We start from the raw sequence: 57,671 nt of genomic DNA on the forward strand, positions 1-57,671 counted from the left end.
CACGGTGAGCCGCAGAGATAGGACCTGCCAGAAGAACTAGTGCGGCCGCCACGAAGACTCGATCCATAGACCTAACGCCTGAATTAAGCCGACCCGCGAAGCGGGTTCGGCTTGAATGAATTGTTAGCCGGCATTGACCATGCCAGCAGACTCGGGGTTGAAGCCCTTGGGGAAGCGAGTATCCGAGTCATACTCCGCGCCGGCAAGGTTGCAGTGGTTCAGAACGGCGCCGGTGAGGTCGGCTCCTTGCAGCCGGGTTGCGCCGCCAAGATTGTCGAGGCCGAGATTGGCCTCGCATAGGTTGGCGCCCACTAACCTAGCGCTCTTGAGATTGGCTCCGCGTAGGTCTGAGCCCTCAAAGTTGCAGCCGGATAAATCAGAGCCCTCCAGCAACGCCCAGTAGAGCGAGGACCCGGCAAAACTGCGACCGCGAAGCGTCGAGTTGTCGGGTGCGGCCAAGCCGTCAAGGTTTCCGTTCTCGAGGTCTACTGACTCGGGAGGCAGATAGAAGGCCGCGATATGAGCGCCGTAATCATCTGTGATGGCAACGCGACGTTTTGGCATGCCGGGTAACGCCTGAATTAAGCCGACCCGCGAAGCGGGTTCGGCTTGAATGAATTGTTAGGCTGCGCCGCGGTCAAGCAGGGCATCCCAGATTGATGGGGCAACAGCGAGCAAGAGTACGACCAAAGATCCAACAACAGCCGCTGCCCACAAGGGAATCCGCTTGTGTCTATAAACGGCAGCAGCACTAAGAATGGCTCCGATAGTAATCGTCGCGATTGCCTCAGGCGTTACCACAACATGGTAGCTGGAGGTCCACAGCACCAGAATGCCGTAAGCAAGCAATGCTGGGATGAAGATAGCGGACAGGAACGCAACGATCACATGCGCCCAACGCCTTTCCGCATCGGGTGAGCGTGATTGTGGTGCTTGGTAGAGGTTATCGCTCATAAGCAGCCTAACGCCTGAATTAAGCCGACCCGCGAAGCGGGTTCGGCTTGAATGAATTGTTAGGGGGCGTGCCGCGCCTGTCAAAGCTCAAAGCAAGAGCGATCGCGCCAAAAAGAAACGAGCAAATCGCGGCTAAAGCTGTCGCCCCCAACGCTGCACTGTACTGATCCGACATGGCTCGAACCTGCGCCCGAAGTGCCTTGCATGCTCTTGCGAGGTCCGCTGACTCGGTAAGCGTTGCGCAGACTTGGATGGCCGTGCTTCCGAAGTGCGCGCTGGTGCCGAGCATCATCGCCGCCCTCCAGCCAAGCAGGAGCGAAAAGAAGAAGAGTGCGACCGCTAGCAGCCGAATCTTCAATGTCATTTCAGCCCCCTAACGCCTGAATTAAGCCGACCCGCGAAGCGGGTTCGGCTTGAATGAATTGTTAGACGGCAGACTCACGAGCCTTACTCGTCTGAGGGATGATTGCCGCGACGAGCGCCGATTGCAGCGCCAAGTGCGACACCCATAGCGATGCCAAGCGCGACATTGCCGACTATCAATCCAATAGCAGCGCCAAAGCCAAGGCCTGCGCCGATGCCTTTAGCCAAGCTGCTGCTTGAGTGACCGGCTCTTCTCTTTAGGAACTCCATTCCTGTCTCCTGCCGCCTAACGCCTAGTAGACCCCAATCAGGGGTGATAGCTACGAGTATTCAGCTTGGTCCGGCGGGCGTCAATCAGGGCTTTCTTACGTGATATCAATGCCTTGTCCTAGGGCTTGTGAGTGTCGGGCATGCGACGTTGTCCGTGCTATTCGCAGGGAGTGCGTTGCTTATGGATTATCAGGGCAAAGATGGGGCGGTACCCGCCGGCGGGCGCAGGGGGCTGCTTGAGGAGGTGACGCGCAGACTGCGCGTGGGTCACTACAGTCTGCGCACGGAGCGCGCTTATCTGGGATGGATACGTCGGTTCATTGTTGCCAATGGCAAGCGCCATCCGCGCGAGCTGGGAGCGGCCCAGGTCGAGGCATTCCTGACCGGATTGGCTGTCGAAGGAAGGGTGGCGGCGAGCACGCAGAACCAGGCGCTCTCCGCGGTGCTTTTTCTGTATCGCGAAGTGCTGGGTCTGAAACTGGCCTGGATGGACGATGTGGTGCGCGCCAAGCGGCCGCAGCGCGTGCCCACCGTTCTGTCGCAGCAGGAAATGCGCGCGATGCTGGTGCAGATGGACGGACGAATGGCCTTGCTGGCGCAGCTCCTCTACGGCACGGGCATGCGGCTGATGGAAGGGGTGCGGTTGCGCGTGAAGGACGTGGACTTTGCCCGCAACGAGATCACGGTCAGGGAAGGCAAGGGAGGCAAGGATCGGCGCACCGTCTTGCCGGCGTCGCCGGTAGCGGGGCTGCAGGCGGAAGTCGAACGTGTGCAGATCCTGCATGCTCAGGACCTGGCGTGCGGTGCAGGGGAGGTGTGGCTTCCGCATGCCTTGTCGCTGAAGTATCCCCATGCGGCGCGCGAACTTGGCTGGCAATACATGTTTCCTGCGCGGGCCATCAGTCTGGATCCGCGTGATGGCCGATGGCGACGGCACCACCTCGATGAGGCCATGTTAGCGCGCGCGCTCAAGCGGGCCCGCGGCGCGGCGGGTATCGCCAAGCCGGTGACGGCGCATGTGCTACGGCACTCGTTCGCCACCCACCTGATCGAAGCCGGCTACGACATCCGCACGGTGCAGGAATTGCTCGGTCACAAGGATGTCTCGACGACGCAGATCTACACGCATGTGCTCAATCGAGGTGCGGGTGGTGTCCGAAGCCCGCTCGATCGTGTCGGCGATGCGTGAGCCGACGGAGCGCACGACTGTGGCGCCACTCGGCGTGGCCTGTGCGGTCGCCTGGCTTGCTGGTGCGCTCTGCACCCTATGGCGAAGCGAACTGCCCGATGCGGCTGCGCTGTGGATCGGCTTGCTCACGGGGTTGGGATGGTGGGTGGCATCGCCCAGGTGGCGTTGGATAGGCGCAGCCCTGGTGGGGCTGGCATGGACGGGGCTGCATGCGGGGTGGAGTCTGCGCTCCCAACTGCCTGTGGCGTGGGAGGGGCGTGAGGTTTCCGTCAGCGGTCGTATCGAAGGCTTACCCGAGCCGGAGCCGCGCCGTACCCGCTTCCTTCTCCGTGTCGATGACGGCATCGGCCAGCCGCCGCCCCTGCGTGGGCGATTGGTACGCGTCGCGTGGTACGACGAGCATGGTGCCGAAACGATCGGCCCTCGTCGTGCGCTAGGCGCGGGCGAGCGGTGGCGCTTCCAACTGCGGCTGAGGGCGCCTCGCGGATTGGCCAATCCCGGGGGCTTCGACGCCGAGCGATATGCGATGGCACAACGAATCAGTGCCACCGGCTACGTACGCGAGCCTGAGCGTGCAATGAAGCTCGAAGCGGGCAGCGGCATGGAGGCATGGCGGTCCAGTATGTCAGACCGCATCGAAGCCGAGGTGCCTGCCGCATCGAGCCGGTTCGTGCGTGCGCTTGCAGTCGGGGATACGCGTGGGTTGCTGCAGGACGACTGGCAAGTGCTGCGGGCGTCAGGGCTGACGCATCTGATCGCGATCTCGGGTTTCCATGTCGGCTTGGTAGCGGGCGCTTTCGCGCTGCTGGCAGCCGCGGCTTGGCGATTGTTTCCAGCGCTCGCACGCCGAATGCCACGCCCGCAGGCGATCGGTTGGCTGGCATTGGTGGGGGCGCTCGGCTATGCGGCGGTGGCGGGGTTTGCGCTACCCACCCTGCGTACGGTGCTGATGATCGCGGTAGTCGTGCTGGCGCGTACCTCGCGGCGTCCCGCACGCGTGGTCGACGCGCTGGTGCTCGCGATGTTCGCCATCCTTGTGTTTGATCCCCTGTCGCTGCTGGCACCTGGTTTCTGGTTGAGCTTCGCCGGCGTCGCTTGGCTCGCCTGGTGCCTGCCTGCCTCGCTGCACTGGGCGAAAGCGTTCCTGCCGGCGCAGGGTGTCGCAACGCTGGGGCTGTTGCCGCTGACGGCCGCACTGTTCGGGCAGGCCTCGTTGGCGGGTCCGGTGGCGAATCTGCTGGCCATTCCATGGTGGAGTCTGGTCGTCGTGCCGTTGTCTCTGATCGGCACGTTGGCGGAACTGGTGCACCCCGGCGCGGGTGGCATGGCGTGGCGTGGCGCCGCCGCCTGCTTCGACCTCACGTGGCCGGCCTTCACCTGGCTGGCGGACAGCCGCTTTGCCTTGTGGTGGTTGCCCGAACCGTCCGCGTGGGCGCTGCCGCTGGCCGTGGTGGGAACCGCCTTCATCCTGCTGCCGACGGGCATGCCCGGAAAGATCTTGGCGTCGTTGTTGTGGCTGCCGCTGCTGTGGCCCGATCGCGGGTTACCCCGGGAGGGCGAAGTGGAGCTGGTGGTGATCGACGTCGGGCAAGGGCTCTCCGTGTTGGTGCGCACGGCGGAACATGCGTTGCTGTACGACGCAGGGCCCGCCGTGGAAGAGGGATTCGATGCAGGCGAGCGGGCCGTGGTGCCGGCGTTGCGGGCATTGGGCGCGCCTCGCCTGCATGCGCTGGTGGTCAGCCACGGTGACAACGACCATGCCGGCGGGGTCATGGCCGTCCGCGACGCGGTCCCGGTCGCGACCACGCTGGCGCCCGCAGGCGCGCCGCTGGAATCCGACGCACCGTGCATTGCGGGTGCGGCCTGGCGCTGGGATGGCGTTGAGTTCCGCTTCCTCCACCCGCCTCTCCATTTTCCCTACTTCGGAAACGAGGCGAGCTGCGTCCTGCGAGTGAGTACGGCGCAGGGTGCGATCCTGCTGCCGGGCGACATCGGCACGCAGGTCGAGGCGGGGCTGGTGAGCCGCCATGTGCCGTGGTTGCGCAGTGACGTGGTCGTCCTGCCGCATCACGGGAGCGCAGGCTCTTCTGCAGGCGGTTTCGTCCGTGCCACTGGCGCGCGGTTGGCGGTGGGATCCAGCGGCTTTGGGAACCGCTTCCGCCACCCCCGGCCGGAGGTGGTGTCTCGCTGGCGCGAGGCGGGTGCCGAGGTGCTGGACACGCAATCCAGCGGCGCCGTGCGCATCTGGCTGGGACGGGACGGGCTGGCGGTCCGTGAGCAGCGTCACGACAGGGCACGCCTGTGGGACGCCGTGCGGCGCCAGCGAGCCGGTGGGCTATCCTATCGGCTCGAAGACGGACGGCCCGATGTGCCGGAGGACTGAACGTGCTGGAACTGGTGAAGGCTGGCGGTTGGCCGATGATCCCGCTGCTGCTGCTGGGCGTGCTGGCGCTGGCCATCGTGGTGGAGCGCTTCTGGTCGCTGCGCCGCAAGGAGATCCTGCCGCCCGGCCTGGGCGAGGAAGTCCGTACCTGGGCCGCCCGTGGTCAGTTGGAGCCCGCCCACATCGAATCCCTGCGCCGCAACTCGCCGCTCGGTGAACTGCTGGCGGCGGCATTGGACGTACGGAGCAAGCCGCGCGACCAGATCCGCGAGCGCATCGAGGACACCGGTCGTCACCTGGTCCATCGCATGGAGAAGTTCCTCAATGCGCTGGGCAGCATCGCGTCCGCCGGTCCGCTGCTTGGCCTGCTGGGCACCGTGGTGGGCATGATCCAGATGTTCCTGGGCATCCAGGACAGCGGCGTCGGCGACGTCAATGCGCTGGCCGGGGGCATCGGCAAGGCACTGGTCTGCGCCGCGGCGGGCATGATCGTGGCGATCCCCGCGTTGCTGTTCCATCGCTACTTCCGCGGCCGGGTGACCGGTTACGTGATGGAGATGGAAAAGGAGGCGAGCGCCCTGGTGGATGCCCTGGAAGCCCGCCATCCGCGCGCGGTGCCGCGTCCGGCGCCCGCGCCGGCGGCGACGGGCTCCTGAGGTCGCCGCATGCGCATCCGTGACGACCGCGCGCAGGACGAGCCCGATCTCAATCTGGTGCCGCTGATCGACGTGATCCTGGTGCTGATCATCTTCTTCGTGATCACCACCACCTTCGACGCGCGTTCGATGCTGCAGCTGCAACTGCCCAGCGCGAACGGCGAGCCGGTCGCCGCGCAGGTCAAGGCGCTGAGCGTGCTGGTGAATGCGGACGGGCGTTACTTCGTGGACGAACACGAAGTGCTGCGCACCGACATCGACGCGCTGAAGCAGACCCTCGAACAGGTGGCCGGCAGCGACCGTGCCCGCCCCGTGCTGCTGCGCGCAGATGCCCGCACGCCGCACCAGGCGGTGGTCACCGCGCTGGATGCGCTGGGCCAGCTGGGATTCCGCAAGATCAACATCGCGACCGCGCCGGAGGCGCAGAAGTGAGCGATACCCAATCGCCGTGGCAGGTCTACAAGCGATTGATGGCGTTCGCCCGGGCGTACCGCGGCCTGCTCTTGCTGGCGGGACTCGGCATGCTGATCGAAGCCGCTGCCGGTGGCGCCTTCAGCAAGCTGATGGAGCCGGTGGTCAACGAGACCTTCATCGATCGCGACCGCGCCAAGAGCCTGTTATTGCCGCTGGCCATCGTGGGGCTGTTCGTGATCCGCGGTATCGCCGGCTACGTCACCGACATGGGCATGGGCAAGGCGGCGCGCAGCATCGCCCGCGATGTCCGTGTCAACGTGCTGGGCAAATACCTGCGCCTGCCGGGATTGCGCTTCGACACCGAGCCCGTGCCTGCCATGCTGGTTCGCCTCGGGTCGGATGCCGATCAGATGGCCCAGGCGGCCGTCGACGCGATGAAGGTGATGCTGCAACAGGTCCTGCAGATCATCGCGGCGCTGGTGGTGATGTTCTGGACCAGTTGGCAGGTCACGCTGGCGATCCTGGTCATGGCGCCGCCCCTGTCATGGATCATGGACAAGGTGGCCAAGCGCTATCGGCGCATCAGCCACCGCATCCAGGAGAGCGGCGCGGAGATGATGCAGGCCGCCGACCAGACGCTCTCGAACCAGCAGGAAGTGAAGGTCTACGGCGCCCAGCGCAGCGAGCTTGCGCGCTATGAAAGCCTGGCGAATGCCAACCTCAAACTGGCGATGAAGGTCGAAGCCACGCGCAGCGTCTCCTCGGCGATGGTCCAGCTGATGGGCGCGATCGGGCTGGCGCTGCTGCTGTTCTTTGCCGGCCGAGAGGCGATGGCGGGGCGCTTGACGGCAGGTGGCTTCGTCACCTTGATGATCTCGATGATGGCGATCATCCCCGCGCTCAAACAGCTGACCAACGTGCAGAACATGCTCCAGCGCGGGGTGGCCTCGGCGCAGCGCCTGTTCTCGGTACTGGACGCGGACGACGAACAGGATTCGGGCACTCGCAGCCTCGACCGGGCGAAAGGCCTACTGGAATTCCGCGACATCACCACGCGTTACCCGGGGCAGGCGCGTCCGGCATTGGACGGCATCAGCTTCACCGCGCGGCCGGGTACCGTCACCGCGATCGTCGGTCGCTCGGGCAGTGGCAAGTCCACGCTGATCAAGCTGATCCCGCGGTTCTACGAAGCGGAATCCGGGCAGATCCTGCTCGATGGCCATCCGCTCCAGGATTACCCGCTCGCCGACCTGCGCCGGCAGATCGCGCTGGTAGGGCAGCAGGTCATGCTGTTCGACGGCACCGTTGCGGCCAACGTCGCGTATGGCGAATTGCAGGGGGCGGACGCCAACGGCATGGAAGCAGCGGTCCGTGGCGCGAACGCGATGGAGTTCGTGCAGGAGCTGCCGGAAGGCATGCAGGCGCCGATCGGGAACAAGGGCGGGCGCCTGTCGGGCGGCCAGCGCCAGCGCTTGGCGATTGCCCGCGCCATGCTGAAGGACGCGCCGATCCTGATCCTCGATGAAGCGACCGCCGCGCTGGACAACGAGTCCGAGCGTCTTGTGCAGAATGCGCTGCAGAAGCTGATGCCAGATCGCACCACGCTGGTGATCGCCCACCGCCTGTCCACCATCGAGCACGCCGATCAGGTGCTCGTGCTCGATCAAGGGCGTCTGGTGGAGCAGGGCACGCATGCCGAGCTCATCGCGAAGGGCGGCTTGTATGCGCACCTGCACCAGATGCAGTTCCGTGAGGGCGAACCGGGGTGAGCAAGCGCGAGGCGCAGACCCCTGTTTACTGGTTCGGTGATGCGCCCGTGCCCTTTTGGGCCCGGGCGCTGTCCGGCGTCTACGCGGCGCTGATCGCGTTGCGCTTGAAGCTCTACCGTGCCGGCGTACTTCGCCGCCTTGGCGTCGGCGTGCCGGTGATCGTGGTCGGCAACATCACCGCGGGCGGTACCGGCAAGACGCCCCTGACGATCGCGCTCGTGGAGCGCCTGCGCGCGGCGGGCTTCAAGCCTGGCGTGGCCAGCCGAGGCTATGGCCGGCGCGATGAAGCGACACCACGTTGGGTGGATGCGGCGACCGCGCCCGAGGAGGGCGGCGACGAGCCCTTGTTGATCGCGCGACAGACCGGCACGCGGGTCCGCGTCGATCGCGATCGCGTGTCGGCGGCGCGTGCGCTTGCTGCCGCCGGCTGCAACGTGGTCGTCTGCGATGACGGCCTTCAGCACTACCGATTGCGACGCGACATCGAGATCGAGGTCATCGACGGCGCGCGCCGGTACGGCAATGGCCGGATGATGCCGGCGGGCCCCCTGCGTGAACCGGTCGAGCGCTCGGCCGAATGCGACTTCCGTGTGGTGAACCTGGCCTCGCCCGAGGCCGAAGCGGCTTTCGGCGAATGGCCGATGCAGTTGCAACCCGAAGTTGCGGTACCGCTGCGCGGTGGACGTCCACGCGCGCTGGCCTCATTCGCAGGGCAGCGCGTGCATGCGGTTGCGGGCATCGGCCACCCGCCGCGTTTTTTTGCGATGCTGCGGGCGTGGGGCTTGGGCGTGGTGCCGCACGCTTTCGCCGATCATCACGACTATCGTGCGGAGGATTTCGCGTTCGGCAGCGAACTCCCCGTGCTGATGACCGAAAAGGACGCCGTGAAGTGCGCCGCCTTCGCGAATGACTGGTTCTACAGCGTGCCGGTCGCCGCCCAACTGCCAGAAGCCTTCTGGATCGCCCTGCTCGACAAGCTGGGCGCGCCGCCGCGTCCGTCCCCCTGACCTTGTTGCCGGTGTCCATCGCCATGCCACCTTTCGTCGTCGCCATTCCTGCCCGCTACGCCGCCTCGCGACTTCCGGGCAAACCGCTGCGCCTGCTCGGCGGCACGTCCCTGGTGGTCCACGTTGCACGACGGGCACTGGCGGCAGGCGCGCAGCAGGTGTGGGTCGCCACCGACGATGCCCGCATTCGCGATGCGCTCGAGGGGACCGAGGTGCAGGTGGCGATGACGTCCGAGCGCCATGCTTCGGGTAGCGACCGTCTGGCCGAATGCGCCGACATCGCCGGTTGGGACGACGATGCGCTGGTGGTGAACCTGCAAGGCGACGAGCCCTTCGCGCCGCCAGCCGGTATCCGCGCCGTGGCCGAAACGCTGGCCGACAGTGGTGCGCCCATGGCGACGTTGGCGGTGCCCATCGAGGACGCGGCCACGCTGTTCGACCCGAATGCGGTGAAGCTGGTGCGCGCCGCCAATGGCGATGCGCTGTACTTCAGTCGCGCACCCATTCCATGGCACCGCGACGGCTTCGCGCGCTCCCGCGATGAACTGCCGCCGGGACAATGGCTGCGGCATATCGGCATCTATGCTTATCGGGCGGGTTTCCTGCGCCGCTTTTCTTCGCTGCCACCGGGTCGGCTGGAGCAGGTGGAATCGCTCGAGCAGCTTCGGGTGCTTGAAGCCGGTCACCGGATCGCCGTGGCCCTGACGCCGGCACCATTCCCGCCCGGCGTCGACACGCCAGAGGATCTGGCCCGCGCCGAAACCCTGCTGAAAGGCGGTGCATGAAACTGCTGGTGGTATGCCTGGGCAACATCTGCCGTTCGCCGATGGCGGAGGGGGCGCTGAGGGCACGCCTTGATGCCTCGCCACTGGCGGGGCGGGTCGAGGTCGATTCAGCGGGCACGGGCGGTTGGAATGCCGGCGAACCGCCGGACCATCGCGCCATCGCCTGCGCGCGCAGCCATGGCGTGGACATCAGTGGCCAGCGCGCCCGCCAACTCCGTCTCACCGACTTCGACGACTACGACTGGCTCCTGTGCGCCGATGCCAGCAACCTGCGCGATGTCCGCAAGCTGGCGCCGGCTACGCGCCGTGACCGGATCGTCCTGCTGCTGGACTGGGCCGGGATCGAGCCGGGCGGCGAGGTGCCGGACCCCTATACTGGAGGGCCGGAAGACTTCCGACAGGTCTGGCGACTGGTCGATTCCGCCGCACAGGCGGTCGTGGCCCGGCTCTCCACCGCCTGAGACTTGGGCATAATCAGGGATGATGACGGACATGACCTTGGCCCCCGAACTGCCGCGCGGCCTGCAGTGGCTGAATGCGCCGGCGACCACGCTGCACGAGCAGCGGGGGCGGATCGTTGCGCTGGCGTTCGTCAACAGCGCCTCGGCTTGGTGCGCACAACGGCTGAACGACTTGGCCGTGCTCCAGGCCAGGTACCTGGGACGCCTGCAGGCGCTCGCCATCCATGTGCCGCGATTCGACAGTGAACGTGATCCCCAACAGGCGCTCAAGCGCCTGCGCCGGCATGGCAATGTCCTGCCAGTGGCGCACGATGCCGACTGGGTAGCCTGGCAGCGTTATGGCGTGGACGCTTGGCCTACCATCCTGCTGATCGATGGCGAAGGCCAGGTGCGCCATCGCGCTGTCGGCGCCGATGGGCTACAGGAGCTGGAGCGCCAGATCGCCCGCTTGTGCGACGGGCTGCATGCACCGCCGGACGATGACCTGCGCAGCTTTCGCGAATCTCACCCTGAACCGCGCATGCCGCTGTGCTTCCCCACGGGCATCGTGGCCACGCCGGACCGCCTGTTCGTGGCGGACAGTGGCCACCACCGAGTGCTGGAGTGCAACCATCAAGGGCGGGTGATCCGGCAATTCGGTATGGGCACGGCGGACTTCGCCGACGGCGAGCTCAACCATGCGGCCTTCCGTCGCCCCCAGGGGCTCGCGTTGGTGCGTGAGTCGCTCTACGTCGCGGACACGGGCAATCACGCGCTGCGTCGCATCAACCTCCCCACCAGCACGGTCGACACGCTGTGCGGCAACGGCCGCGCGGGCGAGCCGGCCGACGGCGTGGTCGACGCGGCGCGGAACGTGGCGCTGAACCAGCCGCAGGCGCTGCTGGTGAACAACAACCAGATATTCCTGGCCATGGCCGGGGACAACCGGATCTGGAGCTACGACCTGGGGACGCGCGAGCTCCGCGCGCGCGCGGGTTCCGGGCAACTCGATGTCCGTGACGGCAGCGGACCGATGGCGGCGTTCGCGCAGCCCGCAGGCTTGGCGGCGGTGCTGCAGACACTTTACGTGTGCGATGCCGTGGGCTCGTCGCTGCGCTCCATGCAGTTGCGTGGCGACACCGTGCAGACGCTGGTGGGGCAGGGCGTCTGGACATTCGGTGCGGAGGATGGCCCGCGCGAAGGCGCGCGCCTGCAGCATCCACAGGCCATCGCCTTGAGTCCCGACGCGCCGGTCATGTGGATCGCCGACAGCGGCAACGGCACCTTGCGCACGCTGCGGTTGGGCGGTGGCGAACTGACGACCGTCTCGCTGCCGCGCGCCCTGCACGGGCCCGCTGGCCTCTCCGTCGCCGCGGGCGCGGTCTGGATCGCCGAGACCGATGCCCATGCGGTCCTGCGCTACGATATCGCCACCGGCGAATTGAGCCACGTTCCGATCGACGAATGAGCGGTAGTCCCCAGCCGGCCTTCGACGGCAAGGCCTTTGCCGCCGGCCTGAGCACCGCTCCCGGCGTGTATCGCATGTATGCCGCCGACGACGCGCTGCTGTATGTCGGCAAGGCGGGCGCGCTGCGCAAGCGCGTCACGAGCTACTTCAATAACTCGCCCAAGTCCCCGCGCATTCTGTCGATGCTGACCCAGGTCGCGCGTATGGATGTGACCGTCACCCGTACGGAGGCCGAAGCGCTGCTGCTGGAAAACCAGCTGATCAAGTCGCTGACGCCGCGCTACAACGTGCTCCTGCGCGACGACAAGAGCTATCCCTATGTGCTGCTGACGCGCGAGGAATGGCCACGCATCGCGTTCCACCGAGGCGCGCGCGCGGTCCCGGGGCGTTACTTCGGCCCCTATCCGAGTGTCGTTGCGGTTCGCGAGACGCTGAACCTGATGCAGAAGCTGTTCCGCATCCGCAACTGCGAGGACAGCGTGTTCCGCAACCGGTCGCGGCCCTGCCTCCAGTACCAGATAGGCCGCTGCAGCGGCCCCTGCGTCGGCCTGGTCGCCGAGGCGGATTACGCCGAATCGGTTCGGCAGGCGGGCCTGTTCCTGGATGGCCGCAGCGATGAGCTGACTAAGGAACTCACCCTGGCGATGGAGCAGGCGAGCGTCGCGCTGGAGTTCGAGCGTGCGGCGCGCCTGCGCGACCTCGTCGCCTCGATCCGTACTCTGCAGGCGCGCCAGTACGTGGACGGACACGCCGCGGATCTCGATGTGCTGGCCTGTGCGATGCAGGGAAGCCAGGCCTGCGTGCTGCTGTTGGCGTTCCGCGATGGCCGCAACCTGGGCACCCGCACCTTCTTCCCAAAGACCAATGGCGAGGATAGCGCCGACGAAGTCCTGGGGGCCTTCGTTTCCCAGTACTACGCCGAGCAGCCCGCGCCGCAGGAGATCGTCCTGGATCGCGAGATCCCGGATGCTGAGCTGATCGAACATGCGCTCGCCGCGTCGGCCGGTCGCAAGGTGCAGCTCAAATGGAACGTGCGTACCGAGCGCGCCGGCTATCTGGAGCTGGCCAAGCGCAATGCAGAGATCGCGCTGACCACGGAGCTCACCAGCCGCAATGCGCAGACCGCACGCAGCGAAGCGCTGAAGGAGCTGTTGGGTCTGTCCGATGTCGCCAAGCGGATCGAATGCTTCGACATCAGCCATACGATGGGCGAAGCGACGGTGGCGTCCTGCGTCGTGTTCGACGCCAACGGTGCCGTCCGTTCGCAATACCGTCGCTACAACATCACCGGCATCACGCCGGGCGACGATTTCGCCGCCATGCACCAGGCCATCGAGCGGCGTTTCCGGCGCGCGGTGGAGGAGGGCGGCGTGCTTCCGGATGTCCTCTTGATCGACGGTGGTGCGGGTCAGCTGGCACAGGCGCAGACCGCGTTGGCCGATCTCGGGGTCACGGGGGTCACCCTGGTCGGCGTGGCCAAGGGCGTCGAGCGGCGCGCCGGCCACGAGACGCTTGTGTTACCCGACGGTCGTGAGCTGCGCCCGGGTGCGGCATCACCCGCGCTGCAACTGATCCAGCAGGTGCGCGACGAAGCACACCGCTTCGCGATCACCGGCCATCGCGGCAAGCGCCAGAAGGCCCGCATGACGAGCAAGCTCGAGGACATCCCCGGCATCGGGCCGCGCCGTCGCGCAAGCCTGCTGAAGCATTTCGGCGGGCTGGCGGGCCTGAAGGCCGCTGGCGTCGACGAGATCGCACGCGTCGAAGGCGTCAATGCCGCGCTCGCGGAGCGAATCTACGCTAACCTGCACGGGCTGCCGTCGCCCGAGGCCGGAACCGAGTAAGTTCGATGAAGTTGACCGTTCCCACCTGGCTCACGCTGCTGCGGATCTTGCTGATCCCGGTGCTGGTGCTGGTCTTCTACCTGCCGTACACGTGGACCAATTTTGCGGCGGCGTTCATCTTCATTCTGGCGGCGGTCACCGATTGGCTGGATGGCTGGATCGCGCGCCGATATCACTTGTATTCAGCCTTCGGCGCCTTCCTGGACCCCGTCGCCGACAAGCTGATGGTGGCCGTATCGCTGTTCCTCATCGTGCAGGACACCCCCACGATGTGGATGGCGATCTGGGCGGCCGTCATCGTCGGGCGCGAGATCGCCGTGTCGGCGCTGCGCGAATGGATGGCCGAACTGGGCCAGCGCGCCACCGTGAAAGTCGCGGCGCTGGGCAAGATCAAGACCATCGTGCAGATGGTGGCGCTGTCCTGCCTGCTGTACGCATCCACGCCGGGTTCGCAGCAACTGTCCGACATCTGGATGGGGCGCTGGGTGTTCGTGTTGGGGGACTGGTTGCTGGCCATCGCGGCCCTGCTGACCCTGTGGTCGGGCATCCAGTACCTGCTCGCCGCATGGCCGATCCTGCGCGATGGCGAGAAAAAGACGGTTGACACTTCCGAACAACCCGCTACAATTTCGCCTCTCACGACGCGGGAATAGCTCAGTTGGTAGAGCACGACCTTGCCAAGGTCGGGGTCGAGGGTTCGAGTCCCTTTTCCCGCTCCAGTTTTATCGTCCCGAGAGGGGCGGCCCACAAAACCCCGTTCGCGGGGTTTTGCGTTGTAGGGCGCCAGGAAGGCTTGCCCTGATTGCGGTTGTCGGGCGCGGTCGCTGCAGGACAGCTGGCAGAGTGGTAATTCGGTGGATTGCAGCGCAATATGGGTCCGCTGAAGAAGTTCGGCCTCGTGGCAGAGTGGTGATGCACCGGATTGCAAATCCGTTTACAGCGGTTCGATTCCGCTCGAGGCCTCCAATGTAGAATCGGCGATGCATGCATCGTCCATGCGGGAATAGCTCAGTTGGTAGAGCACGACCTTGCCAAGGTCGGGGTCGAGGGTTCGAGTCCCTTTTCCCGCTCCATATTCGCTCCCCCCGGGGAGTACGCCGAAGCCCCGCACGCGGGGCTTCGCTGTTTTCGGCGATCGGAAGCGTGCCGCTTTCCAAGGCGGCACGACTGAGGCAGGCTATCCCCGTGCCCGGATGGCGAAATTGGTAGACGCATCGGACTTAAAATCCGCCGGCCGCGAGGCCATGCCGGTTCGATTCCGGCTCCGGGCACCACAAAGTAGTCCATCGATCAGCGGTCGCGATAAGCCTGCACCGGGCTATCGCTGGACGATGGATGGCACGCGCCAGGAGCCGATTCCGGGCGGGCCGGCTGACAAGTCTGGCGAGAAGGCAGATGACGGCCTCTAGAGGGAAAGGCCGTCGTCGCTCGCAATGGATGGAAAGGCGGAGTACGTCCAGCGATGCTGGAGATTGCCAGGCCGCTGAAAAGCATTCCCTTAGAGGTCAGTTGACCGACGACGGCGCCTTGTAATCCACACAGACTGTCTTCCGGAGCTCCTCGCGGTCCGAAGGAGGGAAGTACTCAAGCGCCTTGCATTCACCGGCCCTGTAGTTGGCGTGTTGCCCGATCACTGAAGTGCCTAGCCAGATCGTGGGTATGGCCATGACGACTGCACACGCAGCGACAACGCCGAGCGGAACCTTTTGGTCCAAGGCTTCGATAGCACGATCGCAAGCGGAGGCGATAGAGGAGAGCATTCGACAATCTCGGCGTCGGGGGAGCTTCGAGTGTCTCTGCCCCGACCCGCTGCGGCTATCAGGGAATTCCTCACAAGCAGTCGGGCGCATCCCCCATGCCGCCGGCATGCCAGTGGCATGTCCGGAAGGTAGGTAAGCCAATGACTTAGGCCGAGAGTTGCCTATTCAATCGCACTAGGAGGTGCGTGGTGCGTGTCGCCAAGACACCCGAGTTCCTGCAGTCGGTGATGGACCACCCCAAGGTCAGGCCTTGGATTGTGCCGGATGGTGTGGATAGGGATATCCCTCTCGCGGCGATCTTCGGTCAAGGGATAGGCCTGGAGTTCGATACAGGCGGGTTCTTCTTCCACGCCCTCGGTGATGGCGTGTATGAGGTGCACACGCTGTTCCTGCTTGGCACCACGAATGCGCTGGACTGCTGTAAGGCAGCGGCACATTTCATGTTGTGCGGCACGGAGTGCACGCGGATCGTGACCAAGGTGCCGGCCGATAACATCCCGGCGTGGAAGCTTACCGAGAAGATGGGGTTCCGGGCCGATCAGATCCGGCCTGCTGCGCGTCAGCGTGCCTTAAGAGTGCTCCCATAGTGGGCGGGGCTGCCCAGGGAGGCCTCCCGGGCGTCGACGCGCTTGGAGGCGGCGAGGAGCAGGTAGGCGGTGTCTCGGCGCCCGAAAGGCGTGGTGCCTTTCAGCAGCTCGAACTCCGCGGAAGCAACCTGGTAGGGCGCTCGAAACCGCAGACGTGCGACCAGGTCCTTGCGCTCTTCCGCAGGGTAGTCCTTGGCTGCTCGATCCAGAAGGTCGCGAACGCGCGCGAACTCTGGTCGCGCGCTTCGGTTATAGAGCCCGAACGTGGTCTCGCCGGGCTCTAGCCGGCTGGAGTCGGTGCGATCGAAGTCGTCAACGAGCATCGGGGCGCCCTACGTAAGTAGACAAACTAAGAAGGCCGCGATTGCTCGCAGCCTTTGAAATGCATGGCGCCCGAAGTTGGACTCGAACCGACGAGCCCCTGATTAACAGTCAGCTCTTCATCAGTTTGTCGGACCCGTATTGGCCAGAGACAGCACCCTGGCCGCGACGAATGCGGCCAGGGGCGAGTGGTCATCTAGCACTTGCAGCCAGCCATACCGATGTTCGAGTAGCTACAGCTCCCAGAGGTACACGTCTTGGTGGAACAATCCTTCGTGCCGCCGCACAGGGCGAGCCAGTAGGCCGCGGTAAGCATTGCCGGCTTCCACTCGACCGATTGGGTTATCGAGGGATCTCGTGCAATCTTCGCTCTCAGCGCCGCCACAAGCCTTTCCGCATCAGCCGCCGTCCGCTTGTATTCCACCGCGTCACCGTTAGCCGTGTAGTCCACTCCGATGACATCGTTTTCCGACATGTACGAGAGGCACGTGGCAGGTGCCACCCTTGCCTTTTGCTCCTCAGCTGCGGCGACCGCGCAGCTAAGCGTCAGGGAAATGAAAATAAGCACATTTCGAAGATTCACAGTCCTACTCCTTGAGCTGGGTCCGTCTGGGGCTGGCGAAGCGAGCGACGGACATCCCCGCCCCGCGCTACTGCCACAGGACAACGACGCGCCTCAGTTGCGGCGGACACCGTTCGTCGGTCCACTGCGAGCGCTGCGCAAAATATGGACGTCGGCCTGTGCGCCGCGGGCGCTTACGTTGATCTGATCCGTAAGATGCGGCGGAGATAAGTAATTGATGGTGCGGGTCTAGTGGAGTAGCGACCTACCTTCTTACGTCGGATCGCATGTACATTGGGGCGGAGTGCCTCCCGTTCCATTCACGCACCGGGCGGCCTTCTCTACCGGACAGCTTATGGAGCATGTTTCTCCTATTTCGTTCCTGGCGGTACAGGTTGCTTCGCGCACGCTAGCGTTGGTGGTGGCCGAATGCCCAAGTACGCGCACTGGCTTACTCTAAGCAACCGGCTAAGCGAGACACGGTGCGCCAGTACAGAGAGCCAAACTCCCGGGGCGACCTCTTGAGTGGACGGAGCAGCTCTCCCTCGTCCTCTCGAGTCATCAAAATCGACAACATCCCCGACGACCTCGAGTCGATCGCCGACTTAGGTCAATCCTTACGACCTTTCGCGAAGTCCTCTGGCTTGAATGTGACAGCCAGTTCGTCGGAGGCTCGTACTGCCCAGCGCGGGACCGGTACGGTCGCTCACTCGCGCCATGCGCCCCGTGAGCAGGGGTGACGGGTAGTTCTTGTAGGTATCTAGGCCAGCTCTGCCATCGTTCCGACCACCTGGACCGACGTAAGCGCGTTTACTTGTAATCCTCACTTCCAAGCCGAAGAAGTTGGGAGTAGCGTCGCGCTAAAGGGGCAACCATTAGATGGTCGATGCATTGGCTCTCGCGAGAGGCCTGTGCGCACCGAACGGGCTGTGCCCGCAGCCAGCCGACCTAGAACGGACCGGGGGATACTCATGGTGATTCGCAATGGAAGCGTGTTGGCGTGGCTAGGAATGCTCTTGGCAAGCGCAGTTCCATTCGCAGCGCAGTCGCAGAACTCCATCGACAATTACAGCTATCGAAACGAAGTCTTTCGTCGCGATAGCGTTGACTCCCTGCACGGCAACGCATTCGGAGAAACTTGGGACCCTGATACGGGCAGCTTGACCTTCGCTCAGACAGATACTTCGCTGGCTGGACAGGGGCCGACTATTGTCATCGGGCGCAACTACACGCGTGGTCAGTTCAAGTTCGATCGGCTGCAGAACTACGACATGGGCGACTGGACGCTGTCCATTCCGCGCATAGAAACCATCCTGACGTCCGCCATCAGCAATCCGCCCACAGCGCCAGGACAGGCGTGGCAGGTCTCCCAGTCGGGGGCGTCTGCCTACAAACGCTGCACATACTTTGGCGTTGCGGCTTTTGTCAATGACGCTGGCGGCCAATGGTTCCCGGGATACTTCGTAACGGACGAAGCGGGCGTCCGCCGACAACTGCTGAAGCGTGATGCCACGAACACTATCCGACCCACCCTGACTGCTGCCTCCAATTATCCTGCCGTCGCACGGGACAACTGGCAGTTCGATTGCTTGCCAACTACCAGTAACGGTCAGTTGGGAGAAGGCTTCTTGGGTTTGGCGCCGAACGGCACAAAGTACTATTTCGACTACCTGGTAGGGGGTAGGGAACGGATCACCACCTACTTTGATTTGCCGGCGCGCCAAGGGCGCCAGTGGGTGACCATGTATGTGTCCAAGGTCGTCGATAGGTTTGGAAATTCTGCGAGCTACCAGTACACAGGAGACCGCCTAACTTCCATTACGACTAACGACGGACGAAAGGTTGCGCTCACATGGCGCGACGACTACAACGTCATCAGCTCAATATCGACCGTGGATGTGCAGACAAGTGCTGTACTTCAAACATGGTCATACGAATACGTGTCTGCGGGATCCGGCAACTTGGTCTACCTGTCCAAGGTCACTCTGCCCGATGGTTCCACATGGACCTATACCGACCTTCGGCACTTCGATCTCTTCAGTACAAGCACTCAAGCATTGTGCGGAGAGCGAGTGAGGCAGTCGCCCACATCACCAGACGCCTTTTCGTCAGTGAAAGCACCCTCAGGTGCGACTGCGACTTTTGGGCGGGCAATTACCGTGCGTGCATACAGCCACGCTGGGGATATCAGTAACACTTCCAACTGCGCTGGACCGCCGCCGAGTAACAGCAGCTTCGAGTCCGCTCGCATGTTTTCAAGGGAGAACGGTCTTGTCAGCAAGTCGATATCAGGACCTGGCCTGGCAACGCAAACATGGACGTACCGTTACTCGGACGCAGTTGCAAGCTGGGTCCATGATCCGTGCTACTCGACGAACTCGTGTGTGACGACTCGTACCTCGAGTGAGATCAGCCCGGATGGGGCCCGAACCGACTACGCATTCACGACGATCCAGGGTTCAAAACTTGAGGGCAAGGTACTCAAGACGCAATGGCTTGATAGTCAACTCGTAGTCCGGAAGGAGACGACCGTTACATACGCGCCATTCAATCAAGGTCCATGGCCGGCACGCGTTGGAGGAAACCCGACTGACGCGAACATCCCCGGCGGACTGCATGTCGCGGATAGCTACATAAGTCCGATGCAAGCTACGACGACTCGACTCGATGGTGTGGCATTTAGCACTACGGTCAATTCTTTTGATGTCTACGCGCGACCTTTATCAGTCACCAAGGCTAGCGCGCCCAGTCCGTAAGTTTGCACAAGTCGGAAATTCCCTATCCTTCCGGAATAGACAGTCATGCCTAGGATCTCGGCGCTCGCTTTGATGTTGGTCGGTCTGATCTCGTTGCAGATGCCCTCGATCGCAATAGGGCAGAGCTACACAAGAACCGAGGTGACTACGTATCACGACAACACAAATGCTTGGATTCTTGGGCAGGTGACCAAAACCACTTGCATAGCGCCTGTCGAGTGCACGCCGAGCTGGGCGCCCATAGGAATAGTGATCGCGGAGACCACATTTGATCCGACTTACGCTTTGCCGACGGCAGTCAGGTCTTTCGGCAAGCTGCAGCAGACCCGAACCTACGACACCACATCCTCGCTGGCAAGCGGCCAGTTGGGCACGCTCAGAACCGTGGCCGACGGCAACAACAACCTCACTACCTACACAAACTGGAAGCGAGGAGTTCCTCAGAACATTCAGTATCCGATAACGGCGGACTCGCCGGGTGGCGCCACTCAGTCTGCGATGGTCGACAACAACGGCTGGATAGTGGCCTTTACCGACGAGAACGGCTACAAGACCTGTTACGCCTATGACGCGATGGGGCGAACAGTGCAGATCACCTATCCATCAGAGTCAACCGTAGGAGCATGCGACGCGTCTGCATGGAATGTCGAGACATCGTTATTCGTCCCGGTGGCGCATGATGAGCACGGACTTGCCGCTGGCCACTGGACAAGGATGCGTCGCCTAGGCAATCGGCACGTAAATACCTACTACGATGCCCTGTGGCGTCCAGTGCTGGAGGAGTCGCTGGACTATGCCGACATAGGTGGCACGCTTTCGCAAGTGGTTAAGCGCTATGACCACGACTCGCGAGTGATCTTTCAATCTTATCCCAAGCGGGGCGTGGATCGTCTGACCGAGTCGCAGGGCGTTCACACGGTCTACGATGCGTTGGGTCGCGTGACAGGCGTATCGCAGGACAGTGAGCATGGGCTTCTGACCACGCTGACAGAGTATCTGCCTGGATTCAAGACGCGAGTCACCAACCCGCGCGGCCAACCGTCGCTGACCATTTACCAGGTGTTCGATCAGCCAACCTATGACGCGCCCGCGGGCACCGACCATCCAGAAGGTGCATCGACGGAGATACATCGAGATGTTTTCGGCAAGGTGACGGCCTTGCGGCGCAGGAATGCGGATGCGAGCGTCCAGGCGTGGCGGTACTACGGCTACAACATTCACCAGGAACTGTGCCGTAGTGAAGAGCCGGAAACCGGCACGACATTGATGGGATACGACGGGGCCGGCAACCTGAAATGGTCGTCCTCTGGCCTTCCTGCAGGGCAGGTCTGCGAGCCGAATGGCACGACTCCGGCAGTTGCTGCCAGGCGAAGCGATCGCACCTACGACAGTAGGAATCGCTTGCAGGATCTGGCATTCCCGGCCGGTATCGGGAGTCAGACCTGGCAGTACTGGCCAGACGGCCTTCCTCGAAAGGTCACGACGCACAACGATGGCTTGAACGCTGGCGTGGTCGAGAACGACTATGTGTACAACAAGCGTCGCCTCCTGACGGGCGAGAGCTCCACCCAGTTGGGCTGGTACACGTGGGCTCTTGGATACGGATACGATGGCAATGGCAGCTTGTCCACGCAAACCTATCCCACGGGGCTGGTGATCAGCTACGTCCCCAACGCGTTGGGGCAGGCCACGCAAGCGCGGGACCAGTCAGGTTATTATTATGCGTCTGCTGTCGGCTACTACCCCAATGGCGCCACTAAGCAGTTCACATATGGCAACGGTATCGTGCATTCGATGTCGCAAAACGCGCGTCAATTGCCGTTGGTCACTGCCGATTCGGGCGGCACGCATCGTCTGCAGTACAGCTACGACAGCAATGGCAATGTGGACAACATCTACGATCTGGATACGCCGTCGAAGAATCGGTATCTGTTCTATGACGGTCTTGATCGTCTGACGGCAGCGGGCTCGGCGATGTTCGGCGGAAGTGACCACTACCATCGCTTTACGTACAACGCGCTCGACAATATTACGTCGTGGAAGCACGCGGGCGTGAAGGACTATGCGGAGTATGTGTATTCGCAGAACCGTCTGACCAACATCAAGAACAGTGGCGGCGCCAGTGTCGTCGGCCTGGAATACGATCCTCAAGGTAATCTTGCGGTCAAGAACAATCAGACTTATCAGTTCGACTACGGCAATCGATTGCGCGTAGTCTCGGGAAAAGAGCACTATCGCTACGATGGCCGCGGTCGCCGTGTGCTGGCGTGGGACGTGGCATCGACCAATAGCATCCTGTCGATGTACTCGAATGCCGGTCAGCTCCTGTACCAAGAAGACTACAAGAACGGCAAGAACCAGGAGAACATTTATCTAGCGGGGAGCATCATTGCGATTCGCGAGTCTCCTCACGCCGGCGGCATATTCGCTAAGTTCCAGCACACCGACGCATTAGGTAGCCCGGTCGCAGTAACCAACCAGGCCGGCGCGGTCATCGAGCGAAACGACTACGAGCCCTACGGCGCCATGATAGGTAAGCCGAGCTACCAGGGCATCGGTTATACGGGGCATTTCCAGGATGGAGCCACCGGCTTAACCTACATGCAGCAGCGGTACTACGATCCGACGGTGGGGTTGTTCCTTTCCGTGGATCCGGTGACGGCGTATAGCAATCCGGTTGGGATGTTCAATCGGTACAGGTACGCGGCGAACAACCCGTATCGGTTTCTTGATCCCGATGGGAGGTTCGGTCGGGACGCGCTCAATGGACTTTTGAGTGAAATCAGGGGGGCAGTGATTAGATATGCTGGAAGCAGATTGAGTGACGCAGCCGACGGAGCGGCTAGAGCTGCCGGTGAGGGTGTAAGGCGGCATTTCGAGACCCATACTTACAGTGCCAACGTTGGAGTCTCAGGGACGCTCGCTGCTCCAATGGTGCCGGGTGCTCAGAATCTTGTGCCCAAGGGTGCCATTGGAGGCTCCCTTACCTTGTCGGTCACGCATCGTGGTCAGGTGGCACTTACCGGCTCGTTTGTTCCCATGTGGTCCCACGGTGGCGGGCAATCATTAGGGGGAACATACGGGATCGGTGTTGCAGAAGGTGGCAGCCGCCCAAGTGGCTTAGAGATCACTGGTAATCACCATGCGGAGCTAACAATCCCCGTTCGAGGAGCGACGATTGGTGGCGCCGTGGATTGGGATAAGCAGGGTGGAAGCATTAGCGGAGCATCACAACGACTCGGCATCGGTACGCTAAGCATGTTTGGAGTTGGCGAGCAGGTGAACTTTACCTATCGGTTTAATGAGCCGGAGGCGGAGCATCCAAAGGACAAGAAGTGATTTCGTTTCGGCGGCTGGTCGAGTGGCAGGTTCTCGTTGCAGGATGGATTTTTCTTGCGGTAAGTCTATTTTTCCCGATTTATGTTTTCTGGATATTTGGGTTCGAGAAGGGCACCGTCAGAAACGGTGCGGGCGCTGTTATGGGGTCAATGAGTTATTTGGCGTTCTCGCTCATCATTTCTGTGTTGGGAGGCTCGATTTCAGGTTTAGCAATCTACTTTGCGCGGAAAGCCATCAAGCGTAAGGAGCCGGGCAACAACTGACGGCGCGGATTGGCAGCAAGCTTGATGTTGCAAACCTCCGTGTCCATTTGTCCTCGTCTGGTGGGCGCCGCGCCCGAGGGTCCCGACGGCTGGTCGGGCCGCATATCTCAGGCTCTGGAGGGAGGCAAAGCCTGTAGTTGGTCTGTGGGGCATCACATCGCTGTTGGACTGGCCGGTGTGCATACCTGGCTTCTAGGCGACTTCTCGCGCATCCAACAGTGGCCTGAGTCTCGCCACAGCCCCAACAAGTGGTGGCGCCGCCTGACTGGCTCAATTGGCAGAGCTGGTGAGTCGTCCCGCCGAGAGTGAGTTTGGTGTTGGTGTTAAGGGGCTGACGCCCCTGCAGCGAGATTCGACCCCATTCACCGAAGTGAGAGAAGTGCACGCAATTCGCGTCGTAAAATTTGCCCTGCAAAGTCATGTGGACTAGTCCTGACCATCGGTTATCTGACGTCTGATCCAGGCGTCCACTTCATCGACCATCCAGCGACTACTACGGCCAAGCTTGGTTGGAGGTGGGAATCGCCCTTGGCTGACCCATGCGTAGATCCTGGATCTGCTGATTCCTAGACGCCGCGCCACTGACTGGACGGACTCCAGTTGGGTGGGCTGCCTCAGCTCTCCCATTGATCTGCTCCTGAACACTACTCAAGTTGAGATCAGTGTGCAGGCGTGGTCGGTTGGTCAAAAGTAGGTTTGGGGGGGAATTCGATCGCAATGCAATGGGCCAGCTTAAGGGTCCAATGTATGAAGACACCTTAGCGTTACTGAACTGCTAGGTGGCATTGCCACTGTCGCAGAGTGTGCCTGTGGGTTGCCTGGTAGCGTCGTGGCGGAAACTTGGCGGCAGTCCCACCCAATATAGGTGGGATCTTATGGGGAGCCCCGAGCAGTTGGCGCGAAGGCGGGCACGTGGGATCGCGTCTCCAATCCCACCTATATGTGTGGGACTGCACCTGCGGTCCCACACAAGGCGCAATGGCGATGTCGGTCTTATGCCCGCCTAGTCCCTTAGGTGGGATTTGTTTGAGCCCCACAGCAAGTAGATACACGGGGAAGCGCACAACCTGATCCGTTGGTCGCCGCGTCGTGTACATCCCCGACATCGACTTTGATGAGGCACGCTGTAGATGTCGGGGCGCGACGGGGGGTGGGGCAGGTCAGAGGGCCCCAGCTCCCAAATACACTTATAAGGTGTCCAGCGGGCACGGCTCACAAGATGTGTGTCAGAACGCGAGTCGGAAAGACTATAGGTTCAGATATTTCCGAGTGTAATCAATGCATTAGGAGCCTCTTTCGGGTGAGGCTCCGGGCACAAGTTCGACGCTGCACTCAGCGTCGCTGCCGTTTCTCTTCCTCGCGCACCTTCTTGCGCACGAACATCGCCACCGCGAAGGCGATGCCCACCATGACGATGCTGCCCCCGATGGCCAGCCAGCCCACCGGCTCGAGCAGGATTTCGCGAAGGATCGGATGCATGTCGGTCTCCCCTTGGTTGTGGTGCCGCCACGCTCGCACTGCATCCGGATGCCGGCATTGATCCGGATCAACCCTCGCGAACAGCAAAGCGCCTCCTGCGGCGCGTGGTCGCAGGGCTTGGCTTAGAATCGCGACTGGCCCACGGGAGACTGCCGATGCAGCGTTACCTCGCCTATGCCGTCACGGTGTTGCTGACGGCCTGCATGCTGGTGTTGGCATTGTCCTGGCCTGTGGCCTGGTGGGGCGTTGCGCTCTTCGGCGCGCTGGCGGTGCTCGGTACCTGGGACGTGCTGCAGACGCGCAGCACGTTACGCCGCAATTACCCGGTGCTGGCGCATTTCCGTTACGGGCTGGAGTCGGTTGGCCCCGAAATCCGCCAGTACTTCATCGAAGGCGACACGGCCGAAGTGCCGTTCTCGCGACAGCAACGTTCGCTGGTGTACCAGCGCGCCAAGGGCGTGATGGACGTGGTGCCGTTCGGCAGCCAACAGGACGTGTACAGCGTGGACTACGAATGGATCAACCATTCGATGGCGCCGACGCACGTGGATTCGCACGACTTCCGCGTGGTCATCGGGGCTGGCTCGGCGCAGCCGTACTCGGCCAGCGTGTTCAACATCTCGGCGATGAGTTTCGGCGCGCTGTCGGCGAATGCGGTGCGCGCACTTAACGAAGGCGCGCGACGGGGTGGCTTCTACCATGACACCGGCGAGGGCTCGATCTCGCCCTACCATCGCGAGAAGGGTGGCGACCTGGTTTGGGAAATCGGCTCCGGTTACTTCGGTTGCCGCGATGAAGAGGGGCGCTTCAGTGAGGCGCGCTTCGTCGAGAACGCGCGCTCGCCCCAGGTGAAAATGATCGAGTTGAAGTTGTCGCAGGGCGCCAAGCCGGGCCACGGCGGCGTCCTGCCGGCAGCGAAGGTCAGCGCGGAAATCTCAGCGACCCGCGGCGTACCGATGGGGCACGACTGCGTCTCGCCGGCGAAGCATTCCGCCTTCTCCACGCCGGTGGAGCTGCTGCAGTTCATCGCGCGCCTGCGTGAGCTCTCCGGCGGCAAGCCGACCGGTTTCAAGCTGGCCATCGGGCACCCCTGGGAGTGGTTCGGCATCGCCAAGGCCATGCAGGAGACCGGCCTGTTGCCGGACTTCATCGTGGTGGACGGTGCGGAAGGCGGTACAGGCGCGGCGCCCGCGGAGTTCATCGACCATGTGGGCGTGCCGATGCACGAGGCGCTGCTACTGGTCCACAACACGCTCGTCGGTTTGAACCTACGCGACAAGGTGCGGCTGGGTGCCGCCGGCAAGATCATCAGTGCCTTCGATGTCGCCCGCACGATGGCCATGGGCGCGGACTGGTGCAACGCCGCCCGGGGTTTCATGTTCGCGCTGGGCTGCATCCAGTCGCAGAGCTGCCACAACGACCGTTGTCCTACCGGCGTCGCCACGCAGGATCCGAAGCGCTGGAAGCACCTGGACGTAGGCGACAAGTCGGTGCGCGTGCAGCAGTTCCATGACAACACGCTGAAGGCGCTGCGCGACATGCTGTGCGCGGCCGGCCTCGACCACCCGCAGCAGCTGGGGCCGGAACACATCCTGCGCCGGGTGTCACCGATCGAAGTGCGCTCGCTGGCCTCGTTGTACCGGTTCCTGGAGCCGGGCGAACTGCTGGACCGGGTGCCGGCGCATGCGGTGTTCCGGGACTTCTGGGCCGATGCCCGCAGCGACGCGTTTGCGCCGCCCAAGCGGGTCAGCGCCCTGTGCGACACCAAGGACCGCTGAGGCGGGTGCGTTGACCGGCTCCCCGGTCCCCGTTTATCATGCGCGCCCCGACGAATTCGGGCGGTTAGCTCAGCGGTAGAGCACTGCTTTCACACGGCAGGGGTCACAAGTTCGAAACTTGTACCGCCCACCAGATCCAGCGAAAAGCCCGGCCTCGGCCGGGCTTTTTCGTGTCCGCCTACTCCCGGCGCATGCCGACGTGCCGGCCGCCCGCCATTCGACGGAATGCGCTTCCGATGGCGCCATAAGTGCTTGTTTCTGTGGCCGAAAAGGCCGGTCTGGCACACCCGTTGTGATACACTCCACAGGTTGCAGAACCCGCCGGAATCCCCGCCTGTCGCTGCCTCGCCGACCCTCGTCGGCTAGGCCCGCTTTGGCCCGGATTCAGGCCCGAGACAATCAGAGAAACACGGAACCCGAATGGCCGATACCGCCAAGGAAATCATCCCCGTCAACCTCGAAGACGAGATGCGTCGCAGCTATCTCGATTACGCGATGAGCGTGATCGTGGGGCGCGCGCTTCCGGATGTCCGCGACGGTCTCAAGCCTGTCCACCGGCGCGTCCTGTTCGCGATGAACGAACTGGGCAACCACGCCAACAAGCCGCACGTGAAGTCCGCCCGTATCGTCGGTGACGTGATCGGTAAGTACCACCCGCACGGCGACCAGTCGGTCTACGACACGCTGGTGCGCATGGCGCAGCCGTTCTCGCTGCGCTACATGCTGGTCGATGGCCAGGGCAACTTCGGTTCGGTCGATGGCGACTCCGCCGCCGCCATGCGTTACACCGAAGCCCGCATGGCCAAGCTCACCCATGAGCTGCTGGCGGACATCGACAAGGAAACCGTCGATTTCCAGCCCAACTACGACGAGAAGGAACTGGAGCCGACGGTCCTGCCGACGCGCTTCCCGAACCTGCTGGTGAACGGTTCGGCCGGCATCGCGGTGGGCATGGCCACCAACATCCCGCCGCACAACCTGTCGGAAGTGGTCAACGGCCTGATCGCGCTGATCGACAATCCCGAGCTCGATGTCGACGGGCTGATGCAGTACATCCCCGGCCCGGATTTCCCCACCGGCGGCATCATCAACGGCACCGCCGGCATCATCGCCGGCTACCGCACCGGCCGCGGCCGCGTGCGCATGCGCGCCAAGGCCGACATCGAGGTCAACGACGATAACGGCCGCGAGTCGATCATCGTCACCGAGATCCCGTACCAGGTGAACAAGGCGCGGTTGATCGAGAAGATCGCCGAGCTGGTGAAGGAAAAGAAGCTCGAAGGCATCAGCGAGCTGCGCGACGAGTCCGACAAGGACGGCATGCGCATCTACATCGAGGTCAAGCGCGGCGAATCGGCCGAGGTCGTCCTCAACAACCTGTACCTGCAGACGCCGATGGAATCGGTGTTCGGCATCAACATGGTCGCGCTGGTCGACGGCCGTCCGCAGCTGCTCAACCTGAAGCAGATGCTGGAAGCCTTCGTCCGCCACCGTCGCGAAGTGGTGACCCGCCGGACCATCTTCGAACTGCGCAAGGCACGCAATCGCGCCCACATCCTGGAAGGCCTGACGGTCGCGCTCGCGAACATCGACGAGATGATCGAGCTGATCAAGACGTCGGCCAACCCGCAGGAAGCGCGTGAGCGGATGCTCGCCAAGACCTGGGAGCCGGGCCTGGTGGGATCGCTGTTGGCCGCCGCGGGCGCCGAGGCGTCGCGGCCGGAAGACCTGCCTGCCGCCATCGGCTTCGTCGACGGCCGCTACCAGCTCAGCGAGGCGCAGGCCACGCAGATCCTGGAAATGCGCCTGCACCGCCTGACCGGCCTGGAGCAGGAGAAGCTGACCGAGGAATACCGCCAGCTGCTGGAAGTGATCGCTGGCCTGATCCGCATCCTCGAGAACCCGGACGTGCTGCTGCAGGTGATCCGCGACGAGTTGCTGAACGTCAAGGCCGAATTCGGCGACGAGCGTCGCAGCGAGATCCGCCACAGCGAAGAGGATCTCGACATCCTCGACCTGATCGCCCCGGAAGACATGGTGGTCACGCTGTCGCACGCGGGCTACGCCAAGCGCCAGCCGGCCAGCGCCTACCGCGCGCAGAAGCGCGGCGGCCGCGGCCGCAGCGCGGCGGCGACCAAGGAAGAGGATTTCATCGACCAGTTGTGGCTGGTCAACACGCACGACACGCTGCTGACCTTCACCAGTAGCGGCAAGGTGTTCTGGCTGCCGGTCTACCAGCTGCCGGAAGCCGGTTCCAACGCGCGCGGCCGCCCGATCATCAACTGGATCCCGCTGGAACCCGGCGAGAAGGTCCAGGCCGTGGTGCCGGTGCGCGACTACGAGGAGGGCAAGTTCGTCTTCTTCGCCACCAAGAACGGCACCGTCAAGAAAACCCCGCTCACCGAGTTCGCCTTCAAGCTGGCGCGCGGCAAGATCGCGATCAACCTGGACGACGGCGATGCACTGGTCGGCGTGGCGCTGACCGACGGCGAGCGCGACGTCATGCTGTTCGCCTCCAACGGCCGCGCCGTGCGCTTCTCCGAAGCGCTCGTGCGCGCTATGGGCCGTACTGCGACCGGCGTGCGCGGCATGCGGCTGGCGGAAGGCGTGGATGCGGACGTCGAGGGCGAGCAGGACGAGGGCGAAGCCGCCGACGGCGAAGGCGGCACCGCCATCGTCGAGGCCGGCTCCGAAGTGGTCAGCCTGGTCGTCGTCGATGGCGATGGCGACATCCTGACCGCCAGCGAGCGGGGCTACGGCAAGCGCACCCCCGTGGGCGACTATCCGCGCAAAGGCCGCGGTACGCGTGGCGTGATCGCGCTGAAGACGACCGAGCGCAACGGCCGCCTGGTCGGTGCCATCCAGTTGTCCGACCACCACGAGGTCCTGTTGATCTCCGATGGCGGGACCCTGGTACGCACCCGCGCGGCGGAGATCTCGCAGGTGGGCCGCAACACCCAGGGCGTCACCCTGATCCGCCTGTCCGACGGCGAAACGCTGCAGGCGGTGGAGCGCCTGGATGCGTCGCTGGACGAGGACGAAGGCGAGGGCACCGAGGGCGGCATCGGCGCGGCACCGGCCGCATCCGACGCCAGCGAAACCTCCCCGGAGGCCTGACCGACCCCGGAGGCGCGCGGGCGATGACCCCGCCGCCTCCATCCCTGCGTTCTATACTGCCGACACGACCACGGCAGGGAATGGCACATGGGATCGGTACATCGGAACAGGACGAACGCGCGTAGCCGCTGGGTGCGCGCGTTTTTTATTGCCTTGTTGGCCGCAACGGCCGTCGCCGGCTGCAAACGCAATGAAACCGGCCAGCTGCCGGAAGCCAGCGGCGAACCCATCAAGGCCGAAGCGGCCAAGGTTGAGGGCTTCGCGCTCGTCGGCGCTTATCCCGACCAGCATGATGGCGACCTCGCCATCGCCCTTGAGTTCAGCCGCCCGCTGGTGAGCTCGCAGGATTTCGACGACCTGTTGGTGGTGAAGGACGCCAATGGCGCCGCGGTGAAGGGCAGCTGGGTGCTGGACGACAAGGGCCTGATCCTGCGATTCCCGTCGGTCGAAGCAGCGAAGGATTACGACGTCACCCTGAAGGCCGGCCTATCCGCCGCCGACGGCACGCGCCTGGGCAAGGACGACACGCGCAAGGTGCATACCGGCGAGCTGGACCCGGCCGTTGGCTTCGCATCGCAGGGCAGCGTGCTGCCGGCGCGCGAGAGCCGGGGCCTGCCGGTGGTGTCGATCAACGTGCCGGAAGTGGACGTGGAGTTCCTGCGCGTCAGCGAGAAGCAGTTGCCGAAGTTCTTCGCCGAGTACCAGCGCGGCGGCCGCCGCGGCAGCTGGGACCTGGACAGCGACTACGGCGACAGCACGCCGATCGGCGACCTCGCCGAGCCCGTCTACCTCAACCGGTTCGTGCTGGGCGGCAAGCCCAACGAGCGCGTGCTGACCTACCTGCCGATCCAGGACATCCGCGAACTGCAGGATCCTGGCTTGTACTTCGCGGTGATGAAGCGCACCGGTAAGTTCGCCGGCGAGTTCGAGACCGCGTTCTTCACCGTCAGCGACATCGGCCTGCACACGCGCGCGTACAAGGACACGTTGTTCGTGCACACGGCGTCGCTGCAGGACGGCGCTGCCATCGGTGGCGTCGAGCTGAAAGTCCTAGATGCACGCGGCGAAGCCGTGCTGGCCGGCAAGACCGACGGCAACGGCAATGCGCTGCTGAAGTACACGCTCGACGCCGCCCACGTGCTGGTCGCCACGCGCGGCAAGGACGTGTCCATGCTGCCGTTCAACCAGCCAGCGTTGGACTTGTCCGAATTCGCCGTGGCCGGTCGCGAACAAGCCTGGTTCGACGTGTTCGCATGGTCCGGTCGTGATCTGTATCGCCCCGGCGAGATGGTGCGTATCTCCGCCCTGCTGCGCGACAACGACGGCAAGCCCGTTCCCGCGCCCAAGCAGGGTGGGGGACAGCCCGTGTTCCTGCGGCTGAAGCAGCCGGACGGCAAGGTGTTCCGCGAGACCCGCCTGCAGCCCGGTGCACAGGGCTATTTCAGTTTCGAGCAGGCGATCCCGGTGGAAGCGCCGACCGGTCGCTGGCAGGTGGAATTCCGTACCGACCCGGCGAGCAAGGAGGCGGTGCAGGGTATGACCCTGCGCATCGAGGAATTCCTTCCCGAACGCATGAAGCTGGACCTGGATGCGGCGCAGCCGGTACTGAAGCCGGGCGAGCCGCTGAAGCTCACCGCGACCGCAGCGTATCTTTATGGCGCGCCGGCCAGCGGCAACCGCTTTACCGCCAAGCTCGCGGTCGCGGTGGAACAGCATCCGCTGGAGCAGTTGCCGGGTTACTTCTTCGGCGACCCTACGCTGGAGCTGCCGAAGGAAGCCAAGGACGTCATCGACGCCACGCTGCCGGAGAACGGCGTGCTGCAGGAAGACATCGCGCTGCCCGCCGAGGCCAAACCGCGCAGCACCATTGCGGCGATCGTCTCGGGCAGCGTCTACGAAACCGGCGGCCGCACGGTGAACCGCACGCTGAAGCGCGTGTTGTGGCCCGCCGGTTCGCTGGTCGGTATCCGTCCGCTGTTCGACGACAAGGACGGCGCCGACGCCAACGCCAATGCCGGCTTCGAACTGGTGCGCGTGGATGCCGCGGGCAAGCCGCAGCCGGCGAAGGGCCTGAAGGCCACGCTGGTGCGCGAGCTGCGCGACTACCACTGGAACTACGACGAAGACGGCGGCTGGGATTACGACTTCACCCGCCGGTTCGAAAACAAGGACACGCGCACGCTGGATATCGGCACCGGTGCCTCGAAAGTGGATTTCCCAGTGGAGTGGGGCGAATACCGGCTCGACGTGTTCGACCCGGCGACCGGCCTGACCACCCGCTATCCGTTCCGCGCGGGCTGGAGCTGGGACGACCAGAACCGCGGCCTGGATGCGCGCCCCGACAAGGTCAAGCTGGCGCTGGACAAAACCGGCTACAAGGCCGGGGACACCTTGAAGGTGACCATCACGCCGCCGCACGCGGGCAAGGGCCTGCTGATGGTGGAAGCCGACCGCATGCTGTACGTGCAGGCGATCGAGGCCAAGCCGGGCAGCACGTTCTCTATCCCGGTGACCAAGGAGTGGGAGCGCCATGACGTCTATGTGACCGCGCTGGTGTTCCGTGGCGGTTCCGCGCCCAGCAAGATCACCCCGGCCCGCGCGGTGGGCGTGGCGCACGTGCCGATGGACCGTCGCGACCGTCGCGTCGCGGTCGGTCTGTCGGTGCCCAAGCAGATGCGGCCGGAGCAGGACCTGCGGGCGAGCGTCAGCGTACCGGAACTCGCGGGCCAGACTGCGCACGTCACCGTATCCGCGGTGGACGTGGGCATCCTCAACATCACCCGCTTCCCGGTACCGGATGCGAATGCGCAGTTCTTCGCCCAGCGTCGGTTGGGCGTCGACGCGTACGACATCTACGGTCGCGTGATCGAGAGCTTCGAAGGCGGTAGCGCCAAGATCCGCTTCGGCGGCGACATGGCGCTGGAAGCGTTGCCGCAGGCCAAGCGCCCGACGGCGCGCGTGCAGACGGTGGATCTGTTCTCCGGGCCTGTGAAGCTCGATGGCAAGGGCAATGCCCGCGTCGCACTGAAGGTGCCCGACTTCAACGGCACGCTGCGTGTGTCGGCGCTGGTCTATTCCGACACGCGCTACGGCAATCGTGACCGCGAAACCGTGGTGCGTGCGCCGATCGTGGCCGAAGCCAGCCTGCCGCGCGTGCTCGCACCGGGCGACAAGAGCACGGTGACCCTGGACGTGCAGAACTTCACCGGCAAGACCGGCGCGTTCAAGGTCCTGGTCAACGGTGAAGGACCGCTCAACATCGGCGAAGGCAGCCGCAGCACCGACCTCGCCATCGATGCCAAGCGCACGCTGACGTTCCCGATCACCGCAGGTGAGGGCTACACGACGGCACAGGTCCGCGTTCGCGTGGAGGGCAACGGCTTCAAGGTGGACCGGCGCTACGACGTTCCGGTGCGCGCAGGGTGGCCGGCTGTGTTGCGCTCGCGCACGCAGGTGCTGGATAGCTTGGCGCCGGTGGAGATGGGCTCAGGGTTCGCGGATGGATTGATGCCCGGGTCGGTGACCGCGCGCATGACGGTCAGCGCGCTGCCGCCGATTCCGTTCGCCAGTGCCTTGAAGGGCGCGCTGGAATACCCCTATGGTTGCGCGGAACAGACGACCAGCAAGGGCTATGCGGCGCTGGAACTGGAGGACGCCACGGCGAAGCTGTTGGGCATCGATGGCCTCGACGCGAAGAAGCGCCGCGAGCGCATGGAAGGCGCGTTCGGTCGCCTGGCCTCGATGCAGGTGGCCAATGGCCACTTCTCGATGTGGGGCAACGACGACTACGTCAATCCCGGTTTGACGCCCTACATCGCCGAGTTCCTGCTGGATGCGCGCGAAGGCGGGTTCGCCGTGCCGGACGCCGTGCTGCAGAAGGCGCTGACGCGCCTCAACGAAGATCTGCTCGCCGGTGGCGCGCAGTTCTACGGCTATGACCGTCGCGATCACCTGAAATTCGCCAACCAGGCCTACGCGGGGTATGTGCTGGCGCGGGTGAATCGTGCGCCGCTCGGTACCTTGCGTGCGCTGTACGACAACGAGCGTGGCAAGGCCCTGACGGGTCTGCCGCTGGTGCACCTGGGTATCGCCTTGACGCTGCAGGGCGACCGCAATCGCGGCGCCAAGGCGATCGCCGAAGGCTTCGCCAAGACCGGCGACCGACCGGAGTACCTGGGCGACTACGGCACGAAGCTGCGCGACGACGCGTTGATGATCGCGCTGGTGCACGAACGCAAGCTGACCAAGCCCGAGTACGACCGCCGCGCGATCTCGCTCGGACGCGAGCTGGATGCACGGCGCAACAGTGGCTGGCTGTGGCTGAGCACGCAGGAGCAGGTGGCGCTGGCCCGGCTGGGCAAGGCGTTGATGGTGGACCAGAAGAAGCTGGTCTCCGGCCAATGGAGCATCGGCGGTGATGCGGAAACCGTCGCGCCGGTGCGCCTGTTCGGCCGGAGCGTCGACCACGCGGCGCTCGCACGCGGCGTGCGCTTCGTGCCCGAAGGTTCGCCGCCGCTGTACGCCTCGCTGGACGTGGCCGGCATCCCGCGTAGCGCACCAGCGCCGGACAATCGCCAGATCGGCATCGAGCGCCGGTACTACAAGACCGACGGGCAGGAGTGGAAGGGCGGCACGCTGAAGGAAGGCGAGGCGTTGATCGTGCGCGTGGGCGTCACGGCGCACGTGGACATGCCCGATGCCTTGTTCACCGACCTGTTGCCGGCTGGCCTGGAGATCGAGAACTTCAATCTGGGCGATGCGAAGCAATGGGCCGAGGTGGTCGTGGACGGCATCGCGATCAGTGATCGCGGCAGCGCCGCCGACGTCAAGCACGAAGAGTTCCGTGATGACCGCTACGTGGCGGCGCTGAAGCTCGATCGCGGCGGCACGGCGAAGTTGTTCTACCTCGTTCGCGCGGTGACGCCTGGCATCTATACGGTGCCGCCGTCGCTGGTGGAAGACATGTATCGCCCGGATATTCGCGGCGTGGGCAAGGCCTCGCCGGCGACGATCACGGTGGTGCAGCCGTGAGGCGGTCACCTTCTCCCCGCGTGCGGGGAGAAGGTGCTGGGCAAGGATGAAGGACGAAGCACGCCCGCAGCGCCTGAGAAGTTTCGCAGGCGCCCTACCGCGCACGCGGCGCTGGTTGCCATGGCTACGGTGGGGCACGGTTGCCGCGCTCGCCGCGCTGCTGGTGCTCGATCTTGCCTTCCCGCCGCCGCTACCGAAAGTTCGCGACACCAGCACGTTGGTGGTCGCGCGCGACGGCACGCCACTGCGTGCCTTCGCCGACCGCGATGGCGTATGGCGCTATCCCGCGACACCCGAGACGGTGTCGCCGCTTTACCTACAGGCCTTGTTGAACTACGAAGACCGCTGGTTCTGGCGGCACCCCGGCGTCAATCCTTGGGCGCTGGTGCGTGCGGCTGGGCAGTTCGTCCGCCATGGGCGGGTGGTGTCCGGCGGCTCGACGCTGACCATGCAGGTGGCGCGTATGCTGGACCGGCACTCGCGTACGCCCTGGGGCAAGGCCAAACAGATGCTGCGCGCGGTGCAGCTGGAAGCGCACCTGTCCAAGCGCGAGATCCTCACGCTGTACCTGGAACGTGCGCCATTCGGCGGCACCATCGAAGGTGTCGATGCCGCGAGCTGGGCTTATCTCGGCAAACCTGCGTCGCGGTTGTCGCATGCAGAAGCGGCATTACTCGCGGTATTACCGCAATCGCCCAGCCGACTGCGTCCGGATCGTCATCCCGACGCGGCACAGGCCGCGCGCGACAAGGTGCTGCAGCGCATGGCCGATCTCGGCGTTTGGTCGACCGCGGAGGTGGAGGACGCGCGCATCGAGCCGGTCGTCGCGCGAACCTTGCAGCCGCCGCTGCAAGCGGCGTTGCTAGCGGAGCGGCTGCGACGGCAGCAACCGCGCGTGGCACGGATCGTATCCACGCTCGATGCCGGCCTGCAGCGAACGCTGGAGGAGCGCGTGCAGGGCTATTTCTCGGCGCTGCCCCCGCGCACGTCGGCTGCGTTGCTGGTGGTCGATAACGCGACGATGGAGGCGCGCGCCTATGTGGGATCGGTCGCGTTCGGCGATCGCCAGCGGCTGGGGCACGTCGACATGGTGCAGGCTTGGCGCTCGCCCGGCTCCACATTGAAGCCTTTCTTGTACGGGCTTGCTCTTGATGACGGCCTGATCCATTCCGAAAGCCTGCTGGTCGATGCGCCGCAGTCGTTCCATGGTTACCGTCCGGGCAATTTCGATGCCGCGTTCAACGGGCCTGTCAGCGCAGCGGATGCGCTGCGCCTGTCGCTCAACGTGCCCGCGGTGGACCTGCTGGACCGCGTTGGCCCCGATCGCTTCTCGGCGCGATTGGCCAACAACGGCCTCGCGCTGCGCTATCCACGCGGTGCGAAGCCCAACCTGTCGCTGATCCTGGGCGGAACAGGCGCGCGCCTGGAGGACCTGGTGGGCGCGCATGCGGCGCTGAACCGCGAGGGACTGTCGGGCCGCGTACGTTACACGGTGCAGGATCCATCTTCGGATCGCCGGCTGCTGTCGCCTGGCGCGGCGTGGATCATTCGCGAGATCCTGGAAGCGCACCCGCGACCGGGCTATGGCAGCGGTGTGCTGGATACCGGCGGCCGCCCACGCGTCGCCTGGAAGACCGGTACGAGCTACGGCTTCCGCGATGCCTGGGCGCTGGGCGGCACGCGTCGCTACACCGTCGGCGTGTGGGTGGGGCGACCCGACGGCACGCCGTTGCCCGGGCAGTACGGGGCGGTTACGGCGCTGCCGTTGATGTTCGAAGTGATCGACAGCCTGCCGCGCGCACGCGGCGATGCGGAGCCGCGTCCACGACCGGTCGATGTCGCCGCGACCGACATCTGCTGGCCCCTCGGCTTGCCGCCGGAACCGGATGCAGCCTCGCTGTGCCAGCGCAAGCGCGACGCGTGGACGCTCGGCGGCAATGTGCCGCCCACCTTCGCCGAACGCGATGCGCGACTGTGGAGCGTCGGGCGGGAGCGCTTCGACATCGACGTGCGCACGGGATTGCGCCTGTCTGCCGAATGCTCGCGTCCGCACGACGTGCGCAGCACCGAGATCGCGCGCTGGCCCGCGCTGGCATCGCCCTGGTTGTCCATGCAGACGCGCGCGGCATCGCGCCTACCGGCACTGTCGCCGGATTGCCGATCCGATGGCCGTGATGCCAGCGAGGAACTGCGCATCGAGGGGCTCAATGATCGCGCCACGATCGCCCGCGCGCCGGGCAGCCCGCACGGCGTTCGTTTGCAGCTGCGTGCGCTGGGAACGGAATCCCGCATCCAGTGGCTGCTCGATGGCCGATGGATCGCGGAAACAGACGGCGCGCAGGCCTTCCAGCGCGAGTTCGACGAACCCGGCGAACACCAGCTCACCGCGTTGGCCGGAAGCGGCGCGTGGACGCGGGTACGGTTCGAGGTGTTGCGTTAGGGGTGAAGGCCCGCGACGGTCCAGCCGTCGCGGGCGCTGGCGATCAGCCCAGCTGTTCCAGCATGTGTTCCGCGCCGGATACCTTGTACTCGCCGGGCGCTTCGACGAAGACATGCTTCACCACGCCGTCCTCCGCGTACAGCGCGAAGCGCTTGGCGCGGATGCCCATGCCGTAGGCGCTGGCGTCCATCTCCAGGCCCAAGGCCTTGGCTAGGTCGGCATTGCCGTCGGCCAGCATCTGCAGGCCCTCGGGCACGTGCTGGGTCTTGCCCCACGCCTGCATCACGAAGGGATCGTTCACCGACACGCAGAACACCTCGATGCCACGCTTGCGGAATTCGTCGAAGTGCTGCACGTAGCTGGGCAGGTGCTTTTCGGAGCAGGTCGGGGTGAACGCGCCGGGCACGGCGAACAGGACCGCCTTGCGGCCGTCGAACAGGGCGACGGTATCCACCGTCTCCACGCCCTCGCGGATGCGCTTGAGGGTCACTTCGGGAATGCGTTCGCCAACCTGGATGCTCATCGGACTGCCTTGGAGTGGGGATATGCGGGCCAGTGTAGCGCGCCGGCGTCATGCCGCCGTGACTCCCTGGCGTCCACGCCGCCGACACCGCGGGCGATTAGAATTGCGTCGTGGCGCCCGGGTGCGGGCCGCTTACGGAAACGGCGGAGTTCGCATGCAGTTCAAAGACTATTACGCGGTACTGGGCGTCGAACCTTCGGCCGGCGACGCCGAAATCAAGACGGCCTATCGGCGGCTGGCTCGCAAGTATCACCCGGATGTCAGCAAGGAAGCCGGTGCCGAGGACCAGTTCAAAGCCGTCAACGAGGCTTACGAAGCCCTGCGCGATCCGCAGAAGCGCGCGGCCTACGACCAGTTGCGCGCGCGCGGCTATCGTCCCGGCGAGGAATTCCGCCCGCCGCCGGATTTCGGGCGAGGTGGGCCGGGGTCGCAGGATTTCGATTTCGAAGAGATCTTCGGCGGTGCGGGCGGTGGCGGCGGTGGTGCCGGGTTCAGCGATTTCTTCGAAGGCCTGTTCGGCCGGCGCGGGCGCGCGGAGCAGGCCACGCCACGGGGGCCGCAGGGTGCGCGTGATTCGCGCGCCAAGCTTGCGGTGCCGCTGCAGGCCGTGCACGACGGCGGCAGCGTGCGGGTGAACGTCAACGGCCGCCAGCTCGACGTCAGGGTGCCGACCGGGGTGAAGCCGGGGCAGGTGATCCGGCTGGCCGGGCAGGGCAGCCAGGGCGGCAACCTGCTGCTGGAAGTGGAGTACGCACCGCATCCGCAGTTCGAGGTGGATGGCCGCAACATCATCCACGTGTTGTCGCTGACACCGTGGCAAGCCGCGCTCGGCGCGTCGGTCAGTGTGCCGACGCTGGGAGGTGCGGTGGAGCTGAAGATCCCGCCGGATTCGGATTCCGGCCGCAAACTGCGCCTGCGGGGCCGCGGCCTGCCGGGAACGCCACCGGGCGACCAGATCGTCGAGCTCGAGATCACCGCGCCGCGCGCCGAGACCGATGAGCAGCGCAAGGCTTACGCCGCGTTGGCCGGGGCCTTCGGCGAGTAAGGATTCCGGCGGTGTGGCGAAATAATCGCCACGCGGCTCGACAGCCCCGGCCTGCAACGCCGCGCGACGGTTATCCGCAGATTCGTGCAGCACTCATCCACACGCGATGTGGACAACCGGGCGGATGCCTAACCCATAAAAAACCACGCCACCCGAAGGTGGCGTGGTGGGCGACGAGGAAGTCGCTTACTTGACCTGCTTGGCGGCCGGCGCAGCGGCCGGTGCCGTCAGGCCGCGCTTTTCCAGCAACGGCTCGATCTTCGGATCGTGGCCGGCGAAGTCGCGGAACAGCTTCATCGCATCCTGGCTGCCGCCCTGCGACAGAAGCGTCTTGCGGAAGTGGTCGCCGTTCTCGCGCTTCAGGCCGCCATGGCTCTTGAACCACTCCACGCTGTTGGCGTCGAGCACTTCCGACCAGATGTACGCGTAGTAGCCGGCCGAGTAGCCGCCCATGATGTGGCTGAAGTAGGGCGTCTTGTAGCGCGGCGGCACGGGCTTGTAGTTGATGCCGTCGGTGGTCAATGCATTGGCTTCGAACTTCATCACGCCGGCCGCATCGGGCACCTGGTCGGCGGTGATCTGGTGCCAGCGCTGGTCGAGCATCGCGGCGCCGAGGTACTCGGTGGTGGCGAAGCCCTGGTTGAACTTGGACGCGGCGATCACCTTGTCCAGCAGCGCCTGCGGCATGGCTTCGCCGGTCTTGTGGTGCTTGGCGTAGTTGGCCAGGATCGACGGCCAATCGGCCCACATCTCGTTGACCTGCGACGGGTACTCGACGAAATCGCGCGGCACGCTGGTGCCGCTGAAGTACGGGTACTTCACGTTGGAGAACATGCCGTGCAGCGCGTGGCCGAATTCGTGGAACGTGGTGGTCACTTCGTCCCACGTCATCAGCGTGGGTTCGCCGGCCGGCGGCTTGGGTACGTTCAGGTGGTTGGCGACCACCGGCTTGTCGCCGGTCAGGCCCGACTGCGACACGTACGAATTCATCCATGCGCCACCGCGCTTGGAGTCGCGCGCATACGGGTCGAAGATGAAGATCGCCAGCTGCGAACCGTCGGCGTTGAACACGTCGTAGGTCCACGTGTCGGCGTGGTACTTCGGCAGGTCGGTGCGTTCCTTGAACGTCAGGCCGTACAGCTGGTTGGCGGCGAAGAACACGCCGTTCTCCAGCACGTTCTTCATCTCGAAGTACGGCTTGAGCTGCGATTCATCGAAGTTGTACTTCGCGGCGCGGACCTTCTCGGAGTAGAACGCCCAGTCCCACGGTTCGAGTGCGAACGTCGGCTGCCCCTTGGCCTTCTGTTCCTGGTCGATCATCGCCTGCAGGTCGGCGGCTTCGCGCTTGGCGTTGGCCACCGCGGCCGGCGCCAGCTTGCCGAGCATCGCGTTGACGGCTTCCGGCGTGCGCGCGGTCTGGTCTTCCAGGCCGTAGGCGGCATGGTTGGGATAGCCCAGCAGCTTCGCGCGGTCGGCGCGCAGCTTCATGATGCGCGAGACCAATGCGGTGGTGTCGAACTCGCCGCCGTGGCTGCCGCGCGCGACCGAGGCCTCGTGCAGGCGCTGGCGCAGGGCGCGGTTGGTCAGCTGCGACTCCGGCGGCTGGCCGGTGGTGTTCAGCAGGGTCAGCACGTACTTGCCTTCCAGGCCACGCTTCTTGGCGACTTCAGCGGCGGTGGCGATCTGCGCTTCAGTCAGGCCGTCGAGCTGCTTCACGTCGTCTACGACCACAGCCGAGGCATTCACGTCCTTCAGTACGTTGTCGCTGAAGGTGGTGGCCAGCGAGGCCAGTTCGCCGTTCATCTTCTTCAGCGTCGCCTTGTCGGCGTCGTTGAGATTTGCGCCGGAGCGCACGAAGCTGGTGTGGTAGCGCTCGATCAGGCGCACGCCTTCCGCGTCCAGGCCCAGGTCATTGCGCTTGTCGAACAGCGCCTTGATGCGCGCGAACAGCTTCGGATTCAGGCTGATCGCGTCGCCGTGGGCGGCGAACTTGGCCGAGTAGTCGGCGCGCAGCTTGTTGCGGGCGTCGTTGGTGTCGGTGCCCACCAGGTTGAAGAACACGGTGGTGGCGCGATCCAGCACCTGGCCGCTCTTCTCCATCGCGATGATGGTGTTCTCGAAGGTCGGAGTGGCTGTGTTATTGGCGATGGCATCCATCTCCTTCAGCTGCTCGGCCATGCCGGCATCGAAGGCGGGTGCGAAATCGCTGTCCTTGATCTTGTCGAACTGCGGGTAGTGCAGCGGCAGCGGGCTTTCCGCGGAGAAGGGATTGGCGGCTTGGGCGGCTTGGGTGGCCGGCGTGGCGGCCTGGCTGTAGGCGGGCATGGCGAGTCCGAGGGTCGCGGCGAGCGCGATGGCGAGGCGGGTGGTCATGAAGCACGACGTCCTGACAGGGTAGATAGCCAAGGGTAACCCAGGGGGTGGGGCCGGACCCATGACGAAAGGCATGGGCACGCCCCCGGAAAGCCCGTCAATCTGCGGCAGAATGCCCCGAGCGCCCCTTGACGGAGAGTCCTGTGAAGCCTGTCCTTGCATTCTGTTGTGCGCTGCTGCTGGCGCCCTCGGCGCTGGCCGCCGAGACACTGAAGTACGTCGCGCTGGTGGATGGCGGCAAGAAGGCGGGCGAACAGACGGTCACCATCGGCGATGACGGCGTCACCCGGGTGGATTTCATCTTCAAGGACAACGGGCGCGGGCCGGAACTGAAAGAGGAATACCGCCTTGCGCCGGATGGCACCTTCCAGCAGTACCAGGTGAAGGGCGTATCGACGTTCGGTGCACCGGTCGATGAAACCTTCACTCGTGACGGCGACCGCGGGCAGTGGAAGAGCACATCCGATGCCGGTACGCACACCTTCACCGGCACGGCGCTATACACGCCGCTGGGCGGTACGCCTGCGTCGACCTCTGTCGCGCTGGCGGCGTTGGCCAAGCGTCCGGACGGCAAACTGCCGCTGGTGCCGAGTGGCATGCTGACGCAGCGCAAGATCGCATCCGTGGACATCCGTAGCGGCGATCGATCACGCACTGTCGATCTGCTGGCGTTGACCGGCATCGGCTTCACGCCCTCGTTCGTGTGGGTGACGCGGGATGCCGAACCGCGCATGTTCGCCTACATCTATCCGGGTTTCCTGCAGCTGATCGAAGACGGTTGGCAAAGTACCGCCAACACGCTGGAGGCGCGCCAGAAGATCGCCGAGCGCGAAGCGTTGGTCGCGATGCAGCAACGTCTGGCGCATCCGTTGCCGGGCACCACGCTGATTCGCAACGCGCGTGTGTTCGACAGCGAGAAAGCCGTCCTCGGCGCTGCGGCGGACGTCGTCGTGCGAGATGGCAAGATCCTGTCGGTGTCGCCGGTGGGGCAATCGCGGGTCGCGGCCGACAACGTGGTGGACGCCGGCAATCGCGTGCTGCTGCCCGGCCTCTACGATATGCATGTGCATGCGGGCAGCTGGGAAGGCGGCCTGCATCTGGCGGCCGGCGTGACCAGCACGCGCGACATGGGCAACGACAACGCGACACTGCAACAGCTGATGGCCGAAGAGAAGGCCGGCACGCTGATGCATCCCCGGGTGATTCCGGCGGGTTACATCGAAGGGCAGAGTCCGCATTCGTCGCAGGGCGGATTCGTGGTGAAGGATCTGGCCGGCGCGAAGCAGGCCATCGACTGGTACGCCGACCACCATTATCCGCAGATCAAGATCTACAACTCGTTCCCGAAGGAGATCCTGCGCGACACGACGGCCTACGCCCACCAGCGCGGCTTGCGGGTCAGTGGCCACGTGCCGGCCTTCCTGCGCGCGCAGGACGTGGTGGAGCAGGGCTACGACGAGATCCAGCACATCAACCAGGTGATGCTGAACTTCTTCGTCACCCCGGAAACCGACACGCGCACGCTGGCGCGCTTCTACCTGGTCGCGGACAAGACCGATGGCCTGGACTTCGACAGCAAGCCGGTGCAGGACTTCATCGCGGAGCTGGCGAAGAAGCAGATCGTCATCGACCCGACGCTGGCGACGTTCGAGTTCATCCACCAGCGCGAAGGGCAGCTGTCGCCGATCGTCGCCGATGTCGCCGACCACCTGCCGCCGGATGTGCAGCGCAGCCGGCGCGCGGCCGAGATGGACATCAAGGACGACGAAACCGGTGCGCGCTACAAGCGCAGCTTCGACAAGCTCGTGGAGTTCACCGGCCGCATGTACCGGGCCGGCGTGCCGATCGTCGCGGGTACCGACGAACTGCCGGGATTCACCCTGCAGCGGGAGCTCGAACTGTATGTGCAGGCGGGCCTGACGCCGTCGCAGGTGCTCCAGGTGGCCACCTGGAACGGCGCCAAGTACACCCGTACGCTGGAGGATGCCGGATCGATCACGCCCGGCAAGCGCGCCGACCTCGTGCTGGTGGATGGCGACCCGACGACGAACATCGCCGACGTACGCAAGCTGGCCCTGGTGATCAAGGGCGGCCAGGCCTACTACCCGGCCGAGATCCACGAGGCGCTCGGCATCGCGCCGTTCTCCCCGTCCGTCAAGGTCCAGCCGGCACGCTGACGCGGCAGCGACGCTACGCCAGGTTCTCGTAGCGCCGCCAGATCCAGCTCAGTTCGTACAGCAGCGCAGCTACCGCAAACGCGCCGTGAAAGCGGGGGTTGCGCGTGACGATCGCCGCCACGCTGCCGGCGATGTACACGGTATTCCGCACCCAGTATTCCGCGCCCAACTGTTGAACATAGGCGCTCCCCTTGATCAGCGTGTCGCCGGCATCGACGACGAACATCAGCGCGAGCAGCCCGAAGAACCAGTGCTTGCGCCCGTAGTAATAGTCGCGATAGCCGGCGCCTTCCGGCAGCGATTCGGGGAACACCAGCGCGCACAGCAGGTAGAGCAGCAGTGCGTACAGGGTGACGTAGAGGTACAGGTTGAAATTCCAGTGCGCCTGGTGCGACAGGCTGAATTCCCACCACCAGAAGTGCAGCAGGTACACGAACATGAAAGTCGCCCAGACCAGGTGCACCCCGTAGACAGGGTGCGCGCGCGGGCGTTCGACGATGCGCGCGGTATGGCGCAGCAGGTGGGTCAGGCCCAGGCCCACGATCATGCCCAGCAGGATGCGGACATGGATGTAGAGGCTGGCATGGCTGGCGGGATCGGCGGCTTCTTGCATGGGCAGCGTCCTGGATCCGGTGCGCGGCCACGTTAGCCGATCATCGGCCTTCCTGCACGGTGCCTTGCCCTGTGCGCCCCGGCGGTGTCTGATAGCGCCTTTCCCGGAGACCGCGCATGACCACTGCCTACGACTTTTCCGCCCAGGACATCGATGGCCGCGAGCGGTCGCTTTCCGAATACCAGGGCAAGGCGCTGTTGATCGTCAACGTGGCGTCCAAGTGCGGCTTCACGCCGCAGTACACCGGACTGGAAGCGCTGTGGCGCGAATTCGGGCCGCAGGGTCTGGTGGTGCTGGGCTTTCCCTGTGACCAGTTCGGGCACCAGGAGCCGGGCGACGAAGCGGAGATACGCAATTTCTGCTCGCTCAACTACGACGTGACCTTCCCGATGTTCGCCAAGGTTGATGTGAATGGCGACGCCGCGCATCCGCTGTGGAAGTGGCTGAAGCAGGAAAAGAGCGGGCTGCTGGGCATCAGCGCGATCAAGTGGAACTTCAGTAAGTTCCTGGTCGGTCGCGATGGCCGCGCGCTCAAACGTTACGCCCCGACCGATACTCCAGAATCCCTCGCGGGAGACATCCGTACCGCACTCGCGTGAGTTCCGCGCACGACACGACGGACGGCCCGTTGTTCCATATCGAGTTCGCCTCGACGGACTATGGCCTGCGCGCCTGGGCGACGGGCACCAACGGAACGTTGGACACCACGCTCGCGTACTGGCGCGCGATCGCCGAAGAAGTGCGCCGGCTGCAGCCGAAAGGTGTGCTGGTGGTGGACGACATGGAAGGAGAACCGCCGCCGCCTGGGCAGCTGCTGGAATTCGTGCAGGCCATGCAGGGGCAGGGCATGGAAGCCGTGCGGATCGCCTATGTAGAGCGGCATGCCGAACAGATCCCACAGATTGAGTTCGCGGGCTTGCTGGCCAACGAGCACGGTTTCCACGCGCAGATATTCGGTGATGAAGCCACTGCCGTGATCTGGCTTCGCTATGGCGGCGGTTAGCCCTGTCCGTCAGCCCTGTGCAGGAGATTGCTCGACCTTGCGCTGCAGTGCTTCTTCCGGCAACAGATCGAGAAGCTCCTGCGTGAAGGACTGCAGCACGTCGTCCGAATAGCCGCGGTGGGTCTGCGCGATCAGCCCATCCTGGCCGATGATGAACATGTTGGGCAGGGCAGTGACGCCATAGCGGTCGCTGACCACGCCCCGCTCGTCGAGCACGTAGGTGACCTTGAGGTTCTTGTTCGCGCGGATCACGGCATTGAAGTCGCGGCGCGGTTCCTTGAAGTTCACCGCGATGACTTCCAGGTGCTCGCGGCCGACGATCTCCTGGACCCTGCCCAGCATGGGCAGTTCCCGCCGACACGGCCCACACCACGATGCCCAGAACGTCACCACCACCACCTTGCCCCGCAGGGCGGCAAGGTCGATGGCGTTGCCCTCGCGGTCCTTGAGGCCGATGGGCGGCGGAGTTTCCCCTATCCCGGGCTGCTTAACCGGCTCGGCGGCATGGGCCCACGTCGTCACCGCCAGCAGGACCGCCAGCCACAGGCTACGCATCATCGCTTGTCCTCCCCAGGACGTTGCAGGCGAGCGTAGCACCTGCAAGGCGGGTTGTGCGGCTCGTCAACGGGGCCCGATGCTGTCGGGGCCGGGGCTTATTTCTCGACGAAGGCGCGCTCGAACACGTACTGGCCTGCGGTGCCGATGCGGGGCGCGGCAGCAAAGCCGCGGCCATCCAGCAGCGCGCGGAAATCGGCCAGCATCTGCGGGCTGCCGCAGATCATGGCGCGGTCGTGCTCGGGGTCCAGCGCCTCGATGCCGAGCGTCTTCATCATGTCGCCGCTGGCCATCAGGTCGGTCAGGCGACCACGGTTCGGGAATTCCTCGCGGGTGACCGCGGGATAGTACAGCAGCTTCTCGCGGATGGTCTCGCCGAGGAACTCGTGCTGCGGCAGTTCCTTCTCGAAATAATCCCGGTATGCCAGGTCTTCCACGCTGCGCACGCCATGGGTCAGGATGACCTTATCGAAGCGCTCATAGGTTTCCGGGTCCTTGATCACCGACAGCCACGGCGCGAGGCCGGTGCCGGTGCCCAGCAGGTACAGGTTGCGGCCCGGATGCAGGTCGCTGATCAGCAGGGTGCCGGTGGGCTTGCGGCCGATCAGCACGGAGTCGCCGGGCTTGATGTGCTGCAGGCGCGAGGTCAGCGGACCGTTGGCCACCTTGATGCTGAAGAACTCCAACTGTTCTTCCCAGTTGGCGCTGGCGATCGAATAGGCGCGCAGCAATGGTTTGCCTTCGACTTCCAGGCCAATCATCACGAACTGGCCGTTCTCGAAGCGGAAACCGTCGTCGCGGGTGGTGGTGAAGCTGAAGTAGGCGTCCGTCCAGTGACGGACATCGAGCACCGTTTCGGTGCCGAACGCGGAGGACATGAGGGGGTCTTGGCTATTGAATCAACGGCCCATTGTAGCCGACGCCTGCGCTTCGGCCTTGATCGTGCTCAATCCATCGACGGCTGAACATCCGGCGCCGGCACTACGTGGCCGCGCCGGTGGAAGTACAGCCGTTCTGCGACCAAGCGCATGAAGGGTGTCCTGAAGGCCAGGTCGAACGGTCCATCGAACTGGACATGGTCAAAGGCCCAGCGCAATGCCCGCTTTGCGCGGAAGCCAGGCACGGCGCGGGTCACGACCGGAATGCCGCTGGCTTCGGGGCGCTTCAGACGACGCGCCAGCGCTTCGCCCACCGTGCTGCCGTGGCGCAAGCCCGCATGGATGCCGCCGGCCGTGACCGGCGACACCATGCCCGCCGCATCGCCGACAAGCACCACGCCATCCCGCTGCCAGGCGCGCACCGGGCCTCCGCACGGGATCAGGCCCGCGCGGATGCTGTCGGGGCGTCGGGGTGCGGACAGGCCCGTCATCATGGCGGTATGGCGAAGAAAGCCGTCGATGTCCGGCACGACGGACGATCCAGCGCAGTGGCGACGCGCCAACCCTGCCTGCACGCCCGCCGGTGTCTGTGCGACCCAGCCGATGTAGCCCGGTGCGTAGTGCTTGCTGATGAAGCAGTGCAAGGCATCCGGTTCGCGCAGGGCCACGCCATCGAACTCGTGCTCGACGCCGTACAACCATTGGTCCACGCGACCCAGGCCGAGGCGCATCGCCACCCGCGATGTCGCGCCATCGGCGCCCACGAGCCAGCGCGCGCGCCCGATGCCCGGTAGCCTCCAATGATCTCCGGCGCGCTGCGCATCTCGGAAAGGCGTGCCCAGGCGCAGCGTGATGCCGCGTTCGACCAGGCCATCGCCGAGCCAGCGCATCAGCGCGGGCGTGTCGGTGGTATAGAAACGATAGTCCGGTGCCGCGAGTCGCACGCTGCGCAGGTTAGGCGCATACAGGCGGACGTGCGGCACTGCGCGCAGGAGTGGGGCGGGTACATCCACCAAGCAGGGATGCCGCAAGGTTTCGGCTACCAGGATGCCGGTGGTGTGGATGCGCTCGCCGAGATCGCGCTTGCGGTCCACCACGCAGACGCGCGCACCGTGTTGCGCGAGAGTCTGGGCGCACGCGATGCCGGCAAAGCCGGCGCCCACCACGATGACGTCGTAGTCCGTTTCCTGCATACGCGTGGATGCTCCGTTCCTCGGGAGCGTCCAAGGTGCTGCGCATCTGCGGGGTCGCCATGAAGCGACGGTGAAGCCATCGGAGATGTCGGAGACACCCAAGAAAAAAGGCGCCCCGCGGGGCGCCTTCGTTTCAACCAGCGGCTCACTCAGCCGTGGCCGCCACCGCGCGGTCCGCGCTGGCCACCGCCGCCGGGCCGTCCACCGGGGCCGCGGCCACCCGCGGGACGACCACCGGGACGAGGACCTGCGTGCTGCGGCCGATTGCCGCCACCAGGGCGACCTTGGGGCCGGGGACCACGGGGCTGCTGGCCGTAAGGATTGAACCCGGGGTTCGCATGATCCGACGGGAAGCTCGGCGCATTGCCGGGGTGGCCGTAGGGACGCGCCGCACGCTGCGGCTTGCCGGCGCCAGCGCCCTGCGCACCACGCGGGCCGCGCTCGCCTGCAAAGCCGCCGCCCTGGTCGTTGCCGAAGCGGTTGCCACCAAAGCCGCCGGCACCTGCGCCGGGGCCGCGCTTGCCCGCACCACCGGGCTTGCCGCCCGCGCCGGGACGCCCGCCTGGCTTGCCGCCGTAGGGCTTCTTCGGGCCGCCGGGGCCGGCATTGCGATGACCGGCAGGGCCGGTGTCCACGCCGTCCGGCACGTACCAACTGCGGAAGGCGGCGGGATTGCCATCCGGCAGCGGCTTCGGGCCCTTCGGCGCGCGTTGCTTGAACGGCTTCTGCGACTGTTTGGCGGCCTGTTCGCCGCTGACGGTCAGGCCGCCGTGGGGCTTCTTGCCGCGGCCACGGCCGCGGTCTTCGCGCACGTGGTCGAAGCGACGCAGCTCACGGCCTTCGTCGGCCGTGTTGTGTCCGTTGACGTAGGCGCTGCCGCTGCGGCCGCCACCGAGGTGCACGGTGGACTTGGAGGCCTTGCGCTGGCCGATGACCGGCTGCAGCGTCAGTGCGGCGGGTGCGCCGTCTTCAAGCCCCAGTTCCTTGCGCAGCGATTCCACCTGCGCGTCCGCCAGTTCCTGCGACTGGCCGCGCAACAGCGGCTGCGGCAGGCTCACCTTGCCGTAGCGCACGCGCTTCAGGCGGCTGACCTGGCAACCCTGCGATTCCCACAGGCGGCGCACTTCGCGGTTGCGGCCTTCCTTCACGACCACACGGAACCAGTCGTGCGAATCGGTGCCGCCGATGCGCTCGATTTCGTCGAACTTGGCCGGGCCGTCGTCCAGGGCCACGCCGCGGCGCAGGCGGTCGACGACGTTGTCCGGCACGCTCTCCTGGCCTTCCGGCGCGCGCACGCGCACCACGTATTCGCGCTCGACTTCGTACGACGGATGCATCATCGCGTTGGCGAGCTCGCCGTCGGTGGTCAGCAGCAGCAGGCCGGTGGTGTTGATGTCCAGGCGGCCGATCGCGATCCAGCGCGCGCCCTTCAGGGCCGGCAGCGCTTCGAAGATCGTCGGGCGACCTTCGGGATCTTCGCGGGTGGTGACTTCGCCTTCGGGCTTGTTGTAGATCAGCACGCGGGCCGGCTCGGTCAGCGCGCTGGCGACGAAGGTCTTGCCGTCCAGTTCGATCTTGTCGCCGGCCTTGACCGACAGGCCGGTCTGCGCGGTTTCGCCATTGACCTTGACCAGGCCGTCGGCGATGCGCTGTTCCAGCGAACGACGCGAGCCGAGGCCGGCCTGCGCCAGCACCTTGTGCAGGCGCTCTTCCAGGCGCGCCGCTTCGACGGGTGCGGTTTCACGCTTCAGGGACAGCTTGCCCAGCGTGGTTTTCTTCGGGGTGTTGCTCATTGCTTTTGCTCCGACGGTGCCCGGTCTTCCTCATCGGAAGCAGCGGCGTCGTCATCTTGGGGGTGGGAATCATCGGTGCTGCCGGCGTCTTCGCCGGTGTCGTCCGATGCGTTGTCTTCGTTGTCGTTGTGGTCGCCGTCGTTCGATGCGTCGAGGCCGTGCCCCTCTTCATCGTCGCCGGCGTCATCGTCATGGCCGCCCACCGGGGCGTCGCCACTGGCGATGCTGACCGGCAGCGGGGCGCCGTCCAGCGGCAGCTGCGGTTCCAGTTCGCCGATATCGCGGAGTTCGGACAGCGGCGGCAGTTCGTCGAGGCGCTTGAGCCCGAAATAATCCAGGAAGCCCTTGGTGGTGCCGAACAGCGCGGGCTTGCCGGGCACGTCGCGGTGGCCGACGACGCGGATCCATTCGCGCTCTTCCAGCGCCTGGATGATGTTGCTGCTGACGGCCACACCGCGGACCTGTTCGATCTCGCCGCGCGTGATCGGCTGGCGGTAGGCGATCAGGGCCAGGGTTTCCAGCGTGGCACGCGTGTACTTGGTCTTGCGCTCGGTCCAGAGGCGCGCGACCCAGCCATGCACATCGGCCTTGACCTGGTAGCGGTAGCCGGAGGCCACTTCGACCAGCTCCACGCCACGGTCGGCGCAGGCCTCGGTCAGGTACTGGAGGGCGGCTTCGACGCTGCCTTCCGGCGCCGGTTCCTCTTCCGGGAACAGGCCATGCAGCTGCGCCAGCGTGAGCGGCTGGGTGGCGGCCATCAGCGCGGCTTCCACGATGCGGTTGATGAGCGATTGATCCATGCGGTCCTGTCGTTCGTGCAGGCAGCGGCGCGGGGCGGCTGCGTCAGGGGGTGTCGTTGGCGGCGTCGGTATCGTCGAACTCGCTGGAGAACTGCAGCGGTTCGTTGGTGTTGTTCAACGCCAGCGACTTTATGTAGATCGGCGCGAGCGGGCCTTCCTGCACGATGTCCAGCAACTGCTCCTTGGCCAGTTCCAACATGGCCAGGAACGTCACCAGCACGCCCAGCTTGCCTTCCTCGACGGTGAACATGCTTTCGAAGCGGTGGAACTTGCCGTCCTCCAGCCGCGTCAGCACGTCGCCCATGCGTTGGCGCACGCTGAGCGCCTCGCGCCGGATGGCGTGGCCGCTGAAGAGCTCGGCGCGCTTGAGCACGTCGTGCAGCGCCAGCAGCATCTCCTTCAGTTCCACCGGCGGCGGCAGCTTCACAGCGGCACGGTCCGGCACGTCGGCACTCACCGGCGTGGTGTCGCGGTCCTGGCGGGGCAGGGCATCCAGGTCCTCGGCGGCTTGCTTGAAGCGCTCGTATTCCTGCAGACGGCGCACCAGCTCGGCGCGCGGATCGCCCTCGTCGCCTTCGTCGGAGACCGGGCGCGGCAACAGCATGCGCGACTTGATCTCGGCCAAGATGGCGGCCATCACCAGGTACTCGGCCGCCAGTTCGAAGCGCAGCTCCTGCATGACATTGATGTAGTCCACGTACTGCCGGGTGATCTCGGCGACGGGGATGTCCAGGATGTCCAGATTCTGCCGGCGGATCAGATACAGCAGCAGGTCCAGCGGGCCTTCGAAGGCATCCAGGATGACTTCCAGCGCATCCGGCGGAATGTACAGATCCTGCGGGATCTGCAGCACCGGCTGCCCGTGCACCACCGCCAGCGGCATTTCCTGCTGCTGCGGATGGGTGGACGGGTTGGTCTGAGTCGCGTCGGACGCGAGTTCTGGGCTCATCAAGAAACAGCCATCGTGCTAATCACAGCCTCGGCATGCGTGCGGCGCGCGGCAGGGGCGGCGCGGTTCCGGCAATGCGCTAACAACATCATGCGTCGCAGGGCGAACGCTTCCCTTACAGCAACCAGCAATGCACACCGCGGGGGCCGCGGAGGCAGACAGCGAGAGGTCGTCGGGCGCGGGCGGGTGGGGGCAGCGAATCGAACATCCCGGTGTCCCCGTGGAGGGGTGGGCGGACCGTGGTGGCCGGTGCCTCCCCTGGACGGGCCGCTGCTTCCGGCCGTGCAATGGAAGACAGGGTAAGCGCTGGCCGGGACCGTGTCCAGCGCCGTGCGGCGGAGCGGCACGTACAATTCAGGCTTCGACTCCGGAGTGAACACCATGTGGTATGCCATTGAAGGCCATGACGCGGCCGACGTCCTGCCGAAGCGCCTGGAGGCCCGGCCGGCCCACCTGGCCCGCCTGACCGCCCTGCGCGACGAGGGTCGCCTGCTGCTGGCCGGCCCCTGTCCGGCGATCGATGCCGAGGACCCGGGTCCGGCCGGTTTCAGCGGCAGCATCGTGATCGCCGAGTTCGACTCCCTTGAGGACGCTCGGGCCTGGGCCGATGCCGACCCCTACGTGGACGCGGGCGTCTACGCCCGGGTCGACGTGCGCCCGTTCCGCAAGGTCCTGCCGTGACTCGGATCGATCGCATCCGCGCCGCGCTGCAGGCCGCCCTGCAGCCGACCGCGCTGGAGGTAGTGGACGACAGCCACAGGCACGCCGGGCACGAGGGTGCCCGCGACGGGAGGGGCCATTTCACCGTGAGGGTCGTCAGTCCGGCGTTTGCCGGCAAGGCGCCGCTGGCCCGCCACCGTGCGGTCTACGCCGCCCTGGGCGAGATGATGCAGACCGACATCCATGCGCTGGCCATCGAGGCCCGGACGCCGGACGAAGTGGGCTGAACCCCGTCGCGTTTTCCGGCACTGCGGCATGCAGTGCGCTATGAAAACGTTTACATTCGCCCCCTTTCGTATCGCCGGGAGGGCGCCATGACCCGTAACCACCATCCCTTCGCACCCCATCCCCTACGGGTGGGCCTGTTCGCTGCCCTGCTGGCCGCTCCCGTCGCGGCCAAGCCGCCGGTCTACGCCACCCCGGCCGAAACCGCCTTCGTCGACGCCCTGCTGGCGAAGATGACGGTGGAGGAGAAGCTCGGTCAGCTGAACCAGCCACCGGGCGTCGGCAACAACACCGGCCCGGCCGCGATGGCCGGCAACGAGGACCAGATCCGCCGGGGCGAGATCGGCTCCTACCTGGGCACCCAGGGCGCCGCACTGACCTGCCGGTTGCAGAAGATCGCCGTCGAAGAATCGCGCCTGGGGATCCCGCTGCTGTTCGGCTACGACGTGATCCATGGCCACCGGACGGTCTTCCCGGTACCGCTGGGCGAATCGTCCAGCTTCGATCCTGACGAGGTCCAGCACGCCGCACGCGTCGCCGCGATCGAGGCGGCGGCCCACGGCATCCATTGGACCTACGCGCCGATGGTCGATATCGCACGTGACCCGCGCTGGGGCCGCATCGTGGAAGGCGCGGGCGAAGATCCTTATCTGGGTTCGGTGCTCGCCGCGGCGCGTGTGCGCGGCTTCCAGGGCGACGACCTGCGCAAGCCGGATGCGGTGTTGGCCACGGCAAAGCACTTCGTCGCCTACGGCGCAGCCGAAGCCGGGCGCGACTACAACGTGGCCGATATCTCCGAGCGCACACTGCACGAGGTCTACCTGCCGCCGTTCAAGGCGGCCGTCGATGCGGGCGCGCAGTCGATCATGGCTTCGTTCAACGAGATCGCGGGCGTGCCGATGCATGCGCACCGGCCGCTGATCCAGGACTTGCTGCGCAAGGAGTGGGGCTGGGACGGTTTGCTGGTCAGCGACTACACCGGCGTAATGGAACTCATGCCGCATGGCGTGGCCGCCAATCCGGAACAAGCCGGCGCGCTCGGCCTGCGCGCCGGCGTCGATGTCGACATGGTCAGCCAAATCTACGTCAAGGACCTGCCAGCTGCCGTCAAGGCGGGCCGCGTGCCGATGGCGGAAGTGGATGCTTCGGTGCGCCGTGTGCTCAATGCGAAGTACCGGCTCGGCCTTTTCGACGACCCCTATCGTTCCTGCACCGCTGATGGCGCACGCGAGCGCGCGCTGACACTGACGCCGGAACACCGCGCCGCCGCGCGCCGCATGGCGCAGAAGTCGATGGTGCTGCTGGAGAACGAAGGCAACGTGTTGCCGTTGTCCAAGTCCGTGCGCACGCTGGCCGTGATCGGGCCACTGGCGGACCATCGTCGCGCGATGCTGGGCAACTGGGCGGTCGCGGGGCGCGAGGAAGATGCGATCACGCCGCTGGAAGGCCTGAAGGCCGCGCTCGGCGACAAGACGCGGATCGTCGTGGCCAAGGGCGCCGACATCGACAGCCAGGACACCCGCGGATTCGCCGATGCCGTCGCCGCAGCGAAACAGGCCGACGCCGTGGTGATGTTCCTCGGCGAACACCCGGACATGAGTGCGGAGGCGAACAATCGCACCACGCTCGACCTGCCGGGTGTGCAGGAACAACTGGCGCTTGCCGTCGCCGCCACCGGCAAACCGGTCGCCCTGGTGCTGCTCAATGGGCGACCGCTGTCGATCGGCGGCCTGAAAGGCAAGGTGCCCGCGATCCTCGAAGCTTGGTTCCCCGGCGTGGAAGGGGGTCCCGCCATCGCGGACGTGCTGTTCGGCGACGTGAATCCTTCGGCCAAGTTGCCGGTGACGTTCCCGCACAACGTCGGCCAGGTGCCGATCTATTACGCACACAAGAACACCGGACGTCCTCCGCGCGAGGAAGAGAAGTACACCAGCAAGTACCTCGACGTGCCGTGGACGCCGCTCTACGCCTTTGGCTACGGCCTCAGCTACACGACGTTCCGCTACGACGCGCCGATCGTGTCGAAGAAAACGCTGGCGCCGTCGGCGCTGCAGCAGCAGGTCAGCGTGCGGGTCACCAACACCGGCAAGCGGGCAGGCGAGGAGGTCGTGCAGCTGTACCTGCGCGACGACGTCGCCAGCGTCACCCGTCCAGTGAAGCAGCTCCGTGGCTTCCAGCGTGTCGCGTTGAAGCCGGGTGAATCCAAGGTCGTCACCTTCGCGCTCGGTTTCGACGATCTGTCGATGCTCGACGACCGCATGCAGCGCGTCGTGGAGCCGGGCACGTTTACTGTCTTCGTCGGCGGCAGCTCGGAAGCGACGCGCGAGGCGAAGTTCGAAGTGGCGGTCAAGTAAATGTAAGGCGATGCAGCATGCGTGAATATGCTGCATCGCAAAATATCTGCGAATACCTGACGGCTCACGCAAGTGCATGAATTTCAGGTGTTTTCTGTATCGAATAACGCGGGCTTTACACGTTTCCGTGAAAACGGTTACAGTCCGCGCCACTTGCAGCAGTCATCACCGCGGAGGGGCGGGGAATGGCGCGAACCTCGGTCACCATCAAGGATGTCGCACGTGAGGCACGGGTATCCGTGGCTACCGTTTCGCGTGCCTTGAACGGTCACGAGAACGTCGCCGAAGCCGTGCGCCAGCAGGTCCTGGCCACCGCTGACCGCCTCCGTTACCAGCCGCACGCCGCCGCCCGCAGCCTCAGCAGCCGCCGTACGCAGACCATCGGCGTGGTGCTGCCCGATCTCTACGGCGAATTCTTTTCGGAATTGATCCGCGGCATCGACCAGGTGGCCCGGGCCCGCCGCCAACATCTGTTGGTGTCCAGCTACCACGGCCACCCGGAAGAGCAGGGCGAAGCCCTGCGTGCCATGCGCGGCCGCGTGGACGGCCTGCTGGTGCTATCCCCCTATACGGACCAGCCCGGTTTCCTGGTGGACAACCTACCGTCTGCATTGCCGGTTGTGTTGATCAATACCGACGTGCAGGAAGCGGCATATCCCGCATTGACGATCGACAACTACAGCGCGGCTGTGGCGATGGTCGAACATCTGGCCCAGGCCGGCCACCAGCGCATCGCCTTCATTGGCGGACCGGAAGGCAACTTCGACGCACGCGAGCGCCTGCGTGGCTATCGCGATGCGCTAGCGCGTGTCGTTCCCGGCGCCTCGCCGCAGGAATTCAAAGGCGATTTCAGCGAATCCGCCGGTTACGAAGCCGGCAAGCGCATCGCCCAGATGAAGGAGCGGCCGCAGGCGGTGTTCGCGGCCAACGACATGACGGCGCTCGGTTGTTTGTACGCCTTCAACGAAGCTGGCCTACGCGTTCCGCACGACGTCGCGCTCGCGGGCTTCGACGACATTCCGCTGGCGCGCTTTGTTCACCCGACCTTGACCACGATGCGGGTCAGTATTGCCGAGTTGGGTGGACAGGCGATGAGCCGGTTGCTGGACACGATCGATTCCGATGGCGAGCGCGTGGCGCCGTCGGCGACGCTGGTTCCCGAACTGATCGTGCGGGAATCGAGCATCGGAGCGGTGCCCCAAGCGAAGAAGTAGCGAGAAAGAGGCACCCGCTTTTTTTTGGGCGGGCTTGTAACCGATTACAGGCGGCCATCAAGCCGGCCAGCAATGAAACAACTTTTTGGAGGGAGAGAGCCAATGAAGTATCGCAACCGTTCCACAACCCAACCCAAGCGCAAGCTGCTGACCTGTGCATTGGCCAGCGTGCTGGTCATCGCCAGTGGTCATGCCATCGCGCAGTCCTCGAACGCCACGCTGCGTGGCAAGGCCGAAGCGGGTGCGCAGGTCACCGCCGTCAACACCGCCACCGGTACCAAGCGCCAGGTCACGGCGACCGCCGATGGCAGCTATGCGCTGGTCGGCCTGGCGCCGGGTACTTACAAAGTGACGTCGGGCGGCACAGAACGTACGGTGACCCTGCAGGTCGCGACGTCGGTCAATCTGGATCTCGCGGGCGCAGCGCCGGCGACTCCGGCGGGTGACGCGACCACGCTGGATACCGTGCGCGTCACCGCACCGCCGCTGCAGGAAGTGAAGACTTCCGAGGTAGGCACCAACGTGTCGCTCAAGCAGATCAACACCGTCCCGCAGCTGACGCGCAACTTCCTCGAGTTCGCCGACACCGTGCCGGGCATGCAGTTCACCACCGATGGCTCGGGTCATAGCGACATCCGCGGCGGTGCGCAGACCACGAGCGCAGTGAACGTCTACATCGACGGCGTTGGCCAGAAGAGCTATCTGTTCGGCGGTGTTTCCGGACAGCAGCAGAGTGCGGGCAATCCGTTCCCGCAGCTGGCGATCGGCGAGTACAAGGTCATCACGTCGAACTACAAGGCGGAGTTCGATCAGGTGGGTTCTGCCGCCATCGTCGCCTCGACGAAGTCCGGCACCAATGAGTTCCACGGTGAAGTGTTCGGGCGCACCACGAACAGCAGCATGCGTACCGAGACCGCAGCCGAACGCGCGCCCGGTCGCGATAAGCAGAAGACTCACCAGGATGAGTACGGCTTCGCCTTGGGCGGCCCCATCATTCAGGACAAGATGCACTTCTTCTTCAGCTACGAAGGGAAGGGTTTCGAGATCAGCGCCGATCCCGTGGTTCCCGGCACCAACGTCGGCATCGGTGCCTATTTGCCGACGGACGTGCAAGGCAAGCTCGGCCCGGTGACCCGGCCGTTCAAGGAAGACCTGTACTTCGGAAAGCTCAGCTGGGATATCGGTGAGAACGACCGCGTTGAGTTCTCAGCGAAGATTCGCGAAGAAGACAGCCGCGACAGCGTCGGTGGTATCACCACCGCGGACGCCGCCAAGAACAACGACAATTCGGAAGAGCGTTACGACCTGAGCTGGGAGCACTACGGTGAAACCTACCTCAACGAGTTCCGCTTGACCTATGAAGATGCGTTCTTCAATCCGACAGCCTATTCGCTCGGCAATCAGAGCGTCTACACCCTGGGCCAGGACCAGAACCGCGTCATTCTTTTCGACGATGCGACGAGCGGTCTGGCGATCCAGCTGAAGGGCCAGAAGGGTCCGGCCATCCAGAACGACATCACCTTCAACAGCTTCGAGTGGCAAGGTGACCACGTCATCAAGGCCGGCATCAAGTACAAGGAAGTCGAGCTGACGCAGAGCGAGAACTCGACAGCGAATCCCTCTTTCTACTATGCGGTGAACGACGGTACGCAAGCGGGTCTGCCGCTGGGAACGTCCGCCATTCCCTATCAGGTGCGTTTCAACCTGCCGTTCGCGGGCGCGACGCCGTCCGTGACGACGACGAGCAAGCAGTTGGGCCTCTACATCCAGGACGACTGGAACGTTACCGACAGGCTGCAACTGAACATCGGTCTGCGCTGGGATTACGAGGAAATCCCGTCCTACCTCGACAACGTAACGCCGGCGGAAGTGGTGGCTGCGCTGACCGGCCCGGGTACCGACCCCACGATCAGTGCGACCTATGCCGAGCAGCTCGCTCGCGGCGGCGTCGATATCAACGATTACATCAGCAACGGCAACAGCCGCAAGGCCGACAAGGACAACTTCGCTCCTCGCCTCGGTTTCTCCTACGACCTGGGCGGCGACGAAAGGCACGTCATTTTCGGCGGCATCGGCCGTAGCTTCGACCGCAATCTCTACGACTACATGGGCCTCGAGCAGGTCAAGTCCGCGCTCTCCGGCTATACCGTCCGCTTCTCGGATACGACAGGCTGTACGCCGACGCCAGGCAGTTGCGTGGCGTGGAGCCCGAACTACCTGACCGGCACCGATGCGCTCGCGGGATTGGTCACTTCGAACGTCCGCAATGGCGAGATCGATC

General features: G+C 64.9%; 41 protein-coding genes, 5 tRNA genes and 1 pseudogene (1 of these 47 running past the window's edge). 34 read left to right on the forward strand and 13 right to left on the reverse strand.

Annotation, left to right across the window (positions count from 1 at the left end; genetic code table 11):
* Positions 1–123: 123 nt before the first annotated feature.
* Both BM365_RS00005 and BM365_RS17680 read right to left on the reverse strand, forming a co-directional pair.
* Positions 124–564, reverse strand: coding sequence for a pentapeptide repeat-containing protein (locus BM365_RS00005; RefSeq protein ID WP_093485460.1), 441 nt, complete (start codon positions 562–564; stop codon positions 124–126).
* A gap of 57 nt (positions 565–621) precedes the next feature.
* Positions 622–954: a hypothetical protein gene (locus BM365_RS17680; protein ID WP_139227237.1), complete on the reverse strand. Its 333-nt coding sequence runs from the start codon at positions 952–954 to the stop codon at positions 622–624.
* A 462-nt stretch (positions 955–1,416) separates the two neighbouring features.
* On the opposite strand from BM365_RS17680, the gene BM365_RS17915 reads away from it, so the two are divergent.
* The 17 genes from BM365_RS17915 (at position 1,417) to BM365_RS00100 (ending at position 15,889) form a co-directional block, all read left to right on the forward strand.
* The gene (locus BM365_RS17915) at positions 1,417–1,557 is read left to right on the forward strand and encodes a hypothetical protein (protein WP_158253508.1); all 141 of its coding nucleotides are present in this window, start codon (positions 1,417–1,419) and stop codon (positions 1,555–1,557) included.
* 211 nt (positions 1,558–1,768) lie between these two features.
* The gene (locus tag BM365_RS00020; RefSeq protein WP_093485466.1) at positions 1,769–2,776 is read left to right on the forward strand and encodes an integron integrase; all 1,008 of its coding nucleotides are present in this window, start codon (positions 1,769–1,771) and stop codon (positions 2,774–2,776) included.
* The gene (locus BM365_RS00025; RefSeq protein ID WP_233210845.1) at positions 2,739–5,159 is read left to right on the forward strand and encodes a DNA internalization-related competence protein ComEC/Rec2; all 2,421 of its coding nucleotides are present in this window, start codon (positions 2,739–2,741) and stop codon (positions 5,157–5,159) included. Before BM365_RS00020 ends, BM365_RS00025 begins: the two co-directional genes overlap by 38 nt.
* Before the next feature lie 2 nt (positions 5,160–5,161).
* Positions 5,162–5,815, forward strand: coding sequence for a MotA/TolQ/ExbB proton channel family protein (locus BM365_RS00030; protein ID WP_093485468.1), 654 nt, complete (start codon positions 5,162–5,164; stop codon positions 5,813–5,815).
* 9 nt (positions 5,816–5,824) lie between these two features.
* Complete coding sequence (locus BM365_RS00035; RefSeq protein ID WP_093485470.1) at positions 5,825–6,247, forward strand: ExbD/TolR family protein; 423 nt, start codon at positions 5,825–5,827, stop codon at positions 6,245–6,247.
* Positions 6,248–6,285: 38 nt separating this feature from the next.
* Entirely contained in the window at positions 6,286–7,998 is a 1,713-nt protein-coding gene (gene msbA / locus BM365_RS00040; RefSeq protein ID WP_093489327.1) for a lipid A export permease/ATP-binding protein MsbA, read from the forward strand.
* Positions 7,995–9,005: a tetraacyldisaccharide 4'-kinase gene (gene lpxK, locus BM365_RS00045; RefSeq protein WP_093485472.1), complete on the forward strand. Its 1,011-nt coding sequence runs from the start codon at positions 7,995–7,997 to the stop codon at positions 9,003–9,005. Before msbA ends, lpxK begins: the two co-directional genes overlap by 4 nt.
* 23 nt (positions 9,006–9,028) lie before the next feature.
* The gene (gene kdsB, locus BM365_RS00050) at positions 9,029–9,790 is read left to right on the forward strand and encodes a 3-deoxy-manno-octulosonate cytidylyltransferase (protein ID WP_093485474.1); all 762 of its coding nucleotides are present in this window, start codon (positions 9,029–9,031) and stop codon (positions 9,788–9,790) included.
* Entirely contained in the window at positions 9,787–10,251 is a 465-nt protein-coding gene (locus BM365_RS00055) for a low molecular weight protein-tyrosine-phosphatase (protein WP_093485476.1), read from the forward strand. The genes kdsB and BM365_RS00055 overlap by 4 nt, the downstream gene beginning before the upstream one ends.
* Before the next feature lie 31 nt (positions 10,252–10,282).
* Positions 10,283–11,698 carry a hypothetical protein gene (locus BM365_RS00060; RefSeq protein ID WP_093489329.1) on the forward strand — a complete coding sequence of 472 codons (1,416 nt, stop codon included), beginning with the start codon at positions 10,283–10,285 and terminating at the stop codon, positions 11,696–11,698.
* Positions 11,695–13,542 (forward strand): excinuclease ABC subunit UvrC, encoded by a 1,848-nt coding sequence (uvrC, locus tag BM365_RS00065; RefSeq protein WP_093485478.1) that lies wholly within the window; start codon positions 11,695–11,697, stop codon positions 13,540–13,542. The genes BM365_RS00060 and uvrC overlap by 4 nt, the downstream gene beginning before the upstream one ends.
* A 5-nt stretch (positions 13,543–13,547) precedes the next feature.
* Positions 13,548–14,195, forward strand: a complete 648-nt coding sequence (gene pgsA / locus BM365_RS00070) for a CDP-diacylglycerol--glycerol-3-phosphate 3-phosphatidyltransferase (protein ID WP_093485480.1) — start codon at positions 13,548–13,550, stop codon at positions 14,193–14,195.
* A tRNA-Gly gene (locus BM365_RS00075) sits at positions 14,186–14,261 on the forward strand. The genes pgsA and BM365_RS00075 overlap by 10 nt, the downstream gene beginning before the upstream one ends.
* A gap of 173 nt (positions 14,262–14,434) precedes the next feature.
* Positions 14,435–14,508 (forward strand) — tRNA-Cys (locus tag BM365_RS00080).
* 31 nt (positions 14,509–14,539) lie between these two features.
* Positions 14,540–14,615, forward strand: a tRNA-Gly gene (locus BM365_RS00085).
* Positions 14,616–14,729: 114 nt separating this feature from the next.
* Positions 14,730–14,816 (forward strand) — tRNA-Leu (locus BM365_RS00090).
* Positions 14,817–15,490: 674 nt separating this feature from the next.
* Complete coding sequence (locus tag BM365_RS00100; protein ID WP_093485484.1) at positions 15,491–15,889, forward strand: hypothetical protein; 399 nt, start codon at positions 15,491–15,493, stop codon at positions 15,887–15,889.
* Here the strand turns inward: BM365_RS00100 and BM365_RS00105 are convergent.
* On the reverse strand, positions 15,862–16,212 hold the full coding sequence (locus tag BM365_RS00105; RefSeq protein ID WP_093485486.1) for a hypothetical protein: 351 nt from the start codon (positions 16,210–16,212) through the stop codon (positions 15,862–15,864). The genes BM365_RS00100 and BM365_RS00105 overlap by 28 nt on opposite strands.
* A 1,531-nt stretch (positions 16,213–17,743) precedes the next feature.
* Between BM365_RS00105 and BM365_RS17685 the strand changes: the two genes are divergently transcribed.
* The 3 genes from BM365_RS17685 (at position 17,744) to BM365_RS00125 (ending at position 23,130) form a co-directional block, all read left to right on the forward strand.
* The gene (locus BM365_RS17685; RefSeq protein ID WP_139227239.1) at positions 17,744–19,528 is read left to right on the forward strand and encodes a hypothetical protein; all 1,785 of its coding nucleotides are present in this window, start codon (positions 17,744–17,746) and stop codon (positions 19,526–19,528) included.
* Positions 19,529–19,600: 72 nt separating this feature from the next.
* Complete coding sequence (locus tag BM365_RS18085; protein ID WP_175502021.1) at positions 19,601–22,867, forward strand: RHS repeat domain-containing protein; 3,267 nt, start codon at positions 19,601–19,603, stop codon at positions 22,865–22,867.
* Positions 22,864–23,130 (forward strand): hypothetical protein, encoded by a 267-nt coding sequence (locus tag BM365_RS00125; protein ID WP_093485492.1) that lies wholly within the window; start codon positions 22,864–22,866, stop codon positions 23,128–23,130. The genes BM365_RS18085 and BM365_RS00125 overlap by 4 nt, the downstream gene beginning before the upstream one ends.
* Positions 23,131–24,462: 1,332 nt before the next feature.
* On the opposite strand, the gene BM365_RS17920 is transcribed toward BM365_RS00125, so the two are convergent.
* Positions 24,463–24,609, reverse strand: coding sequence for a hypothetical protein (locus BM365_RS17920; RefSeq protein ID WP_158253509.1), 147 nt, complete (start codon positions 24,607–24,609; stop codon positions 24,463–24,465).
* A gap of 155 nt (positions 24,610–24,764) precedes the next feature.
* Here BM365_RS17920 and BM365_RS00135 point away from each other — a divergent pair, with 155 nt between their 5' ends.
* From BM365_RS00135 to pbpC, 5 genes are all read left to right on the forward strand, one after another.
* Complete coding sequence (locus BM365_RS00135; RefSeq protein WP_093485496.1) at positions 24,765–26,387, forward strand: FMN-binding glutamate synthase family protein; 1,623 nt, start codon at positions 24,765–24,767, stop codon at positions 26,385–26,387.
* A gap of 58 nt (positions 26,388–26,445) precedes the next feature.
* Positions 26,446–26,520: transfer RNA gene (locus BM365_RS00140), tRNA-Val, on the forward strand.
* A 287-nt stretch (positions 26,521–26,807) separates the two neighbouring features.
* Positions 26,808–29,504, forward strand: coding sequence for a DNA gyrase subunit A (gene gyrA, locus BM365_RS00145; protein WP_093485498.1), 2,697 nt, complete (start codon positions 26,808–26,810; stop codon positions 29,502–29,504).
* Between the two features lie 87 nt (positions 29,505–29,591).
* On the forward strand, positions 29,592–34,535 hold the full coding sequence (locus BM365_RS00150) for an alpha-2-macroglobulin family protein (RefSeq protein WP_093485500.1): 4,944 nt from the start codon (positions 29,592–29,594) through the stop codon (positions 34,533–34,535).
* 46 nt (positions 34,536–34,581) lie between these two features.
* Positions 34,582–36,975, forward strand: coding sequence for a penicillin-binding protein 1C (gene pbpC / locus BM365_RS00155; protein WP_093485502.1), 2,394 nt, complete (start codon positions 34,582–34,584; stop codon positions 36,973–36,975).
* Positions 36,976–37,018: 43 nt separating this feature from the next.
* Here the strand turns inward: pbpC and BM365_RS00160 are convergent, their stop codons facing one another.
* Positions 37,019–37,498 (reverse strand): peroxiredoxin, encoded by a 480-nt coding sequence (locus BM365_RS00160; protein WP_093485504.1) that lies wholly within the window; start codon positions 37,496–37,498, stop codon positions 37,019–37,021.
* Between the two features lie 154 nt (positions 37,499–37,652).
* Here BM365_RS00160 and BM365_RS00165 point away from each other — a divergent pair, with 154 nt between their 5' ends.
* A complete protein-coding gene (locus BM365_RS00165; RefSeq protein WP_093485506.1) occupies positions 37,653–38,543 on the forward strand; it encodes a DnaJ C-terminal domain-containing protein in 891 nt (296 codons plus the stop codon).
* A gap of 186 nt (positions 38,544–38,729) precedes the next feature.
* Here the strand turns inward: BM365_RS00165 and BM365_RS00170 are convergent, their stop codons facing one another.
* Complete coding sequence (locus tag BM365_RS00170; RefSeq protein ID WP_093485508.1) at positions 38,730–40,916, reverse strand: M3 family metallopeptidase; 2,187 nt, start codon at positions 40,914–40,916, stop codon at positions 38,730–38,732.
* A 143-nt stretch (positions 40,917–41,059) separates the two neighbouring features.
* On the opposite strand from BM365_RS00170, the gene BM365_RS00175 reads away from it, so the two are divergent.
* Positions 41,060–43,093 (forward strand): amidohydrolase family protein, encoded by a 2,034-nt coding sequence (locus BM365_RS00175; RefSeq protein ID WP_093485510.1) that lies wholly within the window; start codon positions 41,060–41,062, stop codon positions 43,091–43,093.
* A gap of 13 nt (positions 43,094–43,106) precedes the next feature.
* On the opposite strand, the gene BM365_RS00180 is transcribed toward BM365_RS00175, so the two are convergent.
* Entirely contained in the window at positions 43,107–43,706 is a 600-nt protein-coding gene (locus tag BM365_RS00180) for a hypothetical protein (RefSeq protein ID WP_093485512.1), read from the reverse strand.
* A 116-nt stretch (positions 43,707–43,822) separates the two neighbouring features.
* Here BM365_RS00180 and BM365_RS00185 point away from each other — a divergent pair, with 116 nt between their 5' ends.
* Both BM365_RS00185 and BM365_RS00190 read left to right on the forward strand, forming a co-directional pair.
* Positions 43,823–44,305, forward strand: coding sequence for a glutathione peroxidase (locus BM365_RS00185; RefSeq protein WP_093485514.1), 483 nt, complete (start codon positions 43,823–43,825; stop codon positions 44,303–44,305).
* On the forward strand, positions 44,302–44,709 hold the full coding sequence (locus tag BM365_RS00190; RefSeq protein WP_093485516.1) for a hypothetical protein: 408 nt from the start codon (positions 44,302–44,304) through the stop codon (positions 44,707–44,709). The genes BM365_RS00185 and BM365_RS00190 overlap by 4 nt, the downstream gene beginning before the upstream one ends.
* Positions 44,710–44,718: 9 nt before the next feature.
* Here BM365_RS00190 and BM365_RS00195 read toward each other — a convergent pair whose 3' ends face one another.
* The 6 genes and pseudogenes from BM365_RS00195 to BM365_RS00220 form a co-directional block, all read right to left on the reverse strand.
* Positions 44,719–45,267 (reverse strand): TlpA disulfide reductase family protein, encoded by a 549-nt coding sequence (locus BM365_RS00195; protein WP_093485518.1) that lies wholly within the window; start codon positions 45,265–45,267, stop codon positions 44,719–44,721.
* A gap of 95 nt (positions 45,268–45,362) precedes the next feature.
* Complete coding sequence (locus BM365_RS00200) at positions 45,363–46,142, reverse strand: ferredoxin--NADP reductase (RefSeq protein WP_093485520.1); 780 nt, start codon at positions 46,140–46,142, stop codon at positions 45,363–45,365.
* A 68-nt stretch (positions 46,143–46,210) separates the two neighbouring features.
* Complete coding sequence (locus BM365_RS00205) at positions 46,211–47,335, reverse strand: NAD(P)/FAD-dependent oxidoreductase (RefSeq protein WP_093485522.1); 1,125 nt, start codon at positions 47,333–47,335, stop codon at positions 46,211–46,213.
* Between the two features lie 149 nt (positions 47,336–47,484).
* A complete protein-coding gene (locus BM365_RS00210) occupies positions 47,485–49,128 on the reverse strand; it encodes a pseudouridine synthase (RefSeq protein WP_093485524.1) in 1,644 nt (547 codons plus the stop codon).
* Positions 49,129–49,274: 146 nt separating this feature from the next.
* Positions 49,275–49,928: pseudogene (gene scpB, locus BM365_RS00215) on the reverse strand (SMC-Scp complex subunit ScpB); the annotation flags it as partial.
* A gap of 43 nt (positions 49,929–49,971) precedes the next feature.
* Positions 49,972–50,877, reverse strand: coding sequence for a segregation and condensation protein A (locus tag BM365_RS00220; protein WP_093485526.1), 906 nt, complete (start codon positions 50,875–50,877; stop codon positions 49,972–49,974).
* A 381-nt stretch (positions 50,878–51,258) separates the two neighbouring features.
* Between BM365_RS00220 and BM365_RS00225 the strand changes: the two genes are divergently transcribed.
* The 5 genes from BM365_RS00225 to BM365_RS00245 all read left to right on the forward strand — a co-directional run.
* The gene (locus BM365_RS00225; protein WP_093485528.1) at positions 51,259–51,558 is read left to right on the forward strand and encodes a YciI family protein; all 300 of its coding nucleotides are present in this window, start codon (positions 51,259–51,261) and stop codon (positions 51,556–51,558) included.
* Positions 51,555–51,824, forward strand: coding sequence for a BolA family protein (locus tag BM365_RS00230; protein WP_093485530.1), 270 nt, complete (start codon positions 51,555–51,557; stop codon positions 51,822–51,824). Before BM365_RS00225 ends, BM365_RS00230 begins: the two co-directional genes overlap by 4 nt.
* Positions 51,825–51,911: 87 nt before the next feature.
* On the forward strand, positions 51,912–54,176 hold the full coding sequence (gene bglX / locus BM365_RS00235) for a beta-glucosidase BglX (protein ID WP_093485532.1): 2,265 nt from the start codon (positions 51,912–51,914) through the stop codon (positions 54,174–54,176).
* A gap of 185 nt (positions 54,177–54,361) precedes the next feature.
* The gene (locus BM365_RS00240; protein WP_093485534.1) at positions 54,362–55,390 is read left to right on the forward strand and encodes a LacI family DNA-binding transcriptional regulator; all 1,029 of its coding nucleotides are present in this window, start codon (positions 54,362–54,364) and stop codon (positions 55,388–55,390) included.
* Between the two features lie 102 nt (positions 55,391–55,492).
* Positions 55,493–57,671, forward strand: the 5' portion of a protein-coding gene (locus BM365_RS00245) for a TonB-dependent receptor (RefSeq protein ID WP_093485536.1). Its footprint extends 821 nt past the window's final position; only the first 2,179 of its 3,000 coding nucleotides appear in the window; the start codon lies at positions 55,493–55,495; its stop codon lies off the right edge, out of view.

The sequence above is a fragment of the Pseudoxanthomonas sp. YR558 genome, assembly GCF_900116385.1.
Classification (GTDB): Bacteria; Pseudomonadota; Gammaproteobacteria; order Xanthomonadales; family Xanthomonadaceae; genus Pseudoxanthomonas_A.

Excerpts from the sequence above, each read along its gene's own strand:
- BM365_RS00165 (WP_093485506.1), top strand. The coding sequence starts at position 37,653 with ATGCAGTTCAAAGACTATTACGCGGTACTGGGCGTCGAACCTTCGGCC.
- BM365_RS17685 (WP_139227239.1), top strand. The coding sequence starts at position 17,744 with ATGGTGATTCGCAATGGAAGCGTGTTGGCGTGGCTAGGAATGCTCTTG.
- BM365_RS00225 (WP_093485528.1), top strand. The coding sequence starts at position 51,259 with ATGTGGTATGCCATTGAAGGCCATGACGCGGCCGACGTCCTGCCGAAG.
- BM365_RS00210 (WP_093485524.1), bottom strand. The coding sequence starts at position 49,128 with ATGAGCAACACCCCGAAGAAAACCACGCTGGGCAAGCTGTCCCTGAAG.
- BM365_RS17680 (WP_139227237.1), bottom strand. The coding sequence starts at position 954 with ATGAGCGATAACCTCTACCAAGCACCACAATCACGCTCACCCGATGCG.
- BM365_RS17915 (WP_158253508.1), top strand. The coding sequence starts at position 1,417 with ATGATTGCCGCGACGAGCGCCGATTGCAGCGCCAAGTGCGACACCCAT.
- kdsB (WP_093485474.1), top strand. The coding sequence starts at position 9,029 with ATGCCACCTTTCGTCGTCGCCATTCCTGCCCGCTACGCCGCCTCGCGA.
- pbpC (WP_093485502.1), top strand. The coding sequence starts at position 34,582 with ATGAAGGACGAAGCACGCCCGCAGCGCCTGAGAAGTTTCGCAGGCGCC.
- BM365_RS17920 (WP_158253509.1), bottom strand. The coding sequence starts at position 24,609 with ATGCATCCGATCCTTCGCGAAATCCTGCTCGAGCCGGTGGGCTGGCTG.
- BM365_RS00060 (WP_093489329.1), top strand. The coding sequence starts at position 10,283 with ATGACCTTGGCCCCCGAACTGCCGCGCGGCCTGCAGTGGCTGAATGCG.
- BM365_RS00055 (WP_093485476.1), top strand. The coding sequence starts at position 9,787 with ATGAAACTGCTGGTGGTATGCCTGGGCAACATCTGCCGTTCGCCGATG.
- BM365_RS00180 (WP_093485512.1), bottom strand. The coding sequence starts at position 43,706 with ATGCAAGAAGCCGCCGATCCCGCCAGCCATGCCAGCCTCTACATCCAT.
- BM365_RS00160 (WP_093485504.1), bottom strand. The coding sequence starts at position 37,498 with ATGAGCATCCAGGTTGGCGAACGCATTCCCGAAGTGACCCTCAAGCGC.
- BM365_RS00205 (WP_093485522.1), bottom strand. The coding sequence starts at position 47,335 with ATGCAGGAAACGGACTACGACGTCATCGTGGTGGGCGCCGGCTTTGCC.
- BM365_RS00240 (WP_093485534.1), top strand. The coding sequence starts at position 54,362 with ATGGCGCGAACCTCGGTCACCATCAAGGATGTCGCACGTGAGGCACGG.
- BM365_RS00150 (WP_093485500.1), top strand. The coding sequence starts at position 29,592 with ATGGGATCGGTACATCGGAACAGGACGAACGCGCGTAGCCGCTGGGTG.
- BM365_RS18085 (WP_175502021.1), top strand. The coding sequence starts at position 19,601 with ATGTTGGTCGGTCTGATCTCGTTGCAGATGCCCTCGATCGCAATAGGG.
- BM365_RS00020 (WP_093485466.1), top strand. The coding sequence starts at position 1,769 with ATGGATTATCAGGGCAAAGATGGGGCGGTACCCGCCGGCGGGCGCAGG.
- BM365_RS00005 (WP_093485460.1), bottom strand. The coding sequence starts at position 564 with ATGCCAAAACGTCGCGTTGCCATCACAGATGATTACGGCGCTCATATC.
- BM365_RS00035 (WP_093485470.1), top strand. The coding sequence starts at position 5,825 with ATGCGCATCCGTGACGACCGCGCGCAGGACGAGCCCGATCTCAATCTG.
- BM365_RS00200 (WP_093485520.1), bottom strand. The coding sequence starts at position 46,142 with ATGTCCTCCGCGTTCGGCACCGAAACGGTGCTCGATGTCCGTCACTGG.
- BM365_RS00220 (WP_093485526.1), bottom strand. The coding sequence starts at position 50,877 with ATGAGCCCAGAACTCGCGTCCGACGCGACTCAGACCAACCCGTCCACC.
- uvrC (WP_093485478.1), top strand. The coding sequence starts at position 11,695 with ATGAGCGGTAGTCCCCAGCCGGCCTTCGACGGCAAGGCCTTTGCCGCC.
- BM365_RS00105 (WP_093485486.1), bottom strand. The coding sequence starts at position 16,212 with ATGCTCGTTGACGACTTCGATCGCACCGACTCCAGCCGGCTAGAGCCC.
- BM365_RS00135 (WP_093485496.1), top strand. The coding sequence starts at position 24,765 with ATGCAGCGTTACCTCGCCTATGCCGTCACGGTGTTGCTGACGGCCTGC.
- BM365_RS00195 (WP_093485518.1), bottom strand. The coding sequence starts at position 45,267 with ATGATGCGTAGCCTGTGGCTGGCGGTCCTGCTGGCGGTGACGACGTGG.
- gyrA (WP_093485498.1), top strand. The coding sequence starts at position 26,808 with ATGGCCGATACCGCCAAGGAAATCATCCCCGTCAACCTCGAAGACGAG.
- msbA (WP_093489327.1), top strand. The coding sequence starts at position 6,286 with ATGGCGTTCGCCCGGGCGTACCGCGGCCTGCTCTTGCTGGCGGGACTC.
- bglX (WP_093485532.1), top strand. The coding sequence starts at position 51,912 with ATGACCCGTAACCACCATCCCTTCGCACCCCATCCCCTACGGGTGGGC.
- BM365_RS00185 (WP_093485514.1), top strand. The coding sequence starts at position 43,823 with ATGACCACTGCCTACGACTTTTCCGCCCAGGACATCGATGGCCGCGAG.
- BM365_RS00170 (WP_093485508.1), bottom strand. The coding sequence starts at position 40,916 with ATGACCACCCGCCTCGCCATCGCGCTCGCCGCGACCCTCGGACTCGCC.
- pgsA (WP_093485480.1), top strand. The coding sequence starts at position 13,548 with ATGAAGTTGACCGTTCCCACCTGGCTCACGCTGCTGCGGATCTTGCTG.